Consider the following 57,671-nt stretch of genomic DNA (forward strand, 5'->3'; position numbering starts at 1 on the left):
GGCATTAGAATCTATTCAGCCATTTACTTTGTTATTTATTCGTCTTTTCTTCGCGGGTGGAATCTGTTTACTATTTTCATTTAAACAATTAAAAAGATCGGTTGCACATAAACAAGTGCCGTGGAAAAGGATGAATTTACTATCTTTTACTGGTGTAGCTGGTTATTTTATGTTCACATCCTACGGTATTTCTTTAACAAGTGGATTGCATGTTAGTATTATTGATGCTGCTTTACCTTTAGTTACAATTCTTTTTTCAGCGTTCTTTTTAAAAGAAAAAATTCAGCTTAATTATTGGATCGGTATTGTACTCGGGGCTGCCGGGGTACTTCTTATTACCATTCCATCTAGTAACGTCGATCAAGAAGTATCTTTAATAGGAGATACCCTTATTTTATTAAGTACTTTTTTATTTGCTTTCTATACAGTATTGCTGAAAAGACCAAAACAAGAACAGTATCTATCAAAAAAGGTTTTTACAACACTAACTTTAATTATTGGAGCTGTTATTCTATTACCATTTGCAACGGTAGAAATTTTTTATTACGGTTTTCCAAAGGTTGAAACATGGAAGGCCGGACTAAGTATAATATATCTTGTTATTGGAGCAACAATTTTAGCGTATTGGTTTTGGAATAGAGCATTAGAGTCAGTCTCGGCATCGGTAAGTGGATTATATTTAAATGCCTTACCGTTAATAAGTATTGTTGCCTCAATTGTTTTATTAGATGAAGCTTTAACTTGGAAGATAGTAATAGGAGGAAGTTTAGTTTTAATAGGGGTAGGATGGGCGGATAAACAAAAGATAAGTAAGTTATTAAAGAAGGATAACTTGAATAGTAAGGAATGCTAAGCAGCATGCTGTATATGGTTTGAATATAAAAAACACCTAATATATATAAGGTGTTTTTTATATTTGGCAAAGATAATAGATTGAAATCAGTATAGGTATTCTCTACTATATCTATACGTATTGAAATCATTTTGAAATATTGTTTGAACGAGTTGTATACATTCGGCATCATAAAAACTTTCGAAAGTAGGATAGCGAGGAAATAAAGGATCAGTAATATCTGCTTCGCTAAAATTTCCTTTATAGGTCATGGCGGGAGTTTGATGATGCCATGATGTTGAGAATTCATTTATTGGAGCGGTTTTTAATTCGAAACGTTTTTCTAATGTTTTCATTGCTTGATCGAAGTTTTCTAAGAATATATAATTGGTCACATATTCTTCTTCACCAGCTATATATTGTTGTGTAAAATGCGGGTTAATATCATTTGGCTGAGTACGATTAATAAATAGATAGTATAGAAATTGTTTAAAAGAGAATCCTTTGGAGGAATTTTCATCTTGATATAGAAACTTTCGGATGGGCTTCCATTCGGGATTCTCTATATAGGGAGGTGCGATTAAGGATACGAAAGAGCTCACTGCTCTCCTATAAGGGTTACGAACAAGTTTAAAAGTTTCTTTTTGTTTTTCTCGTAATGCTATACCTAGTCGTACATTATAGGCAGGTGTACTTTTGTATATATCATATTCATAATTATGAATGAAAGGGCTATAACTTAGAGCTGTTTGTAATAAATCAATCTGGTAAAAGAACCACTTGGCAAGAGAAGTACAACCACTTTTTTGGCTCCAAAATAGAATGATAGGAAATTTCTTATGATAATGTGGGGTTCTTGAATGGGCATTGATGATGTGTGATAAGGGAGGATCGAACAATCTCTACACCCCTTTCAGATATTTTAATTATATGTATGAAAAATAAAGAGGAATATGAGTAACTGTTTCATCTTTTCTAAAAAAGTGAAAGATTAATATTGACTATTATTGAATAGGAGTGTAATATAGAAAAAGTCGCCGATGACAACAACGTCGAAAGCGACAAACGAAATGAAAAACTTAGTTGACATTGAAAGATGAAAATGTTAACATAAGGAAGTCGCAAATGAGCGACCAAGCAGTTCTTTGAAAACTGAACGAAACAAACAACGTGAAACGTCAATTTTTATTTTAGATGCTAGACAAACTAACTTTATTGGAGAGTTTGATCCTGGCTCAGGATGAACGCTGGCGGCGTGCCTAATACAGATTTCCCATAGCGTAAGCTAGTAAGATCCCTGAAAGATGATCAGGTTGATAGGTTCGAGGTGGAAGCATGGTGACATGTGGAGCTGACGAATACTAATAGATCGAGGACTTAACCATATAATATGTAGCAAATGTTATCTAGTTTTGAAGGAATATGCCTTCATAGTTTGGTGATGATGGCAGAGAGGTCACACCCGTTCCCATACCGAACACGGAAGTTAAGCTCTCTAGCGCCGATGGTAGTTGGGACCTTGTCCCTGTGAGAGTAGGACGTCGCCAAGCAAAAACCTAAGTCGTTTCGACTTAGGTTTTTTTGTGTTTATTTTTATTTAGTAATCTTAATGAGAGAAAAGAATGAAAATGAGGCTATTGAGGGTAATAGTAATGATTTTTTTGCTTTTCAGGCTTTCTAAGTGCCCCCAAACAATCCTTATGATAGGAACTGTTATTTCTATTACAAGTATACATTTTACATAATGAGAGTAAGAAAAGCCCGATTGGTGAGGGCTGATTAAAGTTTAACTTTATACAAAAGCATACGGAATTAATATACAAACCGTTTTGTGTATGGTAGATCTCTAGAAATATATATTCTAATTGCTTATCCTTCTTGCATATAGTTACAATTATTCTTTTGAATATAACTAAAACACGAACGTTATTGATGAGTAATAAAAAAACATTCGATTATTTGTTGACATTGTTTATGAAATATTGTTAATATAGCCATAGAAAGAATAATATATAAGACCTCATATAATCGCGGGGATATGGCCTGCAAGTCTCTACCTAACGACCGTTATTCGTTAGACTATGGGGGAAAGTCACTCGGTATTTTTCTATTCACAAGGGATACGTATGCCTGAGTAGAGCGCTTTCTCTCATAGTAAAAGAGAAACTGTTCTATTTCAGGCTTTTTTTATTTGAATCGGGGGGATTCTAATATGAAATCACTAGTTGGAGTCATAATGGGAAGCACGTCAGACTGGGAAACAATGAAATATGCTTGTGACATTTTAGATGAATTAAATATACCGTATGAGAAAAAAGTTGTATCCGCTCATCGGACTCCGGATTATATGTTTGAATATGCAGAGACGGCTCGTGAACGTGGATTGAAAGTTATTATTGCTGGAGCTGGTGGAGCAGCGCATTTACCAGGAATGGTTGCGGCGAAGACGAATCTTCCTGTAATCGGAGTTCCAGTTCAATCAAAAGCGTTAAACGGCTTAGATTCATTATTATCCATCGTCCAAATGCCAGGAGGGGTTCCAGTTGCAACTGTTGCAATTGGTAAGGCTGGTTCAACAAATGCTGGTTTACTTGCTGCACAAATACTTGGATCATTCCATGATGATATACATGATGCATTAGAATTGAGAAGAGAAGCAATTGAAAAAGATGTGCGCGAAGGTAGTGAGCTAGTATGACGAGAATCATTTTACCTGGAAAAACAATCGGCATTATTGGAGGCGGCCAGCTAGGAAGAATGATGGCATTGGCAGCTAAGGAGATGGGATATAAAATTGCTGTTTTAGATCCTACAAAAAATTCACCATGTGCACAAGTTGCTGATATTGAAATTGTTGCATCATATGACGATTTAAAAGCAATTCAGCATTTAGCGGAGATCAGTGATGTTGTCACATATGAATTTGAGAATATTGATTATAGATGTTTGCAATGGCTTGAAAAACATGCTTACTTACCGCAAGGCAGTCAGTTGTTAAGTAAAACACAAAATCGTTTTACAGAAAAGAATGCAATAGAAAAAGCGGGATTACCAGTAGCAACGTATAGATTGGTTCAAAATCAAGAGCAGCTTACTGAAGCAATCGCCGAGTTATCATATCCTTCCGTCTTAAAAACAACGACAGGTGGATATGATGGGAAAGGGCAAGTTGTTTTAAGAAGTGAAGCTGACATTGATAAAGCGAAAGAGCTTGCAAATGCAGCAGAATGTATTTTAGAGAAATGGGTACCTTTTGAAAAAGAAGTATCAGTTATTGTCATTCGTAGCGTAAGTGGTGAAACGAAAGTATTTCCGGTAGCGGAAAATATTCATGTAAATAACATTTTGCATGAATCTATCGTTCCAGCTCGCATTACAGAAGAACTTTCTCAAAAAGCAATTGCTTATGCAAAAGTGCTGGCGGATGAACTAGAACTTGTGGGAACACTAGCGGTAGAGATGTTTGCTACAGCTGATGGTGAGATTTACATTAATGAATTAGCGCCAAGACCTCACAATTCAGGCCACTATACACAAGATGCATGCGAAACGAGTCAATTCGGTCAACATATTCGAGCAATCTGTAATTTACCTCTTGGAGAAACAAATTTGTTAAAACCAGTTGTCATGGTAAACATTTTAGGCGAACATATAGAAGGGGTCCTAAGACAAGTGAATAGATTAACCGGGTGCTATTTACACTTGTATGGAAAAGAAGAAGCAAAAGCGCAGCGAAAAATGGGGCATGTTAATATTTTAAATGATAATATTGAAGTCGCTCTAGAAAAAGCAAAGAGTTTGCATATTTGGGACCATCAAGAACAACTGTTGGAGGGAAAAAGATGATTAGTCGTTATACACGCCCAGAAATGGGTGCAATTTGGACGGAAGAGAACAAATTTAAAGCGTGGTTAGAAGTTGAGATTTTAGCTTGTGAAGCATGGGCTGAGCTTGGCGATATTCCAAAAGAAGATGTTAAGAAAATTCGCGAGCATGCATCATTTGATATTGATCGTATTTATGAAATTGAAAAAGAGACACGTCATGATGTAGTTGCATTCACTCGTGCTGTATCAGAAACACCAGCATTAGGCGAGGAACGTAAATGGGTTCATTATGGTTTAACATCTACAGACGTAGTAGATACAGCGTTATCTTACATCTTAAAACAAGCGAATGAAATCATATTAAAAGACTTAGAAAACTTCGTAAGCATTTTAGCTAACAAAGCGAAAGAGCATAAGTACACGATCATGATGGGAAGAACACACGGTGTTCATGCAGAACCAACAACATTTGGTTTAAAACTTGGTCTTTGGTATGAAGAAATGAAACGTAACGTAGAGCGTTTCAAGCAAGCTGCTGATACAGTTCGCGTTGGTAAATTATCTGGTGCGGTTGGTACATACGCAAATATTGATCCATTCGTAGAAAAGTATGTTTGTGAAAACTTAGGATTAGAAGCAGCACCAATTTCAACACAAACATTGCAACGTGATCGTCATGCTCATTACATGTCAACACTTGCATTAATCGCAACATCTATCGAAAAGATGGCAGTTGAGATTCGTGGTTTACAAAAGAGTGAAACACGTGAAGTTGAAGAAGCTTTCGCAAAAGGTCAAAAAGGTTCTTCTGCAATGCCGCATAAGCGTAATCCAATTGGATCTGAAAATATGACTGGTTTAGCTCGTGTTATCCGCGGTTATATGATGACAGCTTATGAGAATGTTCCATTATGGCACGAGCGTGATATTTCTCACTCTTCAGCAGAACGCGTAATTTTACCAGATGCTACAATCGCGTTAAATTACATGCTAAATCGCTTTGGTAATATCGTTAAAAACTTAACTGTATATCCAGAGAATATGAAACGCAATATGACAAGAACATACGGCTTAATTTATTCTCAGCGCGTAATGCTTACATTAATCGATAAAGGTATGGTACGTGAAGAAGCTTACGATATCGTACAGCCTAAAGCGATGGAAGCTTGGGAAACACAAGTACAATTTAAAGAGCTTGTAGAAGCTGATGAGCGTATTACGAGCAAGTTAACACAAGAAGAAATTAATGAATGCTTCAACTATGAGCATCATATGCAACACGTTGATACAATCTTTGAACGCCTTGGATTAAACGAAGCGTAAAATTTCATATGGCACAGAATAGAGTCATTCTGTGCCATTCTTTATAAAAACATTATTCACATTTTTCAAACTACAGGGGGCTTGCGAAATGCAAAAGCTAGAATTGCTGTATGAAGGTAAGGCAAAAAGAATTTATCGTACAGAATCAGCAGATATGGTTTGGGTAGAGTACAAAGATAGTGCGACTGCTTTCAATGGGGAGAAAAAAGAGACGATTACAGGAAAAGGTCGTTTGAACAATGAGATTACAACTTTATTGTTCAGAAAGTTACAAGAAGTAGGAATTGAAACACACTTTGTTGAGAAGCTATCTGAAACAGAACAACTTGTTAAAAAAGTGAGTATTATTCCTTTAGAAGTTGTCACAAGAAATGTAATTGCAGGAAGTCTTTCAAAACGATTAGGAATGGAAGAGGGAACTGTACTTGCAGAACCAATCGTAGAATTTTACTTCAAAGATGATGATTTAGGAGATCCGCTTGTAACGGAAGATCATATTCGTGTATTAAACGTTGCATCGCCAGAGCAAGTAAGCGTATTACGAGAGATGGCTCTACAAATCAATCAAGTGTTGATTGATCATTTCGCAAGCTGTCGTGTAAGATTAGTAGATTTTAAATTAGAGTTTGGTGTAACGGATGAAGGAGAAATCATTTTAGCAGATGAAATTTCACCAGATACTTGCCGTTTATGGGATGAAACGAGCAATGAGAAGTTTGATAAAGACGTATTCCGTCGTGATCTTGGAAATTTAACAGATGCTTATGAAGAGATTTTAAAACGTTTAGGGGGAATTTCACATGTATAAAGTTAAGGTATATGTAACATTAAGAGAAAGCGTATTAGATCCACAAGGAACAGCAGTGAAAGGAGCACTTCATAGTCTTTCATTCACAGAAGTACAAGATGTTCGAATCGGAAAGTACATGGAACTAACAATTGATAAATCGGTAACTGACCTTGACGCAAAGGTAAAGGAAATGTGTGAAAAACTATTAGCAAACGTTGTAATGGAAGACTTCCGTTATGAAGTTGAGGAGGTTGTCGCACAGTGAAATTTGCCGTAATAGTATTTCCAGGTTCGAACTGTGATGTTGATATGTTCCATGCAATTAAAGATGAGCTTGGCGAAGAAGTAGATTACGTTTGGCACGATACAGAGAATTTAGATGAGTATGATGCAATTCTACTACCAGGTGGATTCTCTTACGGTGACTACTTACGCTGCGGTGCTATTTCTCGCTTTGCGAATGCAATGAAAGCAGTGCAAAAAGCTGCTGAGCAAGGAAAGCCAATTTTAGGTGTATGTAATGGATTCCAGATTCTTGTTGAATCAGGATTACTACCAGGAGCATTAATGAGAAACGAAAACTTAAAATTTATGTGTCGAACAGTTCAGTTGCGTGTTGAAAATAATGAAACGATGTTTACATCACAATATGAAAAAGATGAAGTAATTAATATTCCAATTGCACATGGTGAGGGGAATTACTATTGTGATGAAGAGACTCTTAAGCAATTAGAAGAGAATAATCAAATCGCATTCCGTTACGTGGAAAACCCGAATGGTAGCGTTTCAGATATTGCAGGTATTGTGAACGAAAAAGGAAATGTACTTGGTATGATGCCACACCCAGAGCGTGCTGTAGATGAATTACTTGGCGGTGCTGAAGGGTTAAAAGTCTTTCAATCTATCTTAAAACAGTGGAGGGAAACATATGTCGTTAATGCTTGAACCAAATCCAACACAAATTAAAGAAGAGCGCATATATGCGGAAATGGGGCTAACAGACGAAGAGTTTGCCATGGTTGAAAAGATTTTAGGACGTCTGCCAAATTATACAGAAACAGGATTATTCTCTGTTATGTGGTCTGAACATTGTAGTTATAAAAATTCAAAACCAGTACTTCGAAAATTCCCAACAACAGGTGAGCGCGTCTTGCAAGGGCCTGGGGAAGGTGCTGGAATTGTAGACATCGGTGATAATCAAGCGGTTGTATTTAAAATGGAAAGTCATAACCACCCTTCTGCTATTGAACCATATCAAGGAGCAGCAACAGGTGTTGGTGGTATTATTCGCGACGTATTCTCTATGGGAGCACGTCCAGTAGCTCTATTAAACTCACTTCGATTTGGAGAATTACAATCACCACGTGTGAAATACTTATTCGAAGAAGTAGTAGCAGGAATTGCAGGATACGGTAACTGTATCGGTATTCCGACTGTTGGCGGCGAAGTACAGTTTGATCCATGTTATGAAGGAAATCCACTTGTAAATGCAATGTGCGTAGGCTTAATTAACCACGAAGACATTAAAAAAGGGCAAGCGCACGGTGCTGGAAATACAGTAATGTACGTAGGAGCATCAACTGGTCGTGATGGTATCCACGGTGCTACATTTGCATCTGAAGAGTTATCTGAAAGCTCAGAAGCGAAGCGTCCAGCAGTTCAAGTAGGAGATCCATTTATGGAGAAACTTCTTATTGAAGCTTGTTTAGAACTTATTCAATCAGATGCACTTGTTGGAATTCAAGATATGGGTGCAGCTGGTTTAACATCATCTTCTGCAGAAATGGCAAGTAAAGCAGGAATGGGTATTGAAATGTACTTAGATGATGTACCGCAACGAGAAACAGGAATGACACCATATGAAATGATGCTCTCTGAATCACAAGAGCGTATGTTAATTGTTGTGAAAAAAGGTAGAGAGCAAGAAATAGTAGACTTATTTGAGAAGTATGGTCTTGCAGCCGTTACGATGGGGAAAGTAACGGAAGACAAAATGCTTCGTTTATTCCATAAAGGTGAAATGGTAGCTGAAGTACCAGCGGATGCTCTTGCAGAAGAAGCGCCAATTTATCATAAACCATCACAAGAAGCAGCATACTTTGCTGAATTCCAGCAGATGAAAATGGAAACACCAAAAGTAGAAAATTATAAAGAAACGTTATTCGCTCTATTACAACAACCGACGATTGCAAGTAAAGAGTGGGTTTATGATCAATATGATTATCAAGTTCGCACAAGCACAGTTGTTACACCGGGTTCAGATGCAGCAGTTGTACGTGTACGCGGTACAGAAAAAGGATTAGCAATGACGACAGATTGTAACTCTCGCTACATTTATTTAGATCCAGAAGTGGGCGGTAAAATTGCAGTAGCAGAGGCAGCACGTAATATCGTATGTTCTGGAGGAGAGCCACTTGCAATTACAGATTGCTTAAACTTCGGTAATCCAGAGAAACCAGAAATCTTCTGGCAAATTGAGAAATCAGTAGATGGTATGAGTGAAGCTTGTCGCACATTACAAACACCAGTTATTGGCGGAAACGTATCAATGTATAACGAACGTAGTGGTGAAGCGGTATATCCAACACCGACAGTTGGGATGGTCGGACTAGTACATGACTTAAAGCATGTAACAACACAAGAGTTTAAGCAAGCTGGCGATTTAGTTTATGTTATCGGAGAGACGAAAGCTGAGTTTGGTGGAAGTGAATTACAGAAAATGCTTCACGGCAAAATTTTCGGCCAATCACCAAGTATCGATCTAGACGTAGAATTAAAACGTCAAAAACAAGTATTAGCAGCAATTCAAGCTGGCCTTGTTCAATCTGCACATGACGTTGCTGAAGGTGGTTTAGCAGTTGCGATTTCAGAAAGTGCAATTGGTGCTAACGGCTTAGGTGCTACTGTGAAATTAGACGGGGAAGCAACAGCGGCATTATTTGCGGAATCACAATCTCGCTTCGTGATAACTGTAAAACGTGAAAATAAAGAAGCGTTCGAGAAAGCGGTAGAAGCAATTCAAGTTGGAGAAGTAACAAATACAAATGAAGTGACAATTCATAATGAAGAAAATGAAGTATTACTTACAGCAAATGTAGATGAAATGAGAAAGGCTTGGAAAGGGGCAATCCCATGCTTGCTGAAATAAAGGGGTTAAACGAAGAATGTGGCGTTTTCGGAATTTGGGGGCATGAAAATGCGGCACAAGTTTCATACTACGGATTGCACAGTTTACAGCACCGTGGGCAAGAAGGCGCAGGCATTGTCGTAAATAATGGAGAAAAAATCGTCGGTCACAAGGGGTTAGGTTTAATATCGGAAGTGTTTTCAAGAGGAGAGCTAGAAGGATTGAACGGGAAATCAGCAATCGGACACGTACGATACGCGACGGCTGGTGGAAGTGAAGTGGCTAACGTTCAACCATTACTATTCCGTTTTTCCGATCATAGTATGGCATTAGCTCATAACGGGAATTTAATTAATGCAAAAATGCTTCGCCGCGAATTAGAGGCAGAGGGAAGTATTTTTCAAACAAGTTCAGATACAGAAGTACTTTTACATCTTATTAAACGTAGTACGAAAGATTCGTTAATTGAAAGTGTAAAAGAAGCTCTAAATAAAGTGAAAGGTGCGTTTGCATATCTTTTACTAACTGGAAATGAAATGATTGTTGCGCTAGATCCAAATGGATTCCGTCCCCTTTCAATTGGAAAGATGGGAGATGCTTACGTTGTAGCATCTGAAACATGTGCTTTTGATGTAGTAGGTGCAACATACATTCGTGATGTAGAACCGGGTGAATTACTTATCATTAATGATGAAGGAATTCACGTAGATCGTTTCACAAACGATGTAGAACATGCAATTTGTAGTATGGAATACATTTACTTTGCACGACCAGATTCTAATATCGCAGGCGTTAACGTTCATGCAGCACGTAAAAACATGGGGAAACGTTTGGCGGCAGAAGCTCCTATTGAAGCAGATGTTGTTACTGGTGTACCAGACTCTAGTATTTCAGCTGCGATTGGCTATGCGGAGGCGACAGGTATTCCATATGAGTTAGGATTAATTAAAAATCGTTACGTTGGACGTACGTTTATTCAACCTTCTCAGGAACTGCGAGAGCAAGGGGTTAAGATGAAGCTTTCAGCAGTAAGAGGTGTAGTTGAAGGAAAACGAGTTGTTATGATTGATGATTCTATCGTAAGAGGAACGACGAGTAAACGAATTGTTCGTATGCTTCGCGAGGCTGGAGCGACAGAAGTTCACGTAAGAATAGCTTCACCACCTTTGAAATATCCATGTTTCTATGGCATTGATATTCAAACGAGAAAAGAATTAATTGCAGCAAATCATACGGTAGAAGAAATTCGTGAAATGATCGGTGCAGACTCATTAACATTTTTAAGTGAAGATGGATTAGTAGATGCAATTGGACGTCCATATGAAGGGAAATACGGTGGCCTATGTATGGCGTACTTCAATGGAGATTATCCAACAGCTCTTTATGATTATGAGCAAGAGCTTTTAGAAAGTATGAAATAAGAAGAAAAAAGCTTCTACTTCTTTTTGATGTAGAAGCTAGCTTCTTTCTTAAAACGGCCCGCACAGGATAGGGAGAAATTAAAAGACGAGGTGTAGATAACGATGGCGAATGCATATAAGCAAGCAGGAGTAGATATTGAAGCTGGATATGAAGCGGTATCTCGCATGAAAAAACACGTACAAACAACAATGAGAAAAGAAGTACTAGGCGGTTTAGGCGGTTTTGGAGGTATGTTTGACCTATCAAAATTTGCATTAGAAGAACCTGTATTAGTATCTGGAACAGATGGCGTGGGAACGAAATTGATGCTCGCTTTTATGGCAGATAAACATGACACAATTGGTATTGATGCGGTTGCAATGTGTGTAAATGATATTGTTGTCCAAGGAGCAGAGCCGCTTTTCTTTCTTGATTATATTGCTTGTGGTAAAGCTGAACCTAGTAAAATTGAAAACATCGTCAAAGGTATATCAGAAGGCTGTCGCCAAGCAGGTTGTGCTTTAATTGGTGGAGAAACAGCTGAAATGCCAGGAATGTATTCTACAGAAGAATACGATTTAGCTGGTTTTACAGTTGGGATCGTTGATAAAAAGAAAATTATAACAGGTGAAAATATTGAAGCTGGTCACGTATTAATTGGCTTAGCATCTAGCGGTATTCATAGTAACGGTTATTCTTTAGTACGAAAAGTATTACTAGAAGATGGAGAACTATCTTTAGCTCGCATTTACGGACGCTTAGAGCTACCTCTTGGTGAAGAATTATTAAAACCAACGAAAATTTATGTCAAACCTATTTTAGAACTATTGAAGAAATATGAAGTATACGGTATGGCACATATTACAGGTGGCGGATTCATTGAAAATATTCCACGTATGTTACCAGAAGGAATCGGTGCAGAAATTGAATTAGGATCTTGGGAAATTCAGCCGATCTTTAGTTTACTTCAAGAAGTTGGCAAGTTGGAAGAGAAAGAAATGTTCAATATTTTTAACATGGGTATTGGTATGGTAGTAGCGGTGAAGGAAGAAGATGCAAAAGATGTTGTTCGTCTTCTTGAAGAGCAAGGAGAAACTGCTCGTATTATTGGACGCACTGTACAAGGAGCTGGCGTTACTTTTAATGGAGGCACAGCGCTATGAGTAGATTAGCAGTTTTTGCTTCTGGAAGCGGATCTAACTTTCAATCTCTCGTTAATGCGGTAGAAGAAAAAAGATTGGATGCAGAAATTAGTTTATTAGTGTGTGATAAACCAGAAGCACGCGCTGTTGGGCGAGCACATTATCATCATATCCCGTGTTTCGCTTTTTCAGCGAAAGCATATGAGTCAAAAGAAGCGTTTGAAAAAGAGATATTAAAGAAGCTAGAAGAGTATGAAATTGATTATGTTATTTTAGCTGGATATATGCGTTTAATTGGACCAACTTTACTAGAAGCTTACGGCGGAAGGATTATTAATATTCATCCATCACTATTACCGAGTTTTCCAGGGAAAGATGCTGTTGGTCAAGCGTTAGAAGCAGGTGTGAAAGTAACTGGAGTAACGATTCATTATGTAGACGCAGGTATGGATACAGGGCCAATTATTGCACAAGAAGCAGTAGTTGTTTCTGAAGGGGATACGAGAAAAAGCTTACAAAAGAAAATTCAACAAGTTGAACATAAATTATACGTAAATACAGTGAATCAAATTGTTCAATCTACGAAAGAACCAACTGTTAACTAACATACAACCAGGGGTGAAGGGTAAATGAAAAAGCGTGCATTAGTAAGTGTTTCAGATAAAACAGGAGTAGTAGAATTTGTTAAAGGTTTACTAGAACAAGGGATCGAAGTTATATCAACAGGCGGTACAAAAAAATTACTAGAAGAAAAAGGCTTACAAGTAATCGGTATTTCTGAAGTAACTGGTTTCCCAGAAATTATGGATGGTCGTGTGAAAACATTACATCCAAATATTCATGGTGGTCTATTAGCAGTTCGCGATAATGAAACGCATGTAGCACAAATGAATGAGTTAGGTATGGAGCCGATTGATTTTGTTGTCGTTAACTTATACCCATTCAAAGAAACAATCGCTAAGCCTGATGTAACATTTGCTGATGCAATTGAAAATATTGATATTGGTGGCCCAACAATGATTCGCTCTGCAGCGAAAAATCACAAATTTGTATCGGTAATTGTAGATCCAGTAGATTACGATGTTGTATTAGAAGAACTGAAAGAGAACGGTGAAGTAAAAGAAGAAACGAAACGTAAATTAGCAGCGAAAGTATTCCGCCATACAGCAGCATATGATGCGTTAATCTCTAACTACTTAACAGAGCAAATGGGTGAAGAAAGCCCAGAAACATTAACTGTGACATTTGAGAAAAAGCAAGACTTACGTTATGGTGAGAACCCACATCAAAAGGCAACTTTCTATAAAGCGCCATTCGCAGCAACTTCTTCTGTTGCATACGCAGAACAATTACACGGTAAAGAATTATCATATAACAATATTAATGATGCAGACGCAGCACTTAGCATCGTAAAAGAATTTACAGAACCAGCAGTAGTAGCAGTAAAACATATGAATCCATGTGGTGTTGGGGTAGGAACTGATATTCATGAAGCATACACACGTGCTTATGAAGCGGATCCAGTATCAATCTTTGGAGGGATTATTGCAGCGAATCGTGAGATCGACAAATCTACAGCTGAAAAGTTACATGAAATTTTCTTAGAAATTATTATTGCACCTTCTTTCTCAAAAGAAGCTTTAGAAGTGTTGCAAAGTAAGAAAAACTTACGTTTACTAACTGTAAATATTGAAAAATCGACAAGTGCGAGCAAAAAACTAACTTCTGTACAAGGCGGACTTCTTGTTCAAGAGGAAGATACGTTATCGTTAGATGAAAGTACAATTTCAATTCCAACAAAACGTGAACCTTCAGAGCAAGAATGGAAAGATTTAAAACTAGCTTGGAAAGTTGTAAAACATGTGAAGTCAAATGCAATTGTTTTAGCGAAAGATGATATGACAATTGGTGTCGGTGCGGGACAGATGAACCGTGTAGGTTCTGCAAAAATCGCAATTACACAAGCTGGTGAAAAAGCACAAGGTAGCGCGCTTGCATCTGATGCTTTCTTCCCAATGCCAGATACATTAGAAGAAGCAGCAAAAGCAGGAATTACAGCAATCATTCAACCAGGCGGATCAATCCGTGATGAAGATTCTATTAAAGTGGCGGATACGTATGGGATTGCGATGGTGTTCACTGGCGTACGTCATTTCAAACACTAATAGAGGATGTTTAAAAAGTCCGGTTAAGATAACCTTCGCATGTCGTCGTTGCATTGCCAGTGCGGTACTCATGTAGGAAAACTACACTCCGTGTCCTCCTGGCAAATGCGCCTCGACCTGCTCGGTTCTCTTAATCCTCCTTTTTAAATTAATCCTCCTTTTTAAACTTTGATTGATATGGATGTTTAAAAAGTCCGGTTAAGATAACCTTCGCATGTCGTCGTTGCATTGCCAGTGCGGTACTCATGTAGGAAAACTACACTCCGTGTCCTCCTGGCAAATGCGCCTCGACCTGCTCGGTTCTCTTAATCCTCCTTTTTAAACTTTGATTGATATGGATGTTTAAAAGTCTGGTTAAGATAACCTTCGCATGTCGTCGTTGCATTGCCAGTGCGGTACTCATGTAGGAAAACTACACTCCGTGTCCTCCTGTCAAGTGCGCCTCGACCTGCTCGGTTCTCTTGATCCTCCTTTTTAAACTTACAGTGATATGAAAACAAACTAGGAGCATAGCTTCTAGTTTGTACTTATTTAAGTATTGGGGGATGAAATATGAACGTTTTAGTAATTGGCCGCGGTGGGCGTGAGCATGCTTTAGCTTGGAAGTTTGCACAATCTACAAAAGTGAAAAAGGTGTATGTAGCACCAGGTAATGAAGGTATGCGAGATGTTGCAACGCCAGTTGATATTGATGAAAATGATTTTGATGCATTAGTTTTATTTGCTAAAGAGAATCATGTAGAATTAACTTTCGTTGGACCAGAAATTCCACTTATGAATGGAATCGTTGATCGTTTTAAAGAAGAGGGGCTTCGCGTATTTGGTCCGAATAAAGCGGCTGCTGTTATTGAAGGTAGTAAAGCTTTTACGAAAGAATTGATGAAAAAGTATAATATTCCAACTGCGGCATATGAAACTTTTACAGATTATGAAGAAGCAGTACAGTACATTCAAAAAGTTGGTGCACCAATCGTTATTAAAGCGGATGGCCTAGCTGCTGGTAAAGGTGTAACAGTAGCGATGACGCTTGAAGAAGCATTACAAGCTACGAAAGAAATGCTACAAGATGTAAAGTTCGGCGAAGCAAGTAAGAAGGTTGTTATTGAAGAGTTTTTAGATGGACAAGAATTTTCATTAATGGCATTTGTGAATGGAACAAATGTGCATCCGATGGTAATCGCGCAAGACCATAAACGAGCTTTTGATGGAGATAAAGGTCCAAATACAGGTGGAATGGGTGCATACTCTCCAGTACCACAAATTCCGGAATCAGCAGTTCAAGAGGCGATAAAAAACGTATTGCATCCAACTGCTAAAGCGATGATTGCAGAAAATCGATCGTTTACAGGGATTTTATATGCGGGACTTATTTTAACAAATGATGGTCCAAAGGTAATTGAGTTTAATGCTCGCTTTGGTGATCCTGAAACGGAAGTTGTATTACCACGCCTAGAAAATGATTTAGTTGATGTATGTAACGCTGTATTAGATGAGAGTGAACTAACGTTACAATGGTCAGAAGAAGCAGTTATTGGCGTTGTACTTGCTTCGAAAGGATATCCAGAAGTATATAAAAAAGGTGATAGTATTAATGGGTTAGATGCATTGCAAGATGTAATTGTTTTCCATGCAGGTACAGCGATGAAGCATGGTGATTTTGTAACAAACGGTGGTCGTGTACTATTTGTTGCTTGTAAGGCGAATAGTTTACAAGAAGCGAAAGATAAGGTGTATAAAGAAATCGGTAAAATTGAGAGTGATGGTCTATTTTACCGAAGTGATATAGGATATCGTGCAATTGGGCATGAGATGATGAGAAGCTAATATGTAAAAATCTCGCTGAGAAATCAGCGAGATTTTTTATACATCTTTATCTTTTTTTAATTTACCTTTTTGCTTTGCCATTTCTCGAAGTAAATACTCGATGTGTGCATTGACGCTACGAAACTCATCATTCGCCCATTTTTCGATGACTGCGTGTAATTCAGGATCAATACGTAATGGAAAGCTTTTCTTTTTAGCCATAATGATTTACAACCTTTTAGTATAGGCTTCCTGTATTAATAACTGGTTGCGCACCTTTGTCTGAAACGATGGCAACTAATAAGTTGTTCACCATATTTGCTTTACGCTCGTCATCTAGTTCTAGTACGCCTTCCTCATCTAACATATGGATTGAATCTTTTGCCATCTTCACAGCACCTTCAACAATCTCTTTTCTAGCAGCTAATACTGCTTTTGCTTGTTGACGTTGTAGCATTGCATGGGCAATTTCTGTTGCGTAAGCTAAATGTGTTAAACGAGTTTCTAATACTTCTACACCAGCGATTTCAAGGCGTGCTTCTAACTCACGTTTTAATTCTTCAGAGATTTCTTCAGTATTTCCGCGTAATGTAACGCAGGTTTCATCTTGGAAATTGTCATAAGGATATTTCGTTGCAACGTGGCGGATTGCCGTTTCACTTTGAATTTCTACAAATCGATCATAATGTTCAACGCCGAACATTGCTTTTGCAGAATCAACAACTTTATATACGATAACAGCTGCAATTTCAATTGGGTTTCCGTCGACATCATTTACTTTTAATTTCTTACTATTAAAGTTTTCAACACGTAACGATACAGTTTGACGGAACGCGAACGGAATCGTTAAAAATAAACCGTTTTGACGAATTGTTCCTAAATAATTACCGAAAAACGTAATGACTTTTGCTTGGTTTGGTTGAACAATACCAATACCTGTAGCAAGAACTGCGGCTAAAACAATAGTTAATGCTGCTCCTATAAAAATTTCTTGCACGAAGAAAAATACACCGATAGCGGCTAAAATCAAAATTCCAATAATCCCAAGAAAACCATTAACATAAAATACTTGTTTTTCTTTCATATGATCGCCTCCTGATATAAAAATGATATCACTTTTATATCATTTTAAGCAAGAGATTTACACCTAATTTTCTGAATTTTATTGATTATGTATATTTTAATGTTTGAAATGAGAATGTACGTTCTGTTTTATGGTAAAATAAAGAAGACTTAACCGCCCACTGCAGCAGCTAAGTCCCTTTGAGAGCATCTTGCATCGTGACAAATGATTCAAAGCGGTTTTGCCAGGATTATATCTTCAATCGCTGACTCAATCTCTTTGTCAGAAGCGTCATAACTTCCATTTGACTGTGGTTTGTCATGATTGGAAGTTTGGTTCACTTCTTCTTTAGTATGTCCCTTTTCAGCAAAATTCATGCTAGGCATTTTAAATGCCCCCATGTTCATGTATTTTCCGAATTTCCACATTTCAACAATAGGGCAGAAACGAACAATTCCCTCTGCAACTTTCATTGCACCAATCCATAGCAAAATGTTAGACCAAGTGCACCAAGGTTTGCGCACGAGTTTCGTTGCACTACAACCGAAGAGGACAAGTCCGAGTGTAATTCGAATTAGGGCATTTATTGTACCGATATTTTGCTTCATTAGAAAAACACTCCTTTTTATGAAAGTTGAAATAGATAATACTATTTCTCTTATTAGTATCCCGTTTGATTTTGGGGATATGTAATCCAACATTTGACGTGGAAAAAGATGTTGGATTGTGCGTGTGTGTAAGTAGCTTTTTTTGTTATAATGAAAGAATGCATAAAAGGAAGTTCAAAATTAAATCCTCTCGTTTAAAAAATGTGGAAGAGGGGATTCCAAACTTAATTCTCCGCTTTAAACAAATATTTAAGGTGAACTTAAAAAATCCTAATGAAAATAAACTGTTATTTTAAACAGAAATATATAAAACTTGAGAAAAGAAAGGGTGTTTTCATGTACGATATTTCCGGATGGAAACATGTATTTAAGCTTGATCCGAATAAGGAATTAAGTGACGAACATTTAGAAATGATTTGTGAGTCTGGAACAGATGCTGTTATTGTAGGCGGAAGTGATGGAGTGACAATTGATAATGTACTACACATGCTAGTTAGCATTCGTAGATATGCAGTTCCTTGTGTGCTAGAGGTTTCTGATGTAGAAGCAATTACACCAGGATTCGATTTTTATTATATCCCAAGTGTTTTAAATAGCCGAAAGGTAGAATGGGTAACAGGCGTTCATCATGAGGCTTTGAAAGAATTTGGGGATATTATGGATTGGGACGAAATTTTCATGGAAGGGTATTGTGTTTTAAATCCTGAAGCGAAGGTAGCCCAGCTTACAGATGCAAAGTGTGATGTAACAGAAGATGATGTAATTGCATACGCGCGTTTAGCAGACAAGCTATTACGTTTACCGATATTTTATTTAGAATATAGCGGTACGTATGGAGATGTTGAACTTGTTAAAAATGTAAAAGCACAATTGAAACAAGCTAAGTTATATTATGGCGGTGGTATTTCTAATGCTGAACAGGCGAAGGAAATGGCGCAGCATGCTGATACAGTAGTTGTTGGAAATATTATTTATGATGATATAAAAGCAGCGTTAAAAACGGTTAAAGCAGTAAAAGGAGAGTAGGTGCAGGCGTATATGAGTATGACAGATAGACTATTGAATGGTTTAAATCCGCAGCAACAAAAAGCAGTACAAGCAACGAACGGACCACTTCTATTAATGGCAGGCGCAGGTAGTGGTAAAACACGTGTGTTAACACATCGTATTGCGTATTTACTTGGTGAAAAAGGAGTAGCACCATGGAACGTACTAGCTATTACCTTTACAAATAAAGCGGCTCGTGAAATGCGCGAGCGTATTGATACACTTGTCGGACCAGAAGCTGAAGATATTTGGATTTCTACGTTCCACTCTATGTGTGTACGTATTTTACGACGTGATATCGATCGCATTGGTATTAATCGTAACTTTACAATTTTAGATTCAGGTGATCAGTTAACTGTAGTCAAAAAAATTATGAAAGAGCGCAATATTGATCCGAAGAAATTTGAGCCGCGCTCTATTTTAGCTGGTATTAGTAATGCGAAAAATGAATTGTTATCTGCGGATAAATATGCAAAGAAAATTACAATTGCTGATCCATATGAAAAATTAACGAGCGATGTATATACAGAATATCAAAAACGTCTTTTGAAAAATAACTCACTAGACTTTGATGATTTAATTATGACGACGATTCAACTATTTGAACGTGTTCCAGAAGTACTAGAGTTTTATCAGCGTAAATTCCAGTATATTCACGTGGATGAGTATCAAGATACGAACAAAGCGCAGTACCTTCTTGTTAAACATTTGGCAGCACGTTTTAAAAATTTATGTGTTGTAGGTGACTCAGATCAGTCAATTTATCGCTGGCGTGGTGCGGACATTTCTAACATTTTGTCATTCGAAAAAGACTATGAGAATGCGCAAGTCATTCTGTTAGAACAAAATTATCGTTCGTCACAAAATATTTTAAATGCAGCGAATGCTGTTATTGAAAGAAATACGAATCGTAAACCGAAGAAATTATGGACAGATAATGAAGTTGGAAGCAAAATCTCTTACTATCGTGCTGCAACGGAAAAGGACGAAGCATACTTTGTTGCGAAAAAAATTCGCGACGATATTCAAATGGGAAAACGAAAATATACTGATTTTGCGGTGTTATATCGTACAAATGCGCAGTCTCGTATGGTCGAGGAGATTTTCCTGAAATCTAATATTCCTTACAAAATTGTCGGCGGTACGAAGTTCTACGACCGTAAAGAGATTAAAGACATTTTGGCGTATTTACGCTTAATTGGGAATCCAGATGATGAGATTAGTTTCGCACGTATTATTAACGTGCCAAAGCGCGGAATTGGTGCGACTTCTATCGATAAAATTATTAATTACGGTGTACAAAATGGAATTTCATTAACAGCTGTATTCGATGAGATTGAGCATGTTGGAGTAAGTGCAAAGGTTACAAAGGCAGTAAAAGAATTCGCAGGTTTATTACACAACTGGGTAAATATGCAAGAGTATTTATCTGTTACAGAATTGGTAGAAGAAGTTATTGAAAAAACCGGCTATCGCGACATGTTGAAAAACGAGCGTACTTTAGAAGCGGAAGGTCGTCTAGAGAACTTAGATGAGTTTTTATCTGTTACGCAAACATTTGAATCTCAAAGCGAAGATAAGAGCCTTGTTGCATTCTTAACAGACTTAGCACTTGTTGCAGATATTGATCGTGTAGATGAAGACCCAACTGCTGGTGAGGAAGTTATTTTAATGACGATGCACTCAGCGAAAGGATTAGAATTCCCAGTTGTTTTTATTGTTGGTTTAGAGGAAGGAATATTCCCGCATACTCGTTCTCTAATGGAAGAAGATGAAATGCAAGAAGAGCGTCGTCTTGCTTATGTAGGTATTACTCGTGCAGAAGAAGAATTGTATTTATCCAATGCACAAATGCGTACATTATTTGGTAGAACAAGTATGAATGCCGCATCTCGATTCATTACAGAAATCCCGACAGAACTAGTGGAATCATTAAATGAAACAGCGCCGAAGCGTGAAACTTCGTTTGGTGCAAAAGGAAGAACGGTAAGTAGCAGTAAAACGACAACTACAACACGTTCTCGCTCAGCTTTCGCGCGTCCTACAGCTAAGACGACAGGCGGCGAACAAATCGGCTGGGCAGTAGGCGATAAAGCTTCCCACCAAAAATGGGGAATCGGTACAGTTGTAAGTGTAAAAGGTGAAGGTGATGCAAAAGAATTAGATATTGCATTCCCAAGCCCAATTGGTGTTAAACGTTTGTTAGCAAAATTTGCACCTGTGACGAAACAATAGGAAAGGAATGAGGATATGTCAAAAGAGATAGCAAAAAAACGTATAGAAGAACTACGTGATTTGTTAAATACATTTAACTATCAATATCACGTGTTAGACAATCCTTCTGTTTCTGATGCGGAGTATGACCGTAATATGCAGGAGCTTATAAAATTAGAAGCAGAGAACCCAGAGTTTATGAGTGAAGATTCTCCCTCCGTTCGCGTTGGGGGAACGGTTCTTGATATATTTGAAAAAGTAACACACAAGTCACCGATGTTAAGTTTAGGAAATGCATTTAACGAAGGAGATTTACGTGATTTTGACCGACGAGTACGTCAAGGAATTGATGATGCGAATGTAAGATATATATGCGAATTAAAAATTGACGGACTTGCTGTTTCACTTCATTATGAAAAAGGACGCTTCATTCAAGGGGCAACACGTGGTGATGGTGTAACAGGTGAAGATATTACTCAAAATTTAAAAACGATTAAAGCAATCCCGCTTCGTTTAAATGAAGAAGTAACGTTAGAAGCACGAGGCGAAGCTTATATGCCGAAGCGTTCATTCGTTAAGTTAAATGAAGAAAAAGAGCAAAATGGTGAAGATGTATTTGCAAACCCGCGTAATGCGGCAGCAGGTTCAATCCGCCAACTTGATCCGAAAATTGCAGCCAAGCGTAACTTATCTATGTTTGTATACGGTCTTGCGAATGTAGAAGAAAAAACAATCCCATCACATAGTGAATCGCTTGATTTCTTAGGTGAACTTGGATTCAAAACAAATCCAAATCGACGCACATGTGAAACAATTGAAGAAGTTATAGCTTATGTAGAAGAATGGCAAGAAAAACGTCCGCATCTTGATTATGAGATTGATGGGATCGTTATAAAAGTAGATGATGTTGCTCTTCAAGAAAGTCTAGGCACTACAGCAAAGAGTCCAAGATGGGCAATTGCTTATAAATTCCCAGCTGAAGAAGTTGTAACAAGATTAACAGGCATCGAATTAAGTGTTGGTCGTACAGGGGTTGTAACACCGACTGCAGAGCTAGAGCCAGTGCGAGTGGCTGGTACGATCGTTCGTCGTGCTTCTTTACATAACGAAGATTTAATTCGTGAAAAAGATATTCGAATTGGTGACTACGTTGTTGTGAAGAAGGCTGGAGATATTATTCCTGAAGTTGTGAATGTTATTTTCGATAAGCGTACTGGTGAGGAAGAAGAATATCATATGCCAACGCATTGCCCAGCATGTGAGAGTGAATTAGTTCGTTTAGAAGAAGAGGTAGCACTTCGTTGTATAAATCCAACTTGTCCTGCTCAAATTCGAGAAGGGTTAATCCATTTCGTTTCAAGAAATGCAATGAATATTGATGGACTTGGAGAACGTGTCATTACACAACTCTTTGAGGCAGATTATATTCGTACATTTGCTGATTTATATTCGTTGACGAAAGAGCAATTATTACAGCTAGAACGATTTGGAGAAAAATCAGCAACGAATTTAGTACAAGCAATTGAGAATTCTAAAGAAAACTCATTAGAGCGATTATTATTCGGTCTTGGTATTCGCCATGTCGGAGCGAAAGCAGCACGTACATTTGCAGAGCATTTCGAAACGATGGATGCGCTTGTGAAGGCAACGGAAGAAGAACTAAAAGCAATTAATGAAATTGGTGAAAAAATGGCTCAATCCGTAGTAACGTATTTCGATAATGAAGACGTATTAGAGTTATTACAACAATTTAAAGAATACGGCGTGAACATGACATATAAAGGCATGAAAATTGCTGATTTACAAAACGTTGAGTCGTACTTCGCAGGAAAAACTGTCGTTTTAACAGGGAAATTAGAAGTTATGGGACGTAGTGAAGCGAAGAAGAAGATTGAGGCATTAGGTGGAAAAGTAACAGGAAGTGTTAGTAAAAGTACGGATTTAGTTGTTGCAGGTGAAGCGGCAGGTTCGAAATTAGCACAAGCGGAGAAACATAATGTCGAGGTTTGGAATGAAGAGAGGTTCTTACAAGAGCTAAATAAGTAAGAGGTGCAAACTTACCATGAAAAAAATAGCATTAGCGGTATTAAGCCTTGGCCTACTTGTAAGTGGGTGTAGTGCAGGTGCCGACAAAGATGAAAAAGTGGTTGAGAAATCGGGGAAAGCAAAAGAGCAAGCAATCGTCCCGAATTACTCTATTTCGGATGAATATTATAAGACGACTATTCCATTTGAGGGAGGAAACGCACGTGGCTTAGTTGTGCAAGGAGTAAGTAATCGCCTTGATATAGATGAATTTGAAACAGGATTAATGCGTATTGCGAAAGAATCATTTAGTACGAAAGATAATGTTTTAAAAGGCGGAAAATCCCTAAAAACTCAGGATATACAGATGCTTGTTAAAAGAAAGCGTACAGATGCAGAACAAAAGGAACTAGAAGATACACTAAAAAAAGATGCGGTTAAATTCCCGAACATAGGGTTAAATCCTACATTAGGTACAGGATCCGAATCACTAGAAGTGAAAAATAAAAAAAATCCAATATATATTTCAAATATTTTAGAGCATGATTATTATGTGAACAAAGGCGAAAAAAATGAGCGTAGCGGCATTGTAGTTGGATTAGCGATGAATTCGGTTCATTATTATGAGGAAGAGCATGGTTATCCGCGTGAGGCTGCAATTTCGAATGAAAAGATGTTAGCTGAAGGGAAAAAAATGGTGCCAGAAATCTTGAAAGTTATGCATCAACAAGATCCTGAGACAAAAAACCTTCCGATAACATTTGCGATTTATCGTCAGGCTCCAAAGTCTTCGCTCGTACCAGGTAACTTTGTTTCTTATGCGAATGTCGAAAAAGGCAGTGAAACAGTTGAGGATTGGAAACAAATTAATGAGAAGTATTATTTGTTCCCATCTGAACAAGCGAAAACAGATAATAAACGTGAAGACTTGGCGAGAGTATCAAACTTCAAGGCAAAATTAAGTGATTATTTCCAAGGTGACTATACAGCTGTTATCGGTACTGGTATGTATAGAGACGATGAATTAAGAGAAATAAAGCTTGATATTCCTGTCCAGTTTAATGGAAAAGCAGAAATAATTGGCTTTACACAATATGTAGCCGGGCTTGTTATGGAATACTTCCCGAATTATATGAAAGTACAAGTAACGATTAAATCTGTAGAGCGTCCAGAAGCAATTATTATACGTGAAGCGAAGCAAGATGAACCGTATGTGAAAATTTTAGATTAAATAGAAGGGCCGTTCCTTTATGGAACGGCTTTTTTTCTTGGGTAATTTTGTTATAATTTAAAATGTTATAAATAATGGGGTAAGGGGTAAAGCGCATGGACGAATTAAGTTTTCAAGTCATTATTTTATTAATTGCATTCGGTTTTTTAGCAGCTTTTATTGATTCAGTTGTTGGCGGTGGAGGATTAATTTCGCTTCCGGCACTTATGTTTGTTGGTTTACCACCAGCTTCAGCAATTGCAACGAATAAATTAGCTGCAACGATGGGGACGTTTACGAGTGCGATTTACTTTATTCGATCGGGAAAGGTCGATTTTAAAATTGTAGGAAAGTTAATCCCGTTAACTGTTATAGGGGCAGTAGCAGGTGCTTTAGTAGTAAAGTTTATTCCTTCAGATATTTTACGTCCGTTAGTGCTTGTGATGTTGGTGTTTATTGCCATTTATATTATTGCGAAAAAAGATTGGGGAAGTGTGTCTACCTATAAGAAGATGACGAAAAGAAAAACATTAATATTTTTCTTTGTTATTTTAATGATAGGTTTTTACGATGGATTTTTTGGACCAGGGACAGGATCCTTTTTAATTTTTGCATTTTTATTAATTGGTTTGGATTTTATTCAAGCGGCTGCATCTGGAAAACTTTTAAACTTTGTTAGTAATATCGTATCGTTAATCACTTTTTTATTTTTAGACGTAATTCATTTTGAATACGGTATTATTATGGGATTATCAATGATTTTGGGCGCTTATTTTGGATCGAAGTTTGCAGTTCAAAAAGGTGTTGGATATGTAAGGACTTTATTTTTGTTAGTAACTATTTTATTGATTAGCAAAAACATTTTGGAATATACTCATATCTTGTAGAGTTATACATTTGTATAACTCTGTTTTTTTATTATATTTTAAAAATTAATTAATTTTTAAAATATAAGTCTAGGAATATTTGAATAAATCTAAATTATCGTGTAGAATAATGTTGTAAAATGTAAACGTTTTTCTAAGGGGAGGCTAAAAGGATGGTAGTAGCATACAAACATGAGCCATTTACAGATTTTTCAGTGGAGGCTAACAAATTAGCGTTTGAAGAAGGTTTAAAGAAAGTAGAATCTTATCTTGGACAAGACTATCCATTAATTATTGGGGGAGAAAAAATCACTACAGAAGACAAAATTGTTTCTGTAAACCCTGCAAATAAAGAGGAACTTGTTGGTCGTGTTTCAAAAGCAAGCCGTGAGTTAGCTGAAAAAGCAATGCAAGTAGCGGATGAAACATTCCAAACTTGGAGAAAATCAAAGCCAGAAATGCGTGCAGACATTTTATTCCGCGCTGCAGCAATCGTTCGTCGCAGAAAACATGAATTCTCTGCTATTCTTGTAAAGGAAGCAGGTAAACCATGGAATGAGGCAGATGCTGATACAGCAGAAGCAATCGACTTTATGGAATATTATGGTCGTCAAATGTTAAAATTAAAAGACGGTATTCCAGTAGAAAGCCGTCCAATTGAATATAATCGTTTCTCTTACATTCCATTAGGAGTAGGTGTTATCATTTCTCCTTGGAATTTCCCATTCGCAATTATGGCAGGTATGACAACAGCTGCTTTAGTTTCTGGTAACACAGTATTACTAAAACCAGCTAGTACAACTCCTGTAGTAGCAGCGAAATTCATGGAAGTATTAGAAGAGGCTGGCTTACCAGCTGGCGTAGTAAACTTCGTTCCAGGTAATGGTTCTGAAGTTGGTGATTACTTAGTAGATCACCCTCGTACACGTTTCGTGAGCTTCACTGGATCTCGTGATGTAGGTATCCGTATTTATGAGCGCGCAGCGAAAGTAAACCCAGGCCAAATTTGGTTAAAACGCGTTATCGCTGAAATGGGTGGTAAAGATACAATCGTTGTTGATAAAGAAGCAGATCTTGAATTAGCAGCTAAATCTATCGTTGCATCAGCATTCGGATTCTCAGGACAAAAATGTTCTGCATGTTCTCGTGCAGTAATCCATGAAGACGTATACGATCACGTATTAAATCGTGCTGTTGAATTAACAAAAGAATTAACAGTTGCTAACCCAGCTGTATTAGGTACAAACATGGGTCCTGTTAATGACCAAGCTGCATTCGATAAAGTAATGAGCTATGTTGCAATTGGTAAAGAAGAAGGTAGAATCTTAGCAGGTGGCGAAGGAGACGATTCTAAAGGCTGGTTCATCCAACCAACAATCGTTGCGGATGTTGCAGAAGATGCTCGCTTAATGAAAGAAGAAATCTTCGGACCAGTAGTAGCATTCTGTAAAGCAAAAGACTTTGACCATGCACTTGCAATTGCAAACAATACAGAATACGGTTTAACGGGAGCAGTTATCTCTAACAACCGTGACCATATTGAAAAAGCACGTGAAGACTTCCACGTAGGTAACTTATACTTCAACCGTGGATGTACTGGTGCAATCGTAGGATACCAACCATTCGGTGGCTTTAACATGTCTGGTACAGACTCTAAAGCTGGTGGCCCTGACTACTTAGCACTTCACATGCAAGCAAAAACTACTTCTGAAACTTTATAAGAAATAGTAGAAGAGATCTTCGCAGTCTGCGAAGATCTCTTTTTTTTGAAAAAATTTTTATATGTGGATTAACATAGTAATCAGTAGAAAAACTAATAAAGTAATAAGGTTTACTTCAGCAAAATGAGGTATATTTATATTTGCTGAATAGATTCTCTTTAAAGATAAGAAAAGTAGGTGAACAAAGTGGGAAAATATCAATTGGATTACAAAGGCCAGGTAGCTGTCGCAAAGTTTCATGAAAAACAGACGCCTGTCAAATTTGATAAAAAGCAACAAATTGAAAAATTGCGTGCGGAGTATTTGAAAAAGAAACAAAAACAAACAGATAAATAATAGGAGAAACTAGTTAATTTGAATTAAAAAACACTTACCATATATTACCGCTCGGTAAGTGGAACTAGCTAAACCCTATTAATACCGGGATAAACATGTAAATAGAAATAAAACAACGAGAAAAGTTGACTTATTAGTCACATTTTTTTGTATTCATTTTAAGGATTTCCTGTATAATACAATTTGAAAGAAAATCTATGGTTTGACAAGAAACACTCTTTTCGGTTTTGCTCACTGAAGAGAGTGTTTTTTTGTAGCTAAAAACTCCTCTGTACTCATTACATTTGCATATATGCCATTTAAACTAGCTAAAATTGTGTTATGGATATAAACGGCTGGTATAGTAGCATTCTTAAAAGAAAGGTCTTTTGTAGCACAAGCATCATGTATAACAGTACATTGCAAGCCGAAATCAAAGGCAGCCCTTACGGTAGCATCAATACACATATGAGTCATCATCCCGCATATGACGACGTGTTCAATAGCTAAACGTTGCAATTGCTTTAGAAGATCAGTTTCGCGAAAACTATTTGGATAATGCTTGAGTATAACCGTTTCTTCTCTAAGTGGGCGTACGCTTTCATGAATATGTACACCTTCTGTATTGGGTAGGAAAAAAGTAGCGTCCTCTTTTATTGCTACATGTTGGATATGAAAAATAGGTTCGTTTTTCTTTCTAAAGAGCTGTAGTAGCCGACGGGCATATGCGCTTGCTTCGAATGGATTACGTAATTCCATTTTGCCGTGTGGAAAATAATCATTTTGAATATCAACGAGTAAAAGAGCTGTTTTCATATATTTATCTTCCTCCGATTTCATATTCAAATAATGGTATTCAATTAGTAGAGAAGATTATCCTTTAAAAAAATATGCAAGAGGAGAATTTTACATAACTTTAAAGATTACTATTATTTATTGAATTTTTCATCTGAAAATTTCAATAAATAAATAATTAATATTTTTCTAAAAAATGTATTGACTCTTATTATTCTGAGTTCTATAATGAGAATTAATTAAACGACAATTAAATCGATACATTCTTATCCAGAGAGGTGGAGGGACTGGCCCTACGATACCTCAGCAACGGGTTTTTTTAATACCGTGCTAACTCCAGCAAGCCTATGAAAGGCTTGGAAGATGAGAAGATGTGAACGAGTACATATAAGTGCTCTCCTTCTTATCTTTATGGTTGATAAGAAGGAGAGCACTTTTTATTTTACCTCGAGAGCTCTACTTCAAGTTTTTACAGCATATAGGAGGGGAAAAAATGATTTCTTTTAATAATGTAAGTAAAGTATATGAATCAGGTGGGCAATCTGTTCATGCGGTGGAGGATGTAACGTTATCAGTTGAGAAAGGCGAAATTTTTGGCATTATTGGTTTTAGTGGCGCTGGAAAGAGTACGTTATTACGCCTAGTAAACATGTTAGAGAGACCAACAGCAGGAACGATTTCAATAGATGATAAAGAGATTACATCATTATCGACGAAAGAATTACGGAAGCTAAGACAAAGAATCGGGATGATTTTTCAAAGCTTTAATTTATTTAATTCAAGAACAGTATTTGGGAATATTGCTTATCCATTAAAGTTAGCAAAAGTACCAAAGAATGAGATAAAAGAAAGAGTAAATGAATTGCTGAAGTTTGTAGGGTTAGAAGATAAAGCAAACAATTACCCAGAGCAGCTATCAGGCGGACAAAAGCAGCGTGTTGGTATTGCTAGAGCACTTGCAACATCACCAGATATTCTTATATGTGACGAGGCAACATCAGCTTTAGATCCAGAAACAACGACAGAAATTCTAAACTTATTAAAGAAAGTAAATCGAGAATATAATTTAACAATTCTTCTTATTACACATGAAATGCATGTTGTGAAAGAAATTTGTCACCGTGTAGCTGTAATGGAGAAAGGAAAAGTTATTGAAGAAGGAAAACTGTTTGATGTTTTCACGCAACCAAAAACAAAGACGACTCAAAACTTTGTACGTTCTGTTATTAATGATCATTTACCGGAAAGTGTTTTAGCAAAAATTCAAAATGGTGGTCAGATTTATCGTCTAACATTTACTGGTGAGGAGACAGGACAGCCGGTACTATCATATATCGCAAAAAACTATAATGTTGATGTAAATGTATTGTACGGAAATATTATTGAACTTCAAAATGTGCTATTTGGAAATCTTCTTGTAGAATTGCAAGGCGAACAGAGGGAAATTCAAAAAGCATTACAACATCTAAGACTGCAAGTGCAACTGAAGGAGGTGGAAGCTCATGCGAGTTGATTGGAGTATATTTTGGCCGCGCATACTAGATGCGACGGGGGATACCCTCTTAATGGTAATTGTCACCCTTATATTTGCTACAATTCTTGGTATACCTCTGGGTTTACTTTTATATGTAACGAGAAAAGGAAATTTTTTAGAAAATAAATGGGTCTTTTCTATTCTTAATATCATTATTAATACAATTCGTCCAATTCCATTCATTATTTTCTTAGTAGCTTTAAGTCCACTAACAAGAAGTGTTATCGGAACGACAATTGGAACGGCAGCAGCAATTTTCCCAATGACGTTAGTTGCATCAATTGGTATTGCAAGAATGGTTGAAACAAATCTTGTTTCTGTTCCGAAGGGAGTAATTGAAGCAGCGCAAGCGATGGGTGCTTCACCAATTAGAATTGTTTTTGAAATTCTTGTGCCAGAAGCGTTAGCACCATTAATTTTAGGTGTTACATTTATGACAGTTGGTTTAATTGAATTTTCTGCAGTTGCTGGGCTTGTCGGTGGTGGCGGTCTTGGTGACTTAGCAATGACATATGGTTATCAACGTTTTGATACATCGGTTATGTTCGTAACGGTCGTTTTACTTATTATTCTCGTACAGGTAGCTCAAAACTTAGGAAACTACTTTGCGAAAGTCTTTTTACGCAGATCATAAAAAGGAAGAGGGGAAAAGAAAATGAAGAAAATTTTAGCATTTGCATTATCAGCGATTGTAGGGGTTTCAGCATTAAGCGGCTGCTCAAGTGGAGACACAGGGGCAGGAGCGAAAGAAAAAGTAGTTCGCGTCGGTGTAACTGGAACGGATGGAGACGCTTGGGAAATTTTGAAGAAGAAAGCTGAAAAAGAAGGAATTAAAATTAAACTGGTTGAGTTCTCTGATTACACAACGCCAAATAAAGCGTTAGCTGATGGAGATATTGAATTAAATTCATTCCAGCATATTGCATTCTTAGAACAATTTAAAAAGGAGCATAAGTTAGATATTACAGCTGTTGGTACAACGCAAATTGCACCAATGGGTTTATACTCTGAAAAACATAAGAAAGCAAATGAAATTCCAGATGGTTCAGAAATTGCGATTCCCAATGATCCAACGAACCAAGCGCGTGCATTAAAACTTCTTGATGCAGCTGGATTATTAAAGCTTAAGAAAGACTTTGGCTTATTCGGAGATCCAAGCGGCATTGCTGAAAATCCGAAGAAGTTAAAAATTACACCGGTTATCGCACAGCAAACACCTCGTGTATTAAAAGATGTTGCAGCTTCAGTTATTAATAACGGTGTTGCTGGTCAAGCTGGATTAGATCCAGCTAAGGATCCAATTTTCTTAGAAGATCCAAAGAATGAAAATGCGAAGCCATATATTAATATTTTCGCAGCTCGTACGAAAGATAAAGATGATCCAACACTGAAAAAAGTAATTGAACTATATCATTCAAAAGAAGTAACAGATGCAATTAAGAAAGAAACAAATGATGGTTCCATTTCAGTAGATCTTTCACTTGATGAGCTTGAAAAAATCGTAAAATAGTGATTGGGTTGAATGGACTAACAGAAGGAACCCCTCCGCTGTTAGTTCGTTCAACATATAATCTACTTAACAAACAAAACAAATCCTAATTCTGTACCTTCCAATTCTGTATAACATAGAATCCAATGTTTGTTAAGTAGAGTAATGGACCAGGAGTTTTCCTGGTCTTTTTTTATGAATGAAAGTAGCTAGCGAATAGTAAGGTAATCCAAATTATAATAGGATAAGAAAATAAGCTGAAAGCGAGTGTAATTAAGAATTTATTTTTATGAATTAAGTGTTTTTGGGATGAAAAAAAGAAAATAGAAAAGATGGCAATGAAAGCTGCGGATATTACGCCAGGGTTATAGGAACGGTAAATGAAAAACAAAATAATATGTTGAACAGAGTTGAAGAAAATTGCCCCTTGTATAAAAATAATCCAGTATATAGAAGGCAAGATGTTTAGTTGATATAGAAAGACGATAAGTAAAACAAAGAGAGTCAATATAGAAATAGCAATGGAAAATTGTTGACTAGTTATAAAAGTAATTGAAAATTGATTAGCAAGATATTGTGGCATTTGGAAAAATTCTTCAAGGTTATGAATGAAAAATAAAAAGGGAATAAGCCAAAGCATAATAGTGGGAATTTTTTTTGACAACTTACATCACTCCAATATGGAGATAGAAAGCCTAGAAAGGCCCTCTATCCAGAGATATTCATTCAATTATAATACTTTTTAAATTATCTTTATGATGCCCTTGTTCTTTTGGATAAGCAGCAAGTTCCTTTTGTAAAATATTTAGTATTTGCTTAGCTGATTGCTGGATTGGGGCAGGTAACTCTTCTAATATATGCATACCGACTTTTATTTTTGTACGGATGACCTTCCTTAGTAGTTCTTCATGCATGTACGACACCTCCAAACCGAATGTTAAGTACATCATCTTCAAACTTAGCCCCTCGAATAGAAAGGTACGTTAATGTTTTGGGCAATGTGATATTTCGTTTCACAGAACCAGCACGAATGATAAGCTCATCACCTTTTTGATTTAATGCAAGTTCACTTTTGTTAGAGAAGGGAATGGACAGAACGAAAATATACTCATCGCCATCTTTTTTTACATATTGAGTGCGACCGTTAAATTTTACTTCAGTAGGACAATGATCAGTTTTAAATAAAGCATCTCCTACGCGTTCTAACATAGGTAAACCAACAACTTCTTGTTCAAACATTGGAGCTTCGTAAATAGGAAGTGGATCAAAACTATCTTGAATTAATGTTTTATATTTCTTTTGGGTATCTTTCCATGCTTGAAAATAAGGATCGGTGACAGTGTTAGGAATGACACGGTTGATCATAACGGCATCTACGTTATAATCGTATAAATTTAAATACGTAAAGCTGCGCTGTGCTTCTTTAATGACCATTTTTTCAGGATTTACAACGATGCGGATACTTGTTACGTCTCGGTTTGATAAAATGTCTCTCATTTCCCCGAGCTGTTCAAGTGTACTTGTTAATTCGCCCATAATATCATCGGTTGGAAGGGGGACACCAAGAAGTGGTTGAGCTACAGGGCGAACAACCTTTAAAACTTTTCTTTTAATAGGAAAGAGTTTTTCCATCCACCAGCCGAGCATGTCTGGAAAGCTGAGCATTGCTAATGTTTCTCCTGTTGGAGCACAATCAATGATAATAACGTCATATGTGCTTTGTTTATAATAATCGAGCACGCGAAGTAAGCTAATTAAATCTTCCATACCAGGAAACATCGTTAACTCTTCTGTTGTAATATCATCAGCTGCTTTGGAAGTGAAGAGTAGTGTAATATATTTCTGTAACTTTCCCCAGCCCTTTTCCATTTCATAAATTGTATTAATTTCTTGTGCCCACAAATTTTTACGAATTTCTAATGGCTCAGAACATAGCTTTATACCAAATGAATCTCCTAAACTATGAGCCGGATCTGTACTCATTACTAAAGTTTTTAATCCTTGTTTTGCGCTTTGAAGTGCAGTTGCTGCTGAAATGCTAGTTTTTCCTACGCCGCCTTTACCTGTATACAAAATAATTCTCATCATTCATATCCCCCTTGTTTCGAGTATCGAATATTACGAGTGACGAAATAAATGATTGAATAAAAACCCAACTAGGGTTTTATTCAATCGGAATGTTTTTCATTTTAGGTGTAGAAACTTTTTCTTCTGTTTTTTGTTGTGACGTAGCAATGTGATTCATAATCTTTTGGAAGATTTGTAGTAAAAATGTTTTTTCTTCTTCAGATAATGCTTCTGTCACTATGTTAAAGTAATGGGCTGCATTTTGTTTTACTTCTTGAACGAGCATTACGCCGTTTTCTGTTAAACGAATTAATACAATGCGTCGATCGTTTTCATCACGGTACCTTTCAATATATCCTTTTTTTACAAGGCGATTTACAACCCCCGTCGTTGTACTCATTGGTATATCAAGAAGATCAGCGATTTTTGTCATTGTAATATCTGTATTTCGCTCCATCCAAAGTAAACAAAATACTTCAGTTTTAGAAAGTGTTAAATCTAGGCTTACCCATTCTTCAGGATAGAAAAGTTTCTTGGCGTTATCTAGCAGTAAGTCTAAAAAATGTTCATATTGCAACAATTAATTCCACTCCCGTATATTTCGAGGTTCGTAATATTTGTTTTTAGTTTATGTGGGATTGAAATAAATGTCAATCATTTTAACTGTTTTTTCTAATTAGTCGGAAAAATAACGTTGAGCAGTATTTTTTATGCTAGATTTATAAATTTAAAATTAGAATTTACATAAAAGTACATCGTGGTAAATATACTTATCTATAATGGATGTACAGCTAACGAGGGGGAGAATGATGAGAAGACGTAATACGCAAGCGTTCACGTTTTTAGCATGGACTTCATTTGTTTGTGCGCTTTCAGGTATGCTAATTGGGATTTATACGTTAGATGAAACGCTTAGTGTAAAAGGATACTATTTAATTGGAACATTATTTTTAACGATGTCTTGTTTTGTATTACAAAAAACAATTCGTGATAATGAAGAAGATAACGAGAGATTTCCGAAAAATAAACCGTTAGATAAAGAGTAAATCGTAAAGAAAGGCGTTTGCCTTTCTTTTTTTATGTAAAAATGCCGTAAGTGCCGTGTGTTGACTTGCTTGAAGTACTGAAAATTTGGTATCATCAATAGTATTGTAGATTGAACGATATATTATGGAGGTGGCCTAGCCGTGTCAAGAATTTCCGTTGAGAATGTAAAGCACGTAGCACATTTAGCACGTCTTGCAATTACAGATCAAGAAGCAGAAAAATTTCAAAAACAACTAGATGCAATTGTTACATTTGCAGAACAGTTAAATGAATTAGATACAACAGATGTAAAACCAACAACTCATGTATTAACTATGAAAAATGTTATGCGTGAAGATGTACCAGAAAAAGGTTTACCAGTCGAAGAAGTATTAAAAAATGCACCGGATCACAAAGATAACCAAATCCGTGTTCCAGCAGTATTAGAATAGAGGAGGGGAATTTCGATGTCATTATTTGATCATTCAGTATCAGAGTTACATAAGAAATTAAACAACAAAGAAATTTCCGTTACGGATTTAGTAGAAGAATCTTACAAACGTATTGCGGATGTTGAAGATAACGTGAAAGCTTTTCTTACATTAGATGAAGAAAATGCACGCGCAAAAGCGAAAGAATTAGATGCAAAAATCGGCGCTGAAGATAATGGTTTATTATTCGGTATGCCAATTGGTGTAAAAGATAACATTGTAACTAACGGTCTTCGTACAACTTGTGCGAGCAAAATGTTAGCAAACTTTGATCCAATTTATGATGCGACAGTTGTGCAAAAGCTAAAAGCTGCTGACACAATTACAATCGGTAAATTAAACATGGACGAGTTCGCAATGGGTTCTTCAAATGAAAACTCAGGTTTCTACGCTACGAAAAATCCATGGAACTTAGATTACGTTCCAGGCGGATCTAGTGGTGGTTCTGCAGCAGCTGTAGCAGCAGGAGAAGTATTATTCTCTCTAGGTTCTGATACGGGTGGTTCTATCCGTCAGCCAGCTGCATATTGCGGTGTTGTAGGTTTAAAACCAACTTACGGACGTGTATCTCGTTACGGATTAGTAGCATTCGCATCTTCACTTGACCAAATCGGACCGATTACACGTACAGTAGAAGACAATGCATACTTATTACAAGCTATTTCAGGTATCGACCGTATGGATGCAACTTCTGCAAACGTTGAAGTAGGAAACTACTTAGCTGGTTTAACAGGCGACGTTAAAGGTTTACGTATTGCTGTACCGAAAGAATACTTAGGAGAAGGTGTTGGCGAAGAAGCTCGTGAGTCAGTACTAGCTGCTTTAAAAGTATTAGAAGGTATGGGCGCAACTTGGGAGGAAGTATCTCTTCCACACTCTAAATACGCTCTAGCAACGTATTACTTATTATCTTCTTCTGAAGCATCTGCTAACCTTTCACGCTTTGACGGTGTACGTTACGGTGTTCGTTCTGATAATGTAAATAATTTATTAGACCTTTACAAAAACACACGTAGCGAAGGTTTCGGTGATGAAGTAAAACGCCGTATTATGCTTGGTACATTTGCACTTAGCTCTGGTTACTATGATGCATACTACAAAAAAGCACAACAAGTACGTACATTAATTAAAAACGACTTTGAAAATGTATTTGCTAACTACGATGTTATTATTGGACCAACAACGCCAACTCCGGCATTTAAAGTGGGCGAAAAAGTTGATGATCCAATGACAATGTATGCAAACGACATTTTAACAATCCCAGTAAACTTAGCGGGTGTCCCAGCGATTTCTGTTCCATGTGGATTCGGTGCTAACAACATGCCACTTGGTCTACAAATCATTGGTAAACACTTCGATGAAGCGACAATTTACCGCGTTGCACATGCGTTTGAGCAAGCAACAGACTATCATACAAAAAAAGCAAGTCTGTAAGGAGGCGAGCATAGATGAATTTAGAAACAATTATTGGTTTAGAGGTTCACGTTGAGTTAAAAACAAATTCGAAAATTTTCTCTGCGAGTCCAACAGAATTCGGAGCAGAGCCAAATACACAAACAAGTGTAATTGACTTAGGATACCCAGGGGTACTTCCTACTTTAAATAAAGAAGCAGTTAACTTTGCAATGAAAGCTGCAATGGCATTAAACTGTGAAATCGCAACGGAAACGAAGTTCGACCGTAAAAACTATTTCTACCCAGATAATCCGAAAGCTTACCAAATTTCTCAATTTGATAAGCCAATTGGTGAAAATGGCTGGATTGAAATCGAAGTAGACGGTAAAAAGAAACGTATCGGTATTACACGTCTTCATTTAGAAGAAGATGCTGGTAAATCAACGCATACAGCTGATGGTTCATTAGTAGACTACAACCGTCAAGGTATGCCTTTAATCGAGATCGTGTCTGAGCCAGATATGCGTACACCTGAAGAAGCATATGCATACTTAGAGAAGTTAAAATCAATCATTCAATACACTGGCGTATCTGATTGTAAGATGGAAGAAGGTTCCTTGCGTTGTGATGCGAACATTTCTCTTCGTCCAGTTGGACAAGAGAAGTTCGGTACAAAAGCAGAACTGAAAAACTTAAACTCATTCACTTACGTACAAAAAGGTCTTGAGCACGAGCAAGTGCGTCAAGAAAAAGAATTATTATCTGGTGGTATCATCCAACAAGAAACGCGTCGTTATGATGAAGCAACGAAGAAAACAATCTTAATGCGTGTGAAAGAAGGATCTGATGATTACCGTTACTTCCCAGAACCAGACTTAGTTGAACTTTACATCGACGATGAGTGGAAAGAAGCAGTTCGCGCTTCTATTCCAGAACTTCCAGATGCACGTAAAGCTCGCTACGTTGCAGAATTAGGCTTACCAGCTTATGATGCACACGTATTAACATTAACGAAAGAAATGTCTGATTTCTTTGAAGCAACTGTTGCAGACGGTGCTGATGCGAAATTAACATCAAACTGGTTAATGGGTGAAGTACTTGCATACTTAAACAAACAACAAAAAGAATTAAAAGATGTTGCATTAACGCCTGCTGGTTTATCTAAAATGGTTCAATTAATTGAAAAAGGTACAATTTCTTCTAAAATTGCGAAGAAGGTATTTAACGAATTAATTGAAAAAGGTGGAGACCCAGAGGAAATCGTTAAAGCGAAAGGCCTTGTTCAAATTTCTGACGAGGGTACACTTCGTAAAGTTGTAACAGAAATTCTTGATAATAATGAGCAATCTATCGAAGACTTTAAAAACGGTAAAGACCGTGCGATTGGATTCTTAGTTGGTCAAATTATGAAAGCTACAAAAGGACAAGCAAATCCACCGCTTGTTAACAAAATCTTACTTGAAGAGATTAATAAGCGATAATAGTAGTAACTTTTAAAGATTAAGCAGAAAAACACCCGTACATGGGTGTTTTTCTAGGTTAATCAAACGTTTGTTTAAATGAGAGAAAATCATTTAAACAAACGTTTGATTAACTGTCAAAAGTGGAAAAATGTTTGTATAGCAACTATGGTATGATAGTTGCAAAAAGGTGGGAATAATGATAAATCTAGACATAGAGGTTTTTTTCATCTCATGAAATAATAGATAATTATTATTCGTTATATGTAAATTGTTGTGAGGAAATAGATGGACATAAATTTTTTTGTCAAATAAAACAAAACCATTGAAATGAATATTTACTTTTGATGGGCTACACGAATCGGGTTCTTACTGCCTGTTTGAGCGAGATAAAAGAAGGATAGGAAGATGAGAGGAGGTAGGCATGGGAATACTGGATAGAAGTTCGGTATGTTCTTTTTCGATATATAAAGAAATTTCCTGTGCTAATAAATGATGAAGCGAGCAAGAATTATTTATAATCCTACTTCTGGGCGTGAGCTATTTAAGAAGAGTTTACCAGAAGTATTACAAAAATTAGAACAAGCTGGGTATGAAGCATCTTGTCATGCGACAACGGGTCCTGGAGACGCAACTGTGGCGGCGAGGCAAGCTGCGGATCGTAAATTTGATGTTGTTATCGCAGCTGGTGGTGACGGCACGTTAAATGAAGTGGTGAACGGTTTAGTAGGGCATGAACATCGTCCAAAGTTTGGAATTATTCCGGTTGGAACGACTAATGACTTTGCACGTGCAATCGGTGTACCTCGTTCTATTGAAGAGGCAGCTGATATTATTTGTGAAGGGAAAACTGTGCCATTAGACCTTGGTAGAGCAAACGATACATATTTTATTAACATCGCTGGTGGCGGTCGTATTACAGAATTAACATATGAAGTACCGAGTAAGCTAAAGACAGTATTAGGACAACTTGCTTATTATTTAAAAGGTATCGAAATGTTACCGTCATTACATCCAACATATGTTGAAATTGAGTATGATGGAAAATTACTACAAGAAGAAATTACGATGTTTTTAATTACAAATACTCGTTCAGTGGGTGGCTTTGAAAAGGTAGCACCATATGCATCAATTAACGACGGATTATTTGATTTATTAGTGCTGAAAAAAGGGTCTATTGCTGACTTAATTAAGGCAGCAACACAAGCGCAGCGTGGTGAACATATTAACAATCCAAAAGTATTGTACACACAAGCGAACCGAATTAAAGTACATTCACCAGATAAACTAATGATTAATTTAGACGGTGAATATGGTGGAGATGCACCGATGGAATTCGAAAATATATATCATTGTCTGGAACTATTTGTTCCTGAACATCAAGAGGATGCCCTGTAAAGGCATCCTTTTTATTATATAGAAGGATTGTAAATTGGAAGTTAGTTTGATTTTCATGGTATTTTTACAATTCGTTTATTTTATATCCATACTTTATTGATACACTGGAGGAGATAAGAGACGAGAGGTAGGGTGTGCTATGGAGAAGATAAAAGCAATACTATTTGATAAAGATGGGACATTAATGGATTTTCATTCAATTTGGATAAAAGTAGCTGAAGAACTTGTGGCGGAATGTATAAATTTATATGAACTGCCAAAGTCAATGCAGCCTACTTTATTAAAAGAAATCGGCGTGGATGGGGTGTTTGTGAACCCTCGTAGCGCGATAGCAGCAGGAACGAGCCTTGATGTTGCAAAGGGGCTTTGTAAGTATATTACGTCATCTAAAGAACAGGAGATGCATGAGTGGGTAAGTGAAAAATTATTTTCGCTTATGTACGAGCATCGTTCCTATATGAAAATGACGGCGGATTTACCGAGAATTTTACAAGGTTTAAAGGATAGAGGATTTATTTTAGGTGTTGTCACGGCGGATGATTTCGCACCAACAGAATTATTTTTAAAACAGTATCAATTAGAGTCTTTTTTTGATTATATTGTAGCTTCAGATACGTTTCCGGCACAAAAACCAGATAAAAGAATTGTAGAATCCTTTTGTGAGAGGTTTCATTTAGATGCATGTGAAGTAGCGGTCGTTGGGGATACACCGACCGATTTATATTTAGCAAAAAATGGAGGAGATTGTTATGCAATTGGAGTACTATCTGGTACAGGAGATCGTCAAACATTAGAGCCACTTGCGGATTTAGTAGTACAATCTGTTGGGGACTTTATTTCTCATTCAGGTGAGTTTATTTGGGAACAAGGAAAGTCTAATGTGTAAGAAAAATAAGTCTATAAAGACTCTTAATGAGTCTTTATAGACTTATTTTTTATGGCGAAATAGAAGGTGTGTAGGATGAATACTGAAAAAGAATGTTGGCATACATTTTGCAATGAAAAGAGAAAACAATGTAAAGAAAAGGATGGGATACGTAATGAATACAAAAAAATTTGCTAAAGTAAATGAACAAATTCCTGGACCGAAAGCAGCGGCTTTACTAGAACGCCGTCAAAATATAGTACCAAAAGGAGTAAGTAACGGCATCCCAACGTTTGTACAATCTGCAAATGGTGCTCTTGTAATAGATGTTGATGGCAATCAGTACATTGATTTTGCTGGAGCGATAGGAACAATTAACGTAGGGCATTGTCACCCAGCTGTTAAAGAAGCACTCCATAAACAAGTAGATCAATACATTCATACTGGATTTAATGTCATGATGTATGAGCCATATATTGAATTAGCGGAAAAACTTGCGGTATTAGCGCCAGGAGGTTTTGATAAGCAAGTACTATTTTTAAATAGTGGTGCAGAAGCAGTTGAGAATGCGGTGAAAATCGCTCGTAAATATACAAAAAGACCTGGTATTATTGCATTTTCTAAAGGTTTCCATGGACGCACATTAATGACAATGACGATGACAAGTAAAGTAAAACCATATAAATTTGGATTTGGCCCATTTGCTCCAGAAGTATATAAAGCGCCATTCCCGTACGAATATCGTCGCCCGGAAGGACTAACTGAAGAGCAGTACGATGACTTTATGATTGAAGAGTTTAAGAATTTCTTCATATCAGAAGTAGCGCCAGAAACGATTGCAGCCGTTGTAATGGAACCTGTTCAAGGGGAAGGCGGATTTATCGTCCCAAGTAAGAAGTTTGTGCAAGAAGTACGCAATATTTGTTCAGAGCACGGCATCTTATTTGTAGCGGATGAAATTCAAACTGGATTTAGCCGTACAGGAAAATATTTTGCCATTGATCATTATGATGTCGTTCCGGATTTAATCACGGTATCTAAATCATTAGGTGCTGGTGTACCGATTAGTGGTGTTATTGGGCGCAAGGAAATTATGAATGAGTCTGCACCAGGAGAACTTGGTGGAACGTATGCAGGAAGTCCGCTAGGATGTGCGGCAGCATTAGCAGTACTTGATGTAATAGAAAAAGAGAATTTAAATGATAGAGCGATAGAATTAGGAAAAGTCGTAATGAACCGATTCGAAGAGATGAAAAATAAATATAATTGCATCGGTGATGTGCGCGGTTTAGGAGCAATGTGTGCATTCGAGATCGTTCAAGACCGTAAGACGAAAGCACCTGATAAAACGTTAACAGCTAATTTGTGCGCAGAAGCAAACAAACGCGGTTTACTTCTACTATCAGCAGGAACATACGGTAATGTTATTCGTGTGCTAATGCCATTAGTGATTACAGATGAGCAACTTGAAGAAGGATTAACAATCATTGAAGAATCATTGCAAGTCTGTTATGAGAAAGCAAATATTGCTCGTGTTTAAAAGTTAAATAATAAAACAGCAAACATTCTAGCTGACTCTATATAAAATGCAGAAAATTCACTTTATAATAAAGGTAGTGAAGTGAATTGATGGATTGGAAGTTAGGGGTGGCTAGGATGGTTGCAGAAAAGGAACGAGTGTTAATGGATTTACAAGATGTATTTGAATATGCGTTTGACGAAATTTTTGTGACTGACGAAAAGGGAATCGTTGTGCGTGTAAATAGTACATGTGAAAGGCACTATCAATTAGCGGCTAAAGAGTTAGTAGGTAAACATGTAAAAGAATTGCAGAAGGATGGTATCTTTTATCCATCAGCAACGTTAGAAGTAATTGAAAAAAAGAGACCGATTGAACTTGTTCAAACGACAAAATCAGGAGAGTATTTACACGTTCGTACAAGGCCCGTTTTTGATGATGAGGGAAATTTAAGAAGGGTGATTAGTTACTCTCGTGATCTTACAGAACTTTATCAATTACGTCAAAAGGTAGAAGAAATGGATAATCAGTTAAAAACATATAAAAAAGAATTAAGAGAAACATATGAACATGAAGGACTTATTTTTAAAAGTATCGCTATGCAAAAAATAGTCGAGACAATAAAGAAAGTATCCGTGGTAGATAGTACTGTTCTCGTTTTAGGTGAGACAGGAGTGGGGAAGAGTCGATTGGTGCGTCATTTACATGAAGTGAGTAACCGGAAGAATGAAAGTTTCTATGAAATTAACTGTGCGGCATTGCCAACGAATTTAATTGAATCGGAGCTTTTTGGATACTCAGGCGGATCTTTTACAGGTGCGAATCGTGAAGGGAAAAAGGGACTATTAGAATCAGCGCATAAAGGAACTCTTTTCTTAGATGAAATTGGTGAAATGCCGCTTGAAATTCAAGCAAAACTTTTGCAAGTGTTGCAAGAAAAAACGTTTCGCCCTATAGGTGGAAGAGAATTAAAAAAGGTGGACGTTAGAATTGTAGCGGCAACAAATAGAGATTTAAGTATGATGGTGAAACAAGGAACATTCCGTAAAGATCTATATTATCGTCTGAATGTCATTCCAATTTTAATTCCACCACTAAGGGAAAGAAGCGAAGACATCTTGCCACTCATTTATCATTATTTACACCACTTTAACGAAAAATATGGTCGGAATGTAAAATTAGCGCCTAGTACATTGCAAATGTTTGTTGGTTACCCGTGGGAAGGAAATAATAGAGAAATTGAAAATGTGATTGAGCGAATTGTTATAACTGCTGATGATATCGTTACGATAGAGGATTTGCCAATAGCGATGCAAGAATCAACAGTTGAACAGTCTGGTCAAAGTCTCTATAAAATGTTAGAAGAAGTAGAACGGAATATTATTTTGAAAGCATATAAAACATATGGATCGAGTTATAAAGTAGCGGAGTTTTTAAAAATAAGTCAATCTGCTGCCACGAGGAAAATAAAGAAACTTATAGAGGAGGAAGAGAACATTGGATAAAAAAGCGACGTTTGTAAATGTAGAGAAAAAGGCGATGTATATAAATGGTGAGTGGATTACATTGCAAGAACAAATCGAAGTAAATAATCCAGCAACGAAGGAAATATTTGCGACTGTACCAAAGGGTGGGGTAACAGAGGCAAAGCAAGCCGTTGATGCTGCGCATGAAGCTTTTAAAACGTGGTCTAAGTTAACAGCGGCAGACCGTGCAGCAAAATTAAAAAAATGGTTTACACTTATCGATGAAAATAAAGAAGAGATTGCAGCAATTATGACGAGAGAACAAGGAAAGCCGTTTGCAGAAGCGCTTGGTGAAGTGAATTATGCAAATAGTTTTGTTGAATGGTATGCAGAAGAAGGAAAACGCGTATATGGTGAAATGATTCCTGCTTCTCATCCGAATAAACGTATTTTAGTTATGAAGCAACCAGTCGGAGTTATGGCAGCTATTACGCCTTGGAACTTCCCCGCTGCTATGATTACGAGAAAGGTAGCCCCGGCACTTGCAGCAGGCTGTACAGCGGTTGTAAAACCAGCAAGTCAAACGCCGTTAACTGCACTGAAATTAGCTGAATTAGCTCATGAAGCGGATATTCCAAAAGGTGTAATCAATATTGTAACAGGTAGTGCGAAAGCAATTGCTGATACGTGGATGGAAGATGGACGTGTTCGAAAAGTTTCCTTTACAGGATCAACGGAAATTGGAAAAGAATTAATGGCTAGTGCTGCACAAACGATGAAAAAAGTTTCACTTGAGTTAGGTGGTCACGCACCGTTTATTGTTATGAATGATGCGGAATTAGATAAAGCGGTAGACGCAGTAATCGGTTCGAAATTCCGTAACGCAGGACAAACGTGTATATGTACAAACCGAGTATTTGTTCAGGAAGAAGTGTATGAAGCGTTTGTAGAGAAGTTCCAAAAGGCAGTAGGGCAGTTGAAAGTAGGAGATGGTTTCGGTGATGGAACGACTGTGGGACCACTTATTGACGAGAATGCAGTTTCGAAAGTACAGGAACATATCGAAGACGCTATTCAAAAGGGTGGAACAGTTTTATATGGTGGCCAAAAGGTTGCAGAGCTAGATGGACACTTTATGCAACCGACTGTAATTGGGTTGGCAAATGATACGATGCTTTGTATGACTGAAGAAACATTTGGACCAGTTGCACCAGTTGCGAAATTTAAAACAGTTGAAGAAGTAATTGAACGTGCAAACAATACACCATACGGTTTAGCGGCGTATATTTTCACAAAAGATATTAGTCAAGCATTCCAAATTAGCGAAGCGTTAGAATACGGTATTATCGGATTAAATGATGGACTTCCATCAGTTGCACAAGCGCCGTTCGGTGGCTTTAAAGAGAGTGGCATTGGCCGTGAAGGAGGTCATTTCGGTATCGAGGAATATTTAGAAATTAAATATATTTCATTAGGACTATAAGTAGTATACTAGAGTCTCTATAAGGTAACAGAGAAGGAGATTCTAGTATGGTATATTGGTTATTATTACTCGTAACAATTATTTTTGAAGTAGCTGGAACAATTGCGATGAAATTATCAAACGGTTTAACAAAGCTCGTTCCAAGTGTACTTATTTTCGTATTTTATGGAATTTGTTTCAGCGTATTTGCTATCGTCGTTAAAAAGATTCATTTAAGTATTGCTTATGCCATTTGGTCTGGCGTTGGAACGTTACTTATTACAATCATTAGTGTGTACTTTTTTAAAGAGCATATTAGCTTATTCCAAGCATTTTGTATTCTTTTTATTGTGTTAGGAGTAATTGGACTTAAGGTTTCATCAGCATCATAAAAGGCTATCTTCCGGTGTGGAAGATAGCCTTTTATTTGTATTAAAATGCCCAGTTACCTTTACGGAAGATTGGTTCATGTCTGCCATCAGCTGTAATACCGTCGATATCAAGCTCAGCTGATCCAATCATGAAGTCGTTGTGTGTAATACTAGTGTTTGCACCATTTTCAGCAAGTTCTTCTTTAGACATTGTTTTTCCGCCAACTAAGTTAAATGCATAAGCGCTTCCGATTGCAAGGTGGCAAGATGCGTTTTCATCAAATAGCGTATTGTAGAATAAAATATTTGTATTTGAAATTGGTGAATCATGAGGTACTAAAGCAACCTCGCCTAAGAAGTGAGAACCTTCATCTGTTTCTACTAAATGTTTTAAAGCTTCTTCGCCAACTTCAGCTTTATAATCTACGATACGTCCGTTTTCAAATGTTAACGTGAAGTTATCAATAATATTCCCTGCAAATGCTAACGGTTTTGTGCTACATACTTGGCCGTTTACACCTGTTTTAAGTGGCATTGTAAATACTTCTTCAGTTGGAATGTTCGCCATAAATGGTACGTTCTTTTCATTTAAACTACCAGCACCAGCCCATACATGCTTTTCTGGAAGTTCGATCGTTAAATCTGTTCCAGGGCCTGTATAGTGAAGAGCTTTATAATGCTTTTCATTTAAGTAATCAACTTTTGTATGTAACGTTTTATCATGTTCTTTCCATGCTTCCACAGGATTTTCTAAATCAGCACGAGTCGCTTTAAAGATAGCATCCCATAGTTTTGCTTCTTGTTCTTCTGGCGTTACGTCAGGGAATACTTTTGCAGCCCATTCTTTCGTAGGAACAGAAATGACACACCAGCTTACTTTATCAGCTTGTACGTAATCACGGTATACTTTCATTGCTTCACCAGCTACTTTATGAGCTGTTGCGATACGAGTTGGTTCTACACCTTTTAATAAATCAGGGTTTTCTGCATAAATAGACATAAATGCAGCGCCTTCTTTTGCTAATTCTTCACGAGCGTGTGCTTTCCAAGATGGAAACTCAGCGAATGCTTCTTCAGGAGCTAGATCGAACTTTAAGCGTGTTAACGTCTCATCATTCCAATCCACATATACGTGTTTTGCACCAGATTTATATGCTTTTTCTGTAACGAGGCGTACAAATTGTACAGCTTCAAGAGGTGCACTGATTGATAATGTTTGTCCTGGTTGAATATTAACACCAACATTGACTGCAAGGGCAGCATATTTCTCTAACGTTTGTTCAAATGACATATGTATAATCTCCTTTAATTTGAAAGATTTCTTACTATATATAATACAAGAAAATTCAAAAAATATATATAAATATAGCTTAAAAAGAGAGCTCAAAATATATTGAGCTCTCATCGTTATTTAATCGAAGAAGCAAATTGTTCTACAGTCGTTGTATAGTGTATGCGAACACGCTTCATTTTTAACAACTCATCAGGTTCACCTTTTGTAATGAATTTTCCAGGTTTTGTTGTTGTTGCAAATTGATAATATTTTTTCGTTTCTGCAACGACTTTATCATCTACATGACCGAATGGATAAGCAACTGCGATAACGGGTTTACCTGTTATTTTTTCTAGCTTTTCTTTCGATTCCTTTAATTCTTCTTCATAGTTTGTAATCTTCGGCAAGTCTGCATGTGTTGCAGTATGAGATTGCATAGAGAAAATGCCGGAATCAACCATTTCTTTTATATCAGATGTAGAAAGAGATCCTTCAGCATCAACATTATTAACAATCATATATTCTGTTGCCGCTGGTTTAAATGTATCGTCTTTTAGCTTTTGTAAAACATGAAATGCATTCATATTATTTTTCATACCATCATCAAATGTAACAAAGATAGGTTTATTTACTTTATTTATATCGCCCCAGCATTCAAACGTTAACAGTGTATAACCATTGTCCTTTAAGTGTTTCATTTGGGCTTCAAAGTTAGCAGGTGATACGAATAAGTCTTTAATACCTTGACCGTGATAATCATCGATTGCATGGTACATAAGAACGGGAACCTTTTGCTCAAAAGTAATAGCAGATTTTGTGAGTGGAATGGTTTTCCCATCTTCTTTTATGCCTATTGCTTCAATTTGGAACTCACCGCGTTTTCCTTCAAATTCTTTTATATCAAAAGGAAGTGAAAATTGTTTTTCCTTTTCTTTAGAAGACAAAGATTTAGCAGTTTCCTTTCCATCAGCGGTACGCCAAATTTTATATTGTACCTCAGTTAAAGTATCTTTTATGTCTGTCATATGAATAGTAGTATTTGTAGCTTCGTGTGTAATCGGGTTATAAGAAATTTTACCTTGTTCTTGGACAGTCTCTTCTTGTTTCTTAGTTTCTTGAACCTTTTTCTCTTTTTTAGGCTCTGGACTTACATTGCTAGTATTACAACCTGCTAGAATGGCAGACATACATAAAGCAATTGCTGCATATTTTCTCATAAGATCACCTTCTATTGTGTATTATGTTGCGTACTGATATTTAAAATCCCCACCGCTGTAAGAGAGGTGGGGACATACCCTTGTTCATCATAGCATTTGAAGAAGATGTATGGAATTAGAAAAGTAACAATAGATAAAAAAATCACCTTACTTCAACGAGTAAGGTGATTTTTCATTAAATAAACAATCCAGCGATTGTAGCAGATAAAATAGAAGCAAGTGTTGATGCAAATAGCATTTTCCAACCGAATTTAGAAACAACGCTTCCTTGCTTTTCAGAAAGGGCACGGATTGTACCAACGATTGCACCAATTTGGCTAATACTTGCGAAGCTAATTAAGAATACTGTAACGATTCCAACTGTACGTGGAGCTAATGTTGTAGCTGTGTCTTTTAAATCAAGGATTGCTACAAACTCGTTTAAAACAATCTTCGTACCCATAATACCACCAGCTGGGATAATATCTTGAGTTGGAATACCCATTAAGAATGCGAATGGAGAAAGTACGTAACCGAAGATTTGTTGTAAAGTAACAGCATGTCCCATTGCGCCTGAAGCTGCACTAATTACGTAGTTTACAACTTCCATTACACCAATAAAGGCGATCATTAATGCAGCAACGATACCAGCTACTTTTAAACCATCAAGCGCACCGTTAATCATTGCGCCGATAAAGCTGTCTCCGAATAGAGTTCTATCAAATTTTTGAATCACTTCATCTTCTTTTTTCGTATCAACTGGTGTTAATAACGAACAAACGATTAAGCTTGAGAATAAGTTTAGCGGAAGAGCTGCTAGTACGTATTTTGCATCTAACATCATTACGTATGATGCTGTAACAGAAGCAGAAACGGAGCTCATCGCAGAACAACAAATGATAAACATACGGTTTTTATTGAAATGCTGTAAATCGTTTTTAATAACGATTAACGCTTCACTTGAACCGAAGAATACAGAGTTTACTGCGTGGAATGATTCAACGCGTGGCAAACCAGTAATTTTTGAAATGGCACCGCCGACAACACGAACGATGAATGGTAAAACACCTAAATAACTAAAGATTGAAAGTAGTGCTGAGAAAAATACGATAATTAATAATACGTTTAAGAAAAAGACAAAATCTCTTTGAATTCCATTAAAGAGAAAATCGACACCTGTTGTACCAAGTTTAATTAGTTTGTTGAAAACTTTACTAATGAAAATAATGATTTGTTGACCAACCTTTGTAGCAAACATAAACCAACCGATTAAAATTTGGAAACCAATCATAATTGCAATTGCACGGAAGTTGATTTTACTTTTATTGTTTGACAAAGCAAAACATAAACCTAACACGGCAATAATACCGATAATGCTCATTACATATTGCATGTAGTTGCCCCTTTCAGAAGTTCGTATAAAGTTTGTACATAAAACGCTCGTTGTATTACTAAAAATAAAACAAAGAGGTTTTATGTCATACGTAAGATGTCTGACCTTTTAGAAAAATAAAAATAAAAAAAGACCCATATGGATTCACTTTCATCTATGAGAGAAAGCTAATCAATATGAGTCCTTTTTTGCACATAGGCTAATATTCATTAGTTTTCCCCATAGTCCAGCAATTTAAGGTTGCCGGGTAGAAACTCTCGATCCATATTATCAAGTATATATGAGGTAACATCGTCCGTATTAAATTAGTAGTAGCGTAACATTAACAGAGAACTATCGTCAATAGCTTTTTTTCTTCCAATAGAAAAAGACCATATAAGTATGATAAAATGTAACGCAGTGTTATGAAAAAGAGAGGTCGGAAAATGAGTACTAAAATGACGCCACCAGTTGAGAAAAACGAGTTTATAGATGTAGTATTTGAAGATTTAACACATGATGGTGCCGGTGTTGCGAAAGTAAAGGGATATCCTATTTTCGTTAAAAACGGATTACCAGGTGAAGAAGCGCAAATTAAAATTATTAAAGTGAAGAAAAACTTCGCATTTGGTCGTTTAATGAAGCTTCATACAGAAAGTCCATATCGTAAAGATGCTGAGTGCCCAGTATATAACCAGTGCGGCGGTTGTCAGCTTCAGCACTTAACTTATGAAGGACAATTACAAGCGAAAGAAAAACAAGTACGTGACGTTATGCAGCGCATTGGAGGACTAGATGATGTTCCTGTTCATCCTGTACTTGGCATGAAGAACCCGTGGGTATACCGCAATAAAGCACAAGTACCAATCGGAGAACGTGAAGGTGGGCTTGTAGCTGGTTTCTATCGCCAAGGAACGCATGACATCATTAATATGGAATCATGCTTAATTCAGGCAGAAGAAAACGATACATTAATTCAAGAAGTAAAACGTATTTGTGAAAAGCACGGTATCACTGCATACAACGAAGAGCGTAATAAAGGAACACTTCGTCACGTAATGGCTCGTTACGGACAAGTAACAGGAGAAATTATGCTGGTCTTCATTACACGTACAGCAGAATTACCGAACAAAAAAGCAATCATTGAAGAAATTGCAGCGAAATTCCCAAAAGTAAAATCAATCGTTCAAAACGTAAATACGAAGCGTACAAACGTAATTTTCGGAGACAAAACGACAGTACTATACGGATCAGAATATATTTATGACTTTATCGGGGACATTAAATTTGCGATTTCAGCACGTTCATTCTATCAAGTAAACCCAGAACAAACGAAAGTGCTATACGATAAAACGTTAGAATACGCAAAATTAAACGGTAACGAAACAGTAATTGATGCCTATTGCGGAATCGGATCAATCTCTTTATTCCTAGCGCAAAAAGCGAAAAAAGTTTACGGCGTTGAAATCGTCCCAGAAGCAATTGAAGACGCAAACCGAAATGCAGCACTAAACAACATGACAAACGCTGAATTTGGCGTAGGAGAAGCAGAAGTAGTCATTCCAAAATGGTACAAAGAAGGCGTAATTGCTGACACAATGGTCGTAGACCCACCACGTAAAGGTTGTGACGAAGCATTACTAAACACAATCATCGACATGAAGCCAAACCGCGTCGTATACGTATCATGTAACCCAGCAACATTAGCACGTGATTTAAAAGTACTAGAAGAAGGCGGATATAAAACACAGGAAGTACAACCTGTTGATATGTTCCCGCATACGACTCATGTGGAGTGTGTGGCTTGGCTTAAGTTAGTATAATAGGAAAGCAGTTGATATAGAAAAAATCTATACCACCTGCTTTTTGGTTTACAAAAATACCATTCATAAGCGATTTTAGTTAAAATAAATATTGCTGATTTTCACAAATTATAAATTGAGATTTTGAAATTGTATTCATAGTGAGAGGATTTGAATTTGAAATGATAGATAATTTTTGGCGTGAATTACCACGACCATTTTTCGTACTTGCACCAATGGAAGATGTGACAGACGTTGTTTTCCGTCACGTAGTAAGTGAAGCTGGTCGCCCAGACGTATTCTTCACAGAGTTCACAAACTCAGATAGCTATTGTCATCCAGAAGGTATGAAAAGTGTACGTGGCCGTTTAATTTTTACAGAAGATGAACAACCGATGGTAGCACATATTTGGGGAGATAATCCTGAATATTTCCGTCAAATGAGTATTGGTATGGCAGAGTTAGGATTTAAAGGTATTGATATTAATATGGGGTGTCCTGTACCGAACGTAGCATCAAGAGGAAAAGGTAGTGGCCTTATTCTACGTCCAGATGTTGCGGCAGAACTTATCCAAGCTGCAAAAGCAGGCGGACTACCTGTCAGCGTAAAAACACGCCTTGGCTTTAAAGAGTTAAGCGAATGGGAAGATTGGTTAACGCATATTTTCAAACAAGATATCGCAAACCTTTCTATTCACTTACGTACAAGAGAAGAAATGAGCCAAGTAGATGCGCACTGGGAGCTAATTCCGGAAATTAAAAAATTACGTGATCGTATTGCACCAAATACACTTCTAACAATCAATGGAGACATTCCTGACCGTAAAACTGGGTTGGAACTTGCTGAAAAATATGGCATTGATGGCGTAATGATCGGACGAGGAATTTTTAAAAATCCATTTGCTTTTGAAAAAGAACCAAGAGAGCATAGCAGTAAAGAACATCTAGATCTTTTAAGACTACAACTTGATTTACAAGATCAATATGCAGAAGTATTACCACGCTCCATCACAGGACTACATCGCTTCTTCAAAATTTATGTAAAAGGCTTCCCAGGAGCTGCTGAACTAAGAAATCAATTGATGAGCACAAAATCAACGGATGAAGTACGTGCATTGCTTGATAAGTTTGAGGCGAGTGTTAATGTGGTAGAAGGTAGTGAAACGGTGTAACTCCCCGAAGTAGAGGGAAATGGATTCTATTTATTTAGTTTTGCGTTCTTTTGTAGAGCGTAATAGAAAGAAGACAATTTTATCCCGCTTTAATGGGCAGTAAGACCCCCACCTCAAATTTCAGCGAAAGCAAAGAAGTTAGGTGGGGATCGGGCTGCCCATAAAAGCTCGATTGGTGAGGGCTGATAATCAGTGGGGGATGAAGAAAACCCCCACTGATTAAAGTTTCACTTTATAAATGTATTGAACTAAACAACACCAATATGTTCTCGCTTATATGCTGTATATATGGAGTTTGTAGCTGGTATGTAGAGATAGTTTAAATAGACAGATGGGAATCTTAACTCAGATGAGTAGGGATTCCCATCTGCTTTTTTATTTTAAATTAGCTGAGTTGTATCATAAGTAAATAAATTCTTGGGACTGAAAAATCTTTTATGACCTTTAGTAATAACAACGTATTTATCTTGCAATTTAGTAATAAAAATATTAAATGATTATGCAAATAATTCCTATATTAAATCTATAAAAACCATTATAATAGTGAGAAATATGAAATATTTTGTCGAATTAGTAATAAATACATAGTAAAATGATAGTATTTATTGGTTTTAAATAAGGATTAAAATTTGAATATAAATGGATAATTTCAATGAAATGGAGTTCGTTTTTATGTTGAAGGAACAAACGAGGTATTCTCGACTTGCGAATATAACTAAAATGATTAATACAAAGCTGGATTTGCGTGAAGTTTTAGAGCAAGTCACAATAGCAATTTCTGAAGAAATCGTTCAATGCGATTCTGTGGGTATTTATTTGCCGCAGGAAGATGGGACTTTTAGAGGGTATGTAGGAAAACCGGAAGTTATTAATGGATGGACGTTGGATATGCATGTCATTGATACAGACATTGACCTGCTGGCGAAAGAAGTAATTGAAACAAAAAAAGCCATCTATATACCTGATACATCAAAGGATAGCCGGCCAGATCCGAGAGCAGTGGAAGGGTTTCGAATTAAATCTTTATTCGTCCTTCCTATCTCTTTTGAAGAAGAATTATTTGGTTTAGTTTTTTTATTTGATTATGGAATTCCAATGAATTTAACAGAGTCAGAAATTCAAACTGTTGAAGCATATGTGAATATGGCGGCCGTTGCTATTCAAAATGCGAATAATTTAACTCATAAGGTAAACCTTATTGCTGAAAAACAGCTCTTGCTAGATGTGACACGGGATTTATCTATGTGTTCTTCTATGCAGGAAAGTCTTGATACTTGTTTTTCCTATTTAGGAAAAGTTTTAGACAATTATAATATCGGGATTCATTTACTGGATCCTTTAGCTAAGAAGATAATTAGACCGGTGAAGTTAAGTAAGGATTCAGAATGGAAAGAAGAAGATTGGATTAAGACACATGATAAGATAAAATTTGATAAAAGTAATGATAGAGTCACGCAAGAGGTCATTGAAACAAAAAAGCCAATCTGGATTCCGGATGTTTATGCAGATCCGCGCCCAAATCATGATGTTTGCCGTAATTTTGGTATGAGGGGACTCTTTATGTTGCCATTGGTTTCAATGGGAGAGGTATTAGGGCAAATATCTGTGGTCAACCTAGGAGATAGTAATTTCAATTATTGTGAAGCGCAAATACAGCTTTCACAATCTATTGTTGATGCAACTGCTTCCACGCTATCAAACCTTTTATATATGGAAAAACAGGAGATTATTATCGAAGAGAGGACCTCAGAAATTACGGTTAAAAATAAGGAACTGGAACGAGTAATAACTGAATTACAGCAGCTTAGCCGTGAGAAGGAATTGATTCTCAATTCTGCTGGAGAAGGAATTTTCGGTTTAGACCTTGATGGGAATATTACCTTTTGTAACCCAGCTGGTGCCTCCATGTTAGGTTATGATATAAAAAATGAATTAATAGGAAAACCGTCCAGTATGGTTTTTAACGGAATTGAAGCAGGAAAGAAAAAGCAGGTGGCCTCAGGTTGCGATGGGAATTGGAATCTTTACGATAAAACTGAGCAGTTTTTTAGAAAAGATCAATCCTGTTTTCCGGTGGAGTATGTCATTTCCTCTATAAAAGAAGGGAATGAAATTGTCGGAGAAGTCGTTACCTTTAAGGATATAACCCAAAGGAAACAAATGGAGGAAGAAATAAAATATCATGCTTATTTTGATAGTTTAACAGATTTACCTAATAGAGTTCTACTAAAGGACAGGCTAACTCAAGGGCTGACATATGCTCAATTACATGCTGAAAAATTAGCAGTTCTGTATTTGGATTTAGACAGGTTTAAATTTGTGAATGATACGCTCGGGCATAGCTTCGGTGATCTGCTGTTGCGAGAAGTTGCAAATCGTTTAAGTGCTTGTGTTCCTAAAAGTGCTACGGTCTCGAGACAGGGCGGGGATGAATTTACTATCTATTTACCGAATATCAAAAGTGAAAAAGAAGTGTTAAAGGTAGTAAATTGTGTCATTGATTCTTTTTCAAGACCATTTCAGTTAGTAGATAATGAAATCTATATGAAAACGAGTATTGGTATTAGTATATTTCCTGATAACGGTGATACGACTGAGATCTTAGTTAAAAATGCAGACACGGCTATGTACAAATCGAAAGAAATATCAGGAAGTAGCTATCATTTCTTCAGTGAAGGAATGGATACTAGAACTTTTGAAAGCATCAAGCTAGAAAATGATTTGTATAAGGCATTGGAGCAGGAAGAACTTGTGATTTATTACCAACCGCAAATAAATGGTAAGACGAATAAGATTGAGGGGGTAGAGGCTTTAATTAGGTGGAACCATCGAGAACATGGGATGATACCGCCTGATAAATTTATCCCAATAGCTGAAGAAACTGGATTAATAGTCCCGATCGGTGAATGGGTTCTAAAAGAAGCCTGCAGGCAATTAAAGAAATGGCACGATCAAGGTTTCCCATTAATTAGTATGTCTGTGAATTTATCTGCACGTCAATTTGAACAAAGTGATTTATTTGCCATGGTCAAAAATGTTTTAGAGGAAGTAAATCTATCCCCGAGGTATATACAACTAGAACTCACTGAAAATTTAATTGTTAAAAATACGGAATCAACTTTAAAAACAATGAAGAAATTAAAAGGTCTAGGAATCAACCTCGCTATTGATGATTTCGGGACTGGTTATTCATCTTTAGGTTATTTAAAAAAATTGCCTATTTCAACGTTAAAAATTGATAAATCCTTTGTACAGGACATGACAAAAGATGATGCAGCTATTACGAATACTATTATTACGCTGGCTAAGAATTTGAACCTTGATGTTATTGCTGAAGGTGTTGAGACAAAGGAACAGGTCGAATTTTTATCTGCACGAAATTGTTATTTAATGCAAGGGTATTTTTTCAGCCGTCCTACGATAGCTGAAGACATCGAAAAACTTTTTTTAATAGAGAAATAAATTAAAAATGAATGGAGAATACAAATGAGAGCAGCCCGAAATGTATTAGAATATTTAATAGCTAATGAAGTTAAACATATATTTGGTATCCCAGCCGGTTCTGTAAATGCATTTTTTGATGAGCTATACGATATGCCTGAATTAACACCAATCGTAGCAAAGCATGAAGGAGCAGCATCCTACATGGCTGCCGCTTATGCTAAATATACAAATCAGCTAAGTGTGTGTATTGGTTGTAGCGGACCAGGTGCTACAAATCTTGTAACAGGTGCTGCTAATGCTATGCGAGAGCATTTACCTGTTTTATTCATTACAGGTGCTGTACCTATGAATACGGTAGGCTTAAATGCATCACAAGAATTAGATGTAGAACCAGTCTTCAGACCTGTTACAAAATATAGCGTTACAGTTAATGATGTAAAGGACGTACTTAAAGAAGTCGCAATGGCAATTGAAATTGCTATATCCGGAGTACCAGGACCTGTACATGTTGCGATACCGATTGATATTCAACATGAAAATATAGAAAGTGTTGAAATACCGCCACTTCCTAAAAGACTTCCTATTGTTCCTGATCTAGGCACAATAAAAGAAACAGCTAGAGAATTGGTAAAAAGGGATAAGGGTTATATCTTTGCAGGACAGGGAATAAGAAACTCTGTTGAGTCATTAATAGAGCTAGCAGAACTACTGAATTGGCCGATTATAACAACTCCACAAGCAAAGGGATATATCCCTGAGGACCATCCGCTTTTAGTCGGAGTGTTTGGATTTGCTGGTCATGAGGCTGCTTCCGCATTGATTAATGAAGGGGATGGAAAAGCATTATTGATTGTGGGCTCCAGCTTAGGCGAAACGGCGACAAATAATTATAATGGAAATTTGATAAAAGATCGTTTCTCTGTTCAAATGGATTTTGACCAATCTGTCTTTAATCGGAAGTACAAAGTGGATATTCCAGTACGAGGCGATATAAATTTAAGTTTATTATTGTTAATAGAAGAATTAAAAGCTTTAGGGTTACAAAAGGAAAGTACTGCGCTTATCGTTGAAAAGAAGAAAGAGGAAGAAAATACGGAGGAATATAATACGAAAAATGTTCTTCTGAATCTTCAAAAATGTTTACCGTCAAATACTAGGTATACGATTGATATTGGTGAATTTATGGCGTATGTTATCAACCACATGAAGGTAGTAGATATTGACACCTATAATATTAATGTACATTTTGGTGCAATGGGAAGCGGGATTGGGTCTGCGATTGGCTCAAAACTGGCTGAACCAGAGCGTCCGGTTGTATGTATTACGGGTGATGGTTGCTTTTTCATGCACGGATTGGAAATATTGACGGCGAAGGAATATAATTTACCTATTTTATTTGTTGTGATGAATAATGCCCGTTTAGGAATGGTATATCACGGTCATTCATTACAATTCCGTAGAACTCATCCATCCTTTGAACAGGAATCAATCAATATTAGTGCAATGGCCGCAGCTATGAATATACCAAGTTATAGAGTCAATGAATTAGAAGATATCAATCAAGATGTTATAAACGGCTTAATGAATTCAAATGGGCCAGCAATTCTAGAGGTTGCCTTAGTTGATAATAATACTCCTCCTATGGGAGATAGAGTTAAATTTTTATCGTCTTTTGGAAAATAAGGTTGTTTTATTCACTAATAAAAAAATCATATAGGGATTTCCTATATGATTTTTTTATAAAGATTGATATGAATCGTGAATTACCTTAAGAATTGTTCCGATGATCTGCCCTTTAAATTCGTCTGGAATTGCTTCTCCAGATGGATTTGAGTAATTGTAACATCCCGCCCTTTCATCGCAAGAGAATCCAAAGTTTGTTAATGATTGCTTTAGGTCCTTCGGCAATTCTTCTAATCCAGTTTGTTCAGTGAAATAGTCAGTAAGAAAAACCTTTACATCGACATCCCCTAATCCAGTATGAACAACAAATAAGTCTTGTTCATCCCTAATAACCCACTGATCTTTAGAAAATAAAGAAATTCTTGCCCCTTCTAAAGAGGATATTGCATCTAGGTTAATACCAAAAATTTGATTGATAAGTTGGCGGATTTCTATTCCTGTGGCCTTTCTTCCGTAATGGGTGAGAGTAGAATCTATGGCCATTATAGCAATATTCTTAGTTGAGGAACCTGCTCTTGCCATTATCCATTCTTTTGATAGGACAGGCTTAGTTGTTAAATCAAATTTGAAAATGGACATTACAATGTTACAAATATCGGTACTGGTTATTTTTCCTTGGTGAGAATCAAGATGTTTGTCCATTAATTCTACTTTGTTCACTCGGTCTACACCTTTTTCTAACATTTACCAAAAACTCCAATCATAAAAGTAAAGTATGTTTTTTTATCAATAACATAGAAAGAGTTGAAAAAATTCTTGCCCTTCCGCTAAAAATATAGACTGGATATTCTCCACTTAACTGAAAGCCCTTAAAACGCTGTTATTCTATTATACTAATTAATACCTGTGTATTGTTATAAAAAAATAATATAGGTAAGGGTGACTCAAAAAGTATTCAAATCTCTTCGTAGA

Annotated in this window: 50 protein-coding genes, 1 rRNA gene, 3 riboswitches and 1 other annotated feature (1 of these 55 cut by a window edge); of the genes, 38 read left to right on the forward strand and 13 right to left on the reverse strand. The window is 36.8% G+C overall.

Annotation, left to right across the window (positions count from 1 at the left end; translation table 11 throughout):
* Positions 1-853: the 3' portion of a DMT family transporter gene (locus EKQ63_RS03315; RefSeq protein WP_173602330.1), read on the forward strand. The gene continues 80 nt to the left of window position 1, outside the view; 853 of the gene's 933 nt are visible here — the last part of the coding sequence; its start codon lies off the left edge, out of view; its stop codon occupies positions 851-853.
* 86 nt (positions 854-939) lie between these two features.
* Here EKQ63_RS03315 and EKQ63_RS03320 read toward each other — a convergent pair whose 3' ends face one another.
* Positions 940-1,731, reverse strand: coding sequence for a sulfotransferase family 2 domain-containing protein (locus tag EKQ63_RS03320; protein WP_143880721.1), 792 nt, complete (start codon positions 1,729-1,731; stop codon positions 940-942).
* A 375-nt stretch (positions 1,732-2,106) separates the two neighbouring features.
* Positions 2,107-2,205: a sequence feature (23S ribosomal RNA rRNA prediction is too short), on the forward strand.
* A gap of 61 nt (positions 2,206-2,266) precedes the next feature.
* On the opposite strand from EKQ63_RS03320, the gene rrf reads away from it, so the two are divergent.
* The 13 genes from rrf to purD all read left to right on the forward strand — a co-directional run bounded on the left by rrf (position 2,267) and on the right by purD (position 16,431).
* Positions 2,267-2,382 (forward strand): 5S ribosomal RNA (gene rrf, locus EKQ63_RS03325).
* Positions 2,383-2,832: 450 nt separating this feature from the next.
* A riboswitch (purine riboswitch) is annotated at positions 2,833-2,934 on the forward strand.
* A gap of 110 nt (positions 2,935-3,044) precedes the next feature.
* Positions 3,045-3,530: a 5-(carboxyamino)imidazole ribonucleotide mutase gene (gene purE / locus EKQ63_RS03335; protein WP_000839367.1), complete on the forward strand. Its 486-nt coding sequence runs from the start codon at positions 3,045-3,047 to the stop codon at positions 3,528-3,530.
* Complete coding sequence (purK, locus tag EKQ63_RS03340; protein WP_087951948.1) at positions 3,527-4,678, forward strand: 5-(carboxyamino)imidazole ribonucleotide synthase; 1,152 nt, start codon at positions 3,527-3,529, stop codon at positions 4,676-4,678. The genes purE and purK overlap by 4 nt, the downstream gene beginning before the upstream one ends.
* Positions 4,675-5,982, forward strand: a complete 1,308-nt coding sequence (gene purB, locus EKQ63_RS03345) for an adenylosuccinate lyase (protein ID WP_000625682.1) — start codon at positions 4,675-4,677, stop codon at positions 5,980-5,982. The genes purK and purB overlap by 4 nt, the downstream gene beginning before the upstream one ends.
* Positions 5,983-6,070: 88 nt before the next feature.
* Positions 6,071-6,790, forward strand: coding sequence for a phosphoribosylaminoimidazolesuccinocarboxamide synthase (purC, locus tag EKQ63_RS03350; protein WP_087951949.1), 720 nt, complete (start codon positions 6,071-6,073; stop codon positions 6,788-6,790).
* A complete protein-coding gene (gene purS / locus EKQ63_RS03355; RefSeq protein ID WP_001992479.1) occupies positions 6,783-7,037 on the forward strand; it encodes a phosphoribosylformylglycinamidine synthase subunit PurS in 255 nt (84 codons plus the stop codon). Before purC ends, purS begins: the two co-directional genes overlap by 8 nt.
* Positions 7,034-7,717 carry a phosphoribosylformylglycinamidine synthase subunit PurQ gene (gene purQ, locus EKQ63_RS03360; RefSeq protein ID WP_000666779.1) on the forward strand — a complete coding sequence of 228 codons (684 nt, stop codon included), beginning with the start codon at positions 7,034-7,036 and terminating at the stop codon, positions 7,715-7,717. The genes purS and purQ overlap by 4 nt, the downstream gene beginning before the upstream one ends.
* Positions 7,701-9,920 carry a phosphoribosylformylglycinamidine synthase II gene (gene purL / locus EKQ63_RS03365; protein WP_048553307.1) on the forward strand — a complete coding sequence of 740 codons (2,220 nt, stop codon included), beginning with the start codon at positions 7,701-7,703 and terminating at the stop codon, positions 9,918-9,920. Before purQ ends, purL begins: the two co-directional genes overlap by 17 nt.
* Positions 9,905-11,320 carry an amidophosphoribosyltransferase gene (purF, locus tag EKQ63_RS03370; protein WP_000879025.1) on the forward strand — a complete coding sequence of 472 codons (1,416 nt, stop codon included), beginning with the start codon at positions 9,905-9,907 and terminating at the stop codon, positions 11,318-11,320. Before purL ends, purF begins: the two co-directional genes overlap by 16 nt.
* A gap of 102 nt (positions 11,321-11,422) precedes the next feature.
* Entirely contained in the window at positions 11,423-12,463 is a 1,041-nt protein-coding gene (gene purM, locus EKQ63_RS03375) for a phosphoribosylformylglycinamidine cyclo-ligase (protein WP_143880722.1), read from the forward strand.
* Complete coding sequence (purN, locus tag EKQ63_RS03380) at positions 12,460-13,047, forward strand: phosphoribosylglycinamide formyltransferase (RefSeq protein ID WP_087951951.1); 588 nt, start codon at positions 12,460-12,462, stop codon at positions 13,045-13,047. Before purM ends, purN begins: the two co-directional genes overlap by 4 nt.
* 24 nt (positions 13,048-13,071) lie before the next feature.
* Positions 13,072-14,607 (forward strand): bifunctional phosphoribosylaminoimidazolecarboxamide formyltransferase/IMP cyclohydrolase, encoded by a 1,536-nt coding sequence (purH, locus tag EKQ63_RS03385; protein WP_143880723.1) that lies wholly within the window; start codon positions 13,072-13,074, stop codon positions 14,605-14,607.
* Between the two features lie 552 nt (positions 14,608-15,159).
* A complete protein-coding gene (gene purD / locus EKQ63_RS03395; protein ID WP_087951954.1) occupies positions 15,160-16,431 on the forward strand; it encodes a phosphoribosylamine--glycine ligase in 1,272 nt (423 codons plus the stop codon).
* Between the two features lie 36 nt (positions 16,432-16,467).
* Here the strand turns inward: purD and EKQ63_RS03400 are convergent, their stop codons facing one another.
* The 3 genes from EKQ63_RS03400 to EKQ63_RS03410 all read right to left on the reverse strand — a co-directional run bounded on the left by EKQ63_RS03400 (position 16,468) and on the right by EKQ63_RS03410 (position 18,081).
* Entirely contained in the window at positions 16,468-16,632 is a 165-nt protein-coding gene (locus tag EKQ63_RS03400; RefSeq protein WP_001085173.1) for a type II toxin-antitoxin system antitoxin, read from the reverse strand.
* Between the two features lie 16 nt (positions 16,633-16,648).
* A complete protein-coding gene (locus EKQ63_RS03405) occupies positions 16,649-17,494 on the reverse strand; it encodes an SPFH domain-containing protein (protein WP_071726239.1) in 846 nt (281 codons plus the stop codon).
* A gap of 209 nt (positions 17,495-17,703) precedes the next feature.
* Positions 17,704-18,081 (reverse strand): YgaP family membrane protein, encoded by a 378-nt coding sequence (locus tag EKQ63_RS03410; RefSeq protein ID WP_087951955.1) that lies wholly within the window; start codon positions 18,079-18,081, stop codon positions 17,704-17,706.
* Between the two features lie 336 nt (positions 18,082-18,417).
* Between EKQ63_RS03410 and EKQ63_RS03420 the strand changes: the two genes are divergently transcribed.
* From EKQ63_RS03420 to EKQ63_RS29795, 7 genes are all read left to right on the forward strand, one after another.
* Complete coding sequence (locus EKQ63_RS03420) at positions 18,418-19,107, forward strand: heptaprenylglyceryl phosphate synthase (RefSeq protein WP_000272093.1); 690 nt, start codon at positions 18,418-18,420, stop codon at positions 19,105-19,107.
* A 12-nt stretch (positions 19,108-19,119) separates the two neighbouring features.
* Positions 19,120-21,363: a DNA helicase PcrA gene (gene pcrA, locus EKQ63_RS03425; protein ID WP_140168488.1), complete on the forward strand. Its 2,244-nt coding sequence runs from the start codon at positions 19,120-19,122 to the stop codon at positions 21,361-21,363.
* A 15-nt stretch (positions 21,364-21,378) separates the two neighbouring features.
* A complete protein-coding gene (gene ligA / locus EKQ63_RS03430; RefSeq protein ID WP_087951957.1) occupies positions 21,379-23,388 on the forward strand; it encodes an NAD-dependent DNA ligase LigA in 2,010 nt (669 codons plus the stop codon).
* A 16-nt stretch (positions 23,389-23,404) separates the two neighbouring features.
* Positions 23,405-24,598, forward strand: coding sequence for a CamS family sex pheromone protein (locus tag EKQ63_RS03435; RefSeq protein WP_087951958.1), 1,194 nt, complete (start codon positions 23,405-23,407; stop codon positions 24,596-24,598).
* A gap of 95 nt (positions 24,599-24,693) precedes the next feature.
* Positions 24,694-25,464, forward strand: a complete 771-nt coding sequence (locus tag EKQ63_RS03440; RefSeq protein ID WP_071726243.1) for a TSUP family transporter — start codon at positions 24,694-24,696, stop codon at positions 25,462-25,464.
* Between the two features lie 152 nt (positions 25,465-25,616).
* A complete protein-coding gene (gene pruA, locus EKQ63_RS03445; RefSeq protein WP_000259554.1) occupies positions 25,617-27,164 on the forward strand; it encodes an L-glutamate gamma-semialdehyde dehydrogenase in 1,548 nt (515 codons plus the stop codon).
* A 186-nt stretch (positions 27,165-27,350) separates the two neighbouring features.
* The gene (locus EKQ63_RS29795) at positions 27,351-27,500 is read left to right on the forward strand and encodes a hypothetical protein (protein ID WP_000521648.1); all 150 of its coding nucleotides are present in this window, start codon (positions 27,351-27,353) and stop codon (positions 27,498-27,500) included.
* 231 nt (positions 27,501-27,731) lie between these two features.
* On the opposite strand, the gene EKQ63_RS03450 is transcribed toward EKQ63_RS29795, so the two are convergent.
* The gene (locus tag EKQ63_RS03450) at positions 27,732-28,295 is read right to left on the reverse strand and encodes a cysteine hydrolase family protein (RefSeq protein ID WP_087994638.1); all 564 of its coding nucleotides are present in this window, start codon (positions 28,293-28,295) and stop codon (positions 27,732-27,734) included.
* Between the two features lie 242 nt (positions 28,296-28,537).
* Positions 28,538-28,644: riboswitch (SAM riboswitch) on the forward strand.
* 123 nt (positions 28,645-28,767) lie between these two features.
* Here EKQ63_RS03450 and EKQ63_RS03455 point away from each other — a divergent pair.
* The 3 genes from EKQ63_RS03455 to EKQ63_RS03465 are packed head-to-tail and all read left to right on the forward strand — an operon-like array spanning position 28,768 to position 31,318.
* Positions 28,768-29,787 carry a methionine ABC transporter ATP-binding protein gene (locus EKQ63_RS03455; protein ID WP_087951960.1) on the forward strand — a complete coding sequence of 340 codons (1,020 nt, stop codon included), beginning with the start codon at positions 28,768-28,770 and terminating at the stop codon, positions 29,785-29,787.
* Positions 29,777-30,442 (forward strand): methionine ABC transporter permease, encoded by a 666-nt coding sequence (locus EKQ63_RS03460; RefSeq protein ID WP_087951961.1) that lies wholly within the window; start codon positions 29,777-29,779, stop codon positions 30,440-30,442. Before EKQ63_RS03455 ends, EKQ63_RS03460 begins: the two co-directional genes overlap by 11 nt.
* 21 nt (positions 30,443-30,463) lie before the next feature.
* Entirely contained in the window at positions 30,464-31,318 is an 855-nt protein-coding gene (locus tag EKQ63_RS03465; protein ID WP_087951962.1) for a MetQ/NlpA family ABC transporter substrate-binding protein, read from the forward strand.
* A gap of 172 nt (positions 31,319-31,490) precedes the next feature.
* On the opposite strand, the gene EKQ63_RS03470 is transcribed toward EKQ63_RS03465, so the two are convergent.
* The 4 genes from EKQ63_RS03470 to EKQ63_RS03485 form a co-directional block, all read right to left on the reverse strand.
* The gene (locus tag EKQ63_RS03470) at positions 31,491-31,961 is read right to left on the reverse strand and encodes an HXXEE domain-containing protein (RefSeq protein WP_087994636.1); all 471 of its coding nucleotides are present in this window, start codon (positions 31,959-31,961) and stop codon (positions 31,491-31,493) included.
* A gap of 58 nt (positions 31,962-32,019) precedes the next feature.
* Positions 32,020-32,211 (reverse strand): DUF3926 domain-containing protein, encoded by a 192-nt coding sequence (locus EKQ63_RS03475; RefSeq protein ID WP_143880724.1) that lies wholly within the window; start codon positions 32,209-32,211, stop codon positions 32,020-32,022.
* Positions 32,204-33,385, reverse strand: coding sequence for an ArsA family ATPase (locus EKQ63_RS03480; RefSeq protein ID WP_190240628.1), 1,182 nt, complete (start codon positions 33,383-33,385; stop codon positions 32,204-32,206). Before EKQ63_RS03480 ends, EKQ63_RS03475 begins: the two co-directional genes overlap by 8 nt.
* A gap of 76 nt (positions 33,386-33,461) precedes the next feature.
* Entirely contained in the window at positions 33,462-33,944 is a 483-nt protein-coding gene (locus EKQ63_RS03485) for a MarR family winged helix-turn-helix transcriptional regulator (protein ID WP_143880725.1), read from the reverse strand.
* Between the two features lie 229 nt (positions 33,945-34,173).
* Here EKQ63_RS03485 and EKQ63_RS03490 point away from each other — a divergent pair, with 229 nt between their 5' ends.
* The 10 genes from EKQ63_RS03490 to EKQ63_RS03535 all read left to right on the forward strand — a co-directional run bounded on the left by EKQ63_RS03490 (position 34,174) and on the right by EKQ63_RS03535 (position 44,838).
* The gene (locus tag EKQ63_RS03490) at positions 34,174-34,410 is read left to right on the forward strand and encodes a YiaA/YiaB family inner membrane protein (RefSeq protein ID WP_001254393.1); all 237 of its coding nucleotides are present in this window, start codon (positions 34,174-34,176) and stop codon (positions 34,408-34,410) included.
* Between the two features lie 141 nt (positions 34,411-34,551).
* A complete protein-coding gene (gene gatC, locus EKQ63_RS03495; protein WP_000086999.1) occupies positions 34,552-34,842 on the forward strand; it encodes an Asp-tRNA(Asn)/Glu-tRNA(Gln) amidotransferase subunit GatC in 291 nt (96 codons plus the stop codon).
* 15 nt (positions 34,843-34,857) lie between these two features.
* Positions 34,858-36,315, forward strand: coding sequence for an Asp-tRNA(Asn)/Glu-tRNA(Gln) amidotransferase subunit GatA (gene gatA / locus EKQ63_RS03500; protein WP_000051441.1), 1,458 nt, complete (start codon positions 34,858-34,860; stop codon positions 36,313-36,315).
* A gap of 14 nt (positions 36,316-36,329) precedes the next feature.
* Positions 36,330-37,757, forward strand: coding sequence for an Asp-tRNA(Asn)/Glu-tRNA(Gln) amidotransferase subunit GatB (gatB, locus tag EKQ63_RS03505; protein ID WP_001047685.1), 1,428 nt, complete (start codon positions 36,330-36,332; stop codon positions 37,755-37,757).
* 471 nt (positions 37,758-38,228) lie between these two features.
* Positions 38,229-39,134 carry a diacylglycerol kinase gene (locus tag EKQ63_RS03510; RefSeq protein WP_000977671.1) on the forward strand — a complete coding sequence of 302 codons (906 nt, stop codon included), beginning with the start codon at positions 38,229-38,231 and terminating at the stop codon, positions 39,132-39,134.
* A gap of 139 nt (positions 39,135-39,273) precedes the next feature.
* Positions 39,274-40,020 carry an HAD family hydrolase gene (locus EKQ63_RS03515; RefSeq protein ID WP_087964060.1) on the forward strand — a complete coding sequence of 249 codons (747 nt, stop codon included), beginning with the start codon at positions 39,274-39,276 and terminating at the stop codon, positions 40,018-40,020.
* Positions 40,021-40,174: 154 nt separating this feature from the next.
* The gene (gabT, locus tag EKQ63_RS03520; RefSeq protein ID WP_087964061.1) at positions 40,175-41,539 is read left to right on the forward strand and encodes a 4-aminobutyrate--2-oxoglutarate transaminase; all 1,365 of its coding nucleotides are present in this window, start codon (positions 40,175-40,177) and stop codon (positions 41,537-41,539) included.
* A 116-nt stretch (positions 41,540-41,655) separates the two neighbouring features.
* Positions 41,656-43,023, forward strand: a complete 1,368-nt coding sequence (locus tag EKQ63_RS03525) for a sigma-54 interaction domain-containing protein (protein WP_029437212.1) — start codon at positions 41,656-41,658, stop codon at positions 43,021-43,023.
* Positions 43,016-44,467 (forward strand): NADP-dependent succinate-semialdehyde dehydrogenase, encoded by a 1,452-nt coding sequence (gabD, locus tag EKQ63_RS03530; RefSeq protein WP_143880726.1) that lies wholly within the window; start codon positions 43,016-43,018, stop codon positions 44,465-44,467. The genes EKQ63_RS03525 and gabD overlap by 8 nt, the downstream gene beginning before the upstream one ends.
* Positions 44,468-44,514: 47 nt before the next feature.
* On the forward strand, positions 44,515-44,838 hold the full coding sequence (locus EKQ63_RS03535) for a DMT family transporter (RefSeq protein WP_000263262.1): 324 nt from the start codon (positions 44,515-44,517) through the stop codon (positions 44,836-44,838).
* Between the two features lie 40 nt (positions 44,839-44,878).
* Here the strand turns inward: EKQ63_RS03535 and EKQ63_RS03540 are convergent, their stop codons facing one another.
* The 3 genes from EKQ63_RS03540 to EKQ63_RS03550 all read right to left on the reverse strand — a co-directional run bounded on the left by EKQ63_RS03540 (position 44,879) and on the right by EKQ63_RS03550 (position 48,679).
* A complete protein-coding gene (locus EKQ63_RS03540; protein ID WP_087964064.1) occupies positions 44,879-46,108 on the reverse strand; it encodes an aminopeptidase in 1,230 nt (409 codons plus the stop codon).
* Between the two features lie 116 nt (positions 46,109-46,224).
* A complete protein-coding gene (locus EKQ63_RS03545) occupies positions 46,225-47,307 on the reverse strand; it encodes a polysaccharide deacetylase family protein (protein ID WP_143880727.1) in 1,083 nt (360 codons plus the stop codon).
* 175 nt (positions 47,308-47,482) lie between these two features.
* Positions 47,483-48,679: a NupC/NupG family nucleoside CNT transporter gene (locus EKQ63_RS03550; protein WP_048553273.1), complete on the reverse strand. Its 1,197-nt coding sequence runs from the start codon at positions 48,677-48,679 to the stop codon at positions 47,483-47,485.
* 202 nt (positions 48,680-48,881) lie between these two features.
* Positions 48,882-48,983: riboswitch (purine riboswitch) on the reverse strand.
* Between the two features lie 121 nt (positions 48,984-49,104).
* Between EKQ63_RS03550 and rlmD the strand changes: the two genes are divergently transcribed.
* From rlmD to EKQ63_RS03570, 4 genes are all read left to right on the forward strand, one after another.
* Positions 49,105-50,481, forward strand: coding sequence for a 23S rRNA (uracil(1939)-C(5))-methyltransferase RlmD (gene rlmD / locus EKQ63_RS03555; protein ID WP_087951973.1), 1,377 nt, complete (start codon positions 49,105-49,107; stop codon positions 50,479-50,481).
* Positions 50,482-50,642: 161 nt separating this feature from the next.
* Entirely contained in the window at positions 50,643-51,632 is a 990-nt protein-coding gene (locus tag EKQ63_RS03560; RefSeq protein WP_087951974.1) for a tRNA dihydrouridine synthase, read from the forward strand.
* 672 nt (positions 51,633-52,304) lie between these two features.
* Positions 52,305-55,094 carry an EAL domain-containing protein gene (locus tag EKQ63_RS03565; RefSeq protein WP_087994631.1) on the forward strand — a complete coding sequence of 930 codons (2,790 nt, stop codon included), beginning with the start codon at positions 52,305-52,307 and terminating at the stop codon, positions 55,092-55,094.
* A gap of 24 nt (positions 55,095-55,118) precedes the next feature.
* Positions 55,119-56,759, forward strand: coding sequence for a thiamine pyrophosphate-binding protein (locus EKQ63_RS03570; RefSeq protein WP_143880728.1), 1,641 nt, complete (start codon positions 55,119-55,121; stop codon positions 56,757-56,759).
* Positions 56,760-56,813: 54 nt separating this feature from the next.
* Here EKQ63_RS03570 and EKQ63_RS03575 read toward each other — a convergent pair whose 3' ends face one another.
* The gene (locus EKQ63_RS03575; protein WP_143880729.1) at positions 56,814-57,443 is read right to left on the reverse strand and encodes a hypothetical protein; all 630 of its coding nucleotides are present in this window, start codon (positions 57,441-57,443) and stop codon (positions 56,814-56,816) included.
* Positions 57,444-57,671 lie beyond the last annotated feature (228 nt).

Origin of the sequence: Bacillus sp. BD59S, assembly GCF_007363175.1 — a bacterium.
GTDB lineage: Bacteria > Bacillota > Bacilli > Bacillales > Bacillaceae_G > Bacillus_A > Bacillus_A pacificus.

Coding starts and splice junctions, on each gene's coding strand:
- EKQ63_RS03490 (WP_001254393.1), top strand. CDS start 34,174: ATGAGAAGACGTAATACGCAAGCGTTCACGTTTTTAGCATGGACTTCA.
- EKQ63_RS03465 (WP_087951962.1), top strand. CDS start 30,464: ATGAAGAAAATTTTAGCATTTGCATTATCAGCGATTGTAGGGGTTTCA.
- rlmD (WP_087951973.1), top strand. CDS start 49,105: ATGAGTACTAAAATGACGCCACCAGTTGAGAAAAACGAGTTTATAGAT.
- pcrA (WP_140168488.1), top strand. CDS start 19,120: ATGAGTATGACAGATAGACTATTGAATGGTTTAAATCCGCAGCAACAA.
- EKQ63_RS03420 (WP_000272093.1), top strand. CDS start 18,418: ATGTACGATATTTCCGGATGGAAACATGTATTTAAGCTTGATCCGAAT.
- purD (WP_087951954.1), top strand. CDS start 15,160: ATGAACGTTTTAGTAATTGGCCGCGGTGGGCGTGAGCATGCTTTAGCT.
- EKQ63_RS03510 (WP_000977671.1), top strand. CDS start 38,229: ATGATGAAGCGAGCAAGAATTATTTATAATCCTACTTCTGGGCGTGAG.
- EKQ63_RS03460 (WP_087951961.1), top strand. CDS start 29,777: ATGCGAGTTGATTGGAGTATATTTTGGCCGCGCATACTAGATGCGACG.
- EKQ63_RS03515 (WP_087964060.1), top strand. CDS start 39,274: ATGGAGAAGATAAAAGCAATACTATTTGATAAAGATGGGACATTAATG.
- EKQ63_RS03475 (WP_143880724.1), bottom strand. CDS start 32,211: ATGCATGAAGAACTACTAAGGAAGGTCATCCGTACAAAAATAAAAGTC.
- EKQ63_RS03410 (WP_087951955.1), bottom strand. CDS start 18,081: ATGAAGCAAAATATCGGTACAATAAATGCCCTAATTCGAATTACACTC.
- pruA (WP_000259554.1), top strand. CDS start 25,617: ATGGTAGTAGCATACAAACATGAGCCATTTACAGATTTTTCAGTGGAG.
- EKQ63_RS03400 (WP_001085173.1), bottom strand. CDS start 16,632: ATGGCTAAAAAGAAAAGCTTTCCATTACGTATTGATCCTGAATTACAC.
- purE (WP_000839367.1), top strand. CDS start 3,045: ATGAAATCACTAGTTGGAGTCATAATGGGAAGCACGTCAGACTGGGAA.
- purN (WP_087951951.1), top strand. CDS start 12,460: ATGAGTAGATTAGCAGTTTTTGCTTCTGGAAGCGGATCTAACTTTCAA.
- purC (WP_087951949.1), top strand. CDS start 6,071: ATGCAAAAGCTAGAATTGCTGTATGAAGGTAAGGCAAAAAGAATTTAT.
- EKQ63_RS03440 (WP_071726243.1), top strand. CDS start 24,694: ATGGACGAATTAAGTTTTCAAGTCATTATTTTATTAATTGCATTCGGT.
- ligA (WP_087951957.1), top strand. CDS start 21,379: ATGTCAAAAGAGATAGCAAAAAAACGTATAGAAGAACTACGTGATTTG.
- gatB (WP_001047685.1), top strand. CDS start 36,330: ATGAATTTAGAAACAATTATTGGTTTAGAGGTTCACGTTGAGTTAAAA.
- EKQ63_RS03550 (WP_048553273.1), bottom strand. CDS start 48,679: ATGCAATATGTAATGAGCATTATCGGTATTATTGCCGTGTTAGGTTTA.
- EKQ63_RS03450 (WP_087994638.1), bottom strand. CDS start 28,295: ATGAAAACAGCTCTTTTACTCGTTGATATTCAAAATGATTATTTTCCA.
- EKQ63_RS03455 (WP_087951960.1), top strand. CDS start 28,768: ATGATTTCTTTTAATAATGTAAGTAAAGTATATGAATCAGGTGGGCAA.
- purK (WP_087951948.1), top strand. CDS start 3,527: ATGACGAGAATCATTTTACCTGGAAAAACAATCGGCATTATTGGAGGC.
- EKQ63_RS03575 (WP_143880729.1), bottom strand. CDS start 57,443: ATGTTAGAAAAAGGTGTAGACCGAGTGAACAAAGTAGAATTAATGGAC.
- EKQ63_RS03525 (WP_029437212.1), top strand. CDS start 41,656: ATGGTTGCAGAAAAGGAACGAGTGTTAATGGATTTACAAGATGTATTT.
- EKQ63_RS03435 (WP_087951958.1), top strand. CDS start 23,405: ATGAAAAAAATAGCATTAGCGGTATTAAGCCTTGGCCTACTTGTAAGT.
- EKQ63_RS03535 (WP_000263262.1), top strand. CDS start 44,515: ATGGTATATTGGTTATTATTACTCGTAACAATTATTTTTGAAGTAGCT.
- purF (WP_000879025.1), top strand. CDS start 9,905: ATGCTTGCTGAAATAAAGGGGTTAAACGAAGAATGTGGCGTTTTCGGA.
- purB (WP_000625682.1), top strand. CDS start 4,675: ATGATTAGTCGTTATACACGCCCAGAAATGGGTGCAATTTGGACGGAA.
- purS (WP_001992479.1), top strand. CDS start 6,783: ATGTATAAAGTTAAGGTATATGTAACATTAAGAGAAAGCGTATTAGAT.
- gabT (WP_087964061.1), top strand. CDS start 40,175: ATGAATACAAAAAAATTTGCTAAAGTAAATGAACAAATTCCTGGACCG.
- EKQ63_RS03480 (WP_190240628.1), bottom strand. CDS start 33,385: ATGATGAGAATTATTTTGTATACAGGTAAAGGCGGCGTAGGAAAAACT.
- EKQ63_RS03545 (WP_143880727.1), bottom strand. CDS start 47,307: ATGAGAAAATATGCAGCAATTGCTTTATGTATGTCTGCCATTCTAGCA.
- purL (WP_048553307.1), top strand. CDS start 7,701: ATGTCGTTAATGCTTGAACCAAATCCAACACAAATTAAAGAAGAGCGC.
- purM (WP_143880722.1), top strand. CDS start 11,423: ATGGCGAATGCATATAAGCAAGCAGGAGTAGATATTGAAGCTGGATAT.
- EKQ63_RS03570 (WP_143880728.1), top strand. CDS start 55,119: ATGAGAGCAGCCCGAAATGTATTAGAATATTTAATAGCTAATGAAGTT.
- EKQ63_RS03540 (WP_087964064.1), bottom strand. CDS start 46,108: ATGTCATTTGAACAAACGTTAGAGAAATATGCTGCCCTTGCAGTCAAT.
- purH (WP_143880723.1), top strand. CDS start 13,072: ATGAAAAAGCGTGCATTAGTAAGTGTTTCAGATAAAACAGGAGTAGTA.
- EKQ63_RS03560 (WP_087951974.1), top strand. CDS start 50,643: ATGATAGATAATTTTTGGCGTGAATTACCACGACCATTTTTCGTACTT.
- EKQ63_RS03565 (WP_087994631.1), top strand. CDS start 52,305: ATGTTGAAGGAACAAACGAGGTATTCTCGACTTGCGAATATAACTAAA.
- gatA (WP_000051441.1), top strand. CDS start 34,858: ATGTCATTATTTGATCATTCAGTATCAGAGTTACATAAGAAATTAAAC.
- EKQ63_RS03405 (WP_071726239.1), bottom strand. CDS start 17,494: ATGAAAGAAAAACAAGTATTTTATGTTAATGGTTTTCTTGGGATTATT.